Annotated in this window: 59 protein-coding genes (1 of these 59 running past the window's edge); 31 read left to right on the top strand and 28 right to left on the bottom strand. The window is 63.2% G+C overall.

Annotation, left to right across the window (positions count from 1 at the left end):
- Nucleotides 1–191 carry the start of a GNAT family N-acetyltransferase gene (locus tag NKH43_RS05370; protein WP_352483639.1) on the bottom strand. It extends 349 nt beyond the left edge of the window, so the window shows 191 of its 540 coding nt (coding positions 1–191); the start codon lies at nt 189–191; the stop codon falls past the left edge of the window.
- Between the two features lie 227 nt (nt 192–418).
- On the opposite strand from NKH43_RS05370, the gene NKH43_RS05365 reads away from it, so the two are divergent.
- From NKH43_RS05365 to NKH43_RS05350, 4 genes are all read left to right on the top strand, one after another.
- Nucleotides 419–874: a DUF2214 family protein gene (locus NKH43_RS05365; RefSeq protein ID WP_352642223.1), complete on the top strand. Its 456-nt coding sequence runs from the start codon at nt 419–421 to the stop codon at nt 872–874.
- A 184-nt stretch (nt 875–1,058) separates the two neighbouring features.
- On the top strand, nt 1,059–2,036 hold the full coding sequence (locus NKH43_RS05360) for a tripartite tricarboxylate transporter substrate-binding protein (RefSeq protein ID WP_023718977.1): 978 nt from the start codon (nt 1,059–1,061) through the stop codon (nt 2,034–2,036).
- A gap of 76 nt (nt 2,037–2,112) precedes the next feature.
- The gene (locus tag NKH43_RS05355; RefSeq protein ID WP_352856898.1) at nt 2,113–2,580 is read left to right on the top strand and encodes a tripartite tricarboxylate transporter TctB family protein; all 468 of its coding nucleotides are present in this window, start codon (nt 2,113–2,115) and stop codon (nt 2,578–2,580) included.
- A gap of 9 nt (nt 2,581–2,589) precedes the next feature.
- Nucleotides 2,590–4,101, top strand: a complete 1,512-nt coding sequence (locus NKH43_RS05350) for a tripartite tricarboxylate transporter permease (RefSeq protein ID WP_352856896.1) — start codon at nt 2,590–2,592, stop codon at nt 4,099–4,101.
- 34 nt (nt 4,102–4,135) lie between these two features.
- Here NKH43_RS05350 and nth read toward each other — a convergent pair whose 3' ends face one another.
- On the bottom strand, nt 4,136–4,957 hold the full coding sequence (nth, locus tag NKH43_RS05345) for an endonuclease III (protein ID WP_352495480.1): 822 nt from the start codon (nt 4,955–4,957) through the stop codon (nt 4,136–4,138).
- 22 nt (nt 4,958–4,979) lie between these two features.
- Here nth and NKH43_RS05340 point away from each other — a divergent pair, with 22 nt between their 5' ends.
- Nucleotides 4,980–5,474, top strand: a complete 495-nt coding sequence (locus NKH43_RS05340; RefSeq protein WP_023718973.1) for a DUF2244 domain-containing protein — start codon at nt 4,980–4,982, stop codon at nt 5,472–5,474.
- A gap of 3 nt (nt 5,475–5,477) precedes the next feature.
- On the opposite strand, the gene NKH43_RS05335 is transcribed toward NKH43_RS05340, so the two are convergent.
- Both NKH43_RS05335 and NKH43_RS05330 read right to left on the bottom strand, forming a co-directional pair.
- Nucleotides 5,478–5,921, bottom strand: coding sequence for a hypothetical protein (locus NKH43_RS05335; protein WP_352856895.1), 444 nt, complete (start codon nt 5,919–5,921; stop codon nt 5,478–5,480).
- An 87-nt stretch (nt 5,922–6,008) separates the two neighbouring features.
- Nucleotides 6,009–6,293 carry a class I SAM-dependent methyltransferase gene (locus tag NKH43_RS05330; RefSeq protein WP_352856893.1) on the bottom strand — a complete coding sequence of 95 codons (285 nt, stop codon included), beginning with the start codon at nt 6,291–6,293 and terminating at the stop codon, nt 6,009–6,011.
- A gap of 114 nt (nt 6,294–6,407) precedes the next feature.
- Here NKH43_RS05330 and NKH43_RS05325 point away from each other — a divergent pair, with 114 nt between their 5' ends.
- From NKH43_RS05325 to NKH43_RS05300, 6 genes are all read left to right on the top strand, one after another.
- Nucleotides 6,408–7,301, top strand: a complete 894-nt coding sequence (locus tag NKH43_RS05325) for a methylated-DNA--[protein]-cysteine S-methyltransferase (RefSeq protein ID WP_023718971.1) — start codon at nt 6,408–6,410, stop codon at nt 7,299–7,301.
- Between the two features lie 112 nt (nt 7,302–7,413).
- Nucleotides 7,414–8,322, top strand: coding sequence for a ribokinase (locus NKH43_RS05320; protein WP_352856891.1), 909 nt, complete (start codon nt 7,414–7,416; stop codon nt 8,320–8,322).
- A gap of 6 nt (nt 8,323–8,328) precedes the next feature.
- On the top strand, nt 8,329–9,789 hold the full coding sequence (locus NKH43_RS05315) for an amidase (protein ID WP_352856889.1): 1,461 nt from the start codon (nt 8,329–8,331) through the stop codon (nt 9,787–9,789).
- Nucleotides 9,790–9,892: 103 nt separating this feature from the next.
- Nucleotides 9,893–10,507 carry a LysE family translocator gene (locus tag NKH43_RS05310; protein ID WP_023675274.1) on the top strand — a complete coding sequence of 205 codons (615 nt, stop codon included), beginning with the start codon at nt 9,893–9,895 and terminating at the stop codon, nt 10,505–10,507.
- A gap of 88 nt (nt 10,508–10,595) precedes the next feature.
- A complete protein-coding gene (locus NKH43_RS05305) occupies nt 10,596–10,910 on the top strand; it encodes a hypothetical protein (RefSeq protein ID WP_352856887.1) in 315 nt (104 codons plus the stop codon).
- A 103-nt stretch (nt 10,911–11,013) separates the two neighbouring features.
- Entirely contained in the window at nt 11,014–11,397 is a 384-nt protein-coding gene (locus tag NKH43_RS05300) for a hypothetical protein (RefSeq protein WP_352856885.1), read from the top strand.
- A gap of 6 nt (nt 11,398–11,403) precedes the next feature.
- Here the strand turns inward: NKH43_RS05300 and NKH43_RS05295 are convergent, their stop codons facing one another.
- Nucleotides 11,404–12,345, bottom strand: coding sequence for a nucleoside hydrolase (locus NKH43_RS05295; protein ID WP_352856883.1), 942 nt, complete (start codon nt 12,343–12,345; stop codon nt 11,404–11,406).
- 144 nt (nt 12,346–12,489) lie between these two features.
- Between NKH43_RS05295 and NKH43_RS05290 the strand changes: the two genes are divergently transcribed.
- Both NKH43_RS05290 and NKH43_RS05285 read left to right on the top strand, forming a co-directional pair.
- Nucleotides 12,490–12,915, top strand: a complete 426-nt coding sequence (locus NKH43_RS05290; RefSeq protein ID WP_023718964.1) for an Hsp20 family protein — start codon at nt 12,490–12,492, stop codon at nt 12,913–12,915.
- Between the two features lie 63 nt (nt 12,916–12,978).
- Nucleotides 12,979–13,236, top strand: a complete 258-nt coding sequence (locus tag NKH43_RS05285; RefSeq protein ID WP_352483584.1) for a BQ00720 family protein — start codon at nt 12,979–12,981, stop codon at nt 13,234–13,236.
- Nucleotides 13,237–13,307: 71 nt separating this feature from the next.
- On the opposite strand, the gene ptsN is transcribed toward NKH43_RS05285, so the two are convergent.
- From ptsN to lptC, 6 genes are all read right to left on the bottom strand, one after another.
- A complete protein-coding gene (ptsN, locus tag NKH43_RS05280; RefSeq protein ID WP_023718962.1) occupies nt 13,308–13,772 on the bottom strand; it encodes a PTS IIA-like nitrogen regulatory protein PtsN in 465 nt (154 codons plus the stop codon).
- Between the two features lie 59 nt (nt 13,773–13,831).
- On the bottom strand, nt 13,832–14,416 hold the full coding sequence (gene hpf / locus NKH43_RS05275) for a ribosome hibernation-promoting factor, HPF/YfiA family (protein WP_023718961.1): 585 nt from the start codon (nt 14,414–14,416) through the stop codon (nt 13,832–13,834).
- Nucleotides 14,417–14,705: 289 nt separating this feature from the next.
- Nucleotides 14,706–16,232, bottom strand: coding sequence for an RNA polymerase factor sigma-54 (rpoN, locus tag NKH43_RS05270; RefSeq protein ID WP_352856881.1), 1,527 nt, complete (start codon nt 16,230–16,232; stop codon nt 14,706–14,708).
- Between the two features lie 198 nt (nt 16,233–16,430).
- Nucleotides 16,431–17,249, bottom strand: coding sequence for an LPS export ABC transporter ATP-binding protein (gene lptB / locus NKH43_RS05265; RefSeq protein ID WP_023718959.1), 819 nt, complete (start codon nt 17,247–17,249; stop codon nt 16,431–16,433).
- The gene (locus tag NKH43_RS05260; RefSeq protein WP_352856879.1) at nt 17,249–17,860 is read right to left on the bottom strand and encodes an LptA/OstA family protein; all 612 of its coding nucleotides are present in this window, start codon (nt 17,858–17,860) and stop codon (nt 17,249–17,251) included. The genes lptB and NKH43_RS05260 overlap by 1 nt, the downstream gene beginning before the upstream one ends.
- Nucleotides 17,847–18,560 (bottom strand): LPS export ABC transporter periplasmic protein LptC, encoded by a 714-nt coding sequence (gene lptC, locus NKH43_RS05255; protein WP_023718957.1) that lies wholly within the window; start codon nt 18,558–18,560, stop codon nt 17,847–17,849. Before lptC ends, NKH43_RS05260 begins: the two co-directional genes overlap by 14 nt.
- Nucleotides 18,561–18,865: 305 nt before the next feature.
- Between lptC and sppA the strand changes: the two genes are divergently transcribed.
- The 4 genes from sppA (at nt 18,866) to lhpI (ending at nt 21,587) form a co-directional block, all read left to right on the top strand.
- A complete protein-coding gene (sppA, locus tag NKH43_RS05250) occupies nt 18,866–19,822 on the top strand; it encodes a signal peptide peptidase SppA (RefSeq protein WP_023718956.1) in 957 nt (318 codons plus the stop codon).
- 78 nt (nt 19,823–19,900) lie between these two features.
- The gene (locus NKH43_RS05245; protein WP_006200394.1) at nt 19,901–20,185 is read left to right on the top strand and encodes an integration host factor subunit beta; all 285 of its coding nucleotides are present in this window, start codon (nt 19,901–19,903) and stop codon (nt 20,183–20,185) included.
- Between the two features lie 49 nt (nt 20,186–20,234).
- Complete coding sequence (locus NKH43_RS05240; protein ID WP_352483587.1) at nt 20,235–20,567, top strand: DUF1049 domain-containing protein; 333 nt, start codon at nt 20,235–20,237, stop codon at nt 20,565–20,567.
- 51 nt (nt 20,568–20,618) lie between these two features.
- Nucleotides 20,619–21,587, top strand: a complete 969-nt coding sequence (gene lhpI / locus NKH43_RS05235; RefSeq protein WP_352856876.1) for a bifunctional Delta(1)-pyrroline-2-carboxylate/Delta(1)-piperideine-2-carboxylate reductase — start codon at nt 20,619–20,621, stop codon at nt 21,585–21,587.
- Nucleotides 21,588–21,693: 106 nt separating this feature from the next.
- Here lhpI and NKH43_RS05230 read toward each other — a convergent pair whose 3' ends face one another.
- Together NKH43_RS05230 and NKH43_RS05225 are read right to left on the bottom strand one after the other, a co-directional pair.
- Nucleotides 21,694–22,062 carry a VOC family protein gene (locus NKH43_RS05230; protein WP_352483589.1) on the bottom strand — a complete coding sequence of 123 codons (369 nt, stop codon included), beginning with the start codon at nt 22,060–22,062 and terminating at the stop codon, nt 21,694–21,696.
- 86 nt (nt 22,063–22,148) lie between these two features.
- Entirely contained in the window at nt 22,149–22,832 is a 684-nt protein-coding gene (locus tag NKH43_RS05225; protein ID WP_352856874.1) for a helix-turn-helix transcriptional regulator, read from the bottom strand.
- A 124-nt stretch (nt 22,833–22,956) separates the two neighbouring features.
- Between NKH43_RS05225 and NKH43_RS05220 the strand changes: the two genes are divergently transcribed.
- The 7 genes from NKH43_RS05220 to olsB all read left to right on the top strand — a co-directional run bounded on the left by NKH43_RS05220 (nt 22,957) and on the right by olsB (nt 30,407).
- Nucleotides 22,957–23,442: a DUF1772 domain-containing protein gene (locus NKH43_RS05220; protein WP_352856872.1), complete on the top strand. Its 486-nt coding sequence runs from the start codon at nt 22,957–22,959 to the stop codon at nt 23,440–23,442.
- 89 nt (nt 23,443–23,531) lie between these two features.
- Nucleotides 23,532–24,596, top strand: coding sequence for an RsmD family RNA methyltransferase (locus NKH43_RS05215; protein WP_352856870.1), 1,065 nt, complete (start codon nt 23,532–23,534; stop codon nt 24,594–24,596).
- Nucleotides 24,597–25,460 (top strand): TrmH family RNA methyltransferase, encoded by an 864-nt coding sequence (locus tag NKH43_RS05210; protein ID WP_023718950.1) that lies wholly within the window; start codon nt 24,597–24,599, stop codon nt 25,458–25,460.
- Between the two features lie 26 nt (nt 25,461–25,486).
- Nucleotides 25,487–25,963, top strand: coding sequence for a signal peptidase II (gene lspA / locus NKH43_RS05205; RefSeq protein ID WP_023718949.1), 477 nt, complete (start codon nt 25,487–25,489; stop codon nt 25,961–25,963).
- A 52-nt stretch (nt 25,964–26,015) separates the two neighbouring features.
- Complete coding sequence (gene acuI / locus NKH43_RS05200) at nt 26,016–27,005, top strand: acrylyl-CoA reductase (NADPH) (protein WP_023718948.1); 990 nt, start codon at nt 26,016–26,018, stop codon at nt 27,003–27,005.
- 88 nt (nt 27,006–27,093) lie between these two features.
- Nucleotides 27,094–29,382, top strand: a complete 2,289-nt coding sequence (locus NKH43_RS05195) for a hybrid sensor histidine kinase/response regulator (protein ID WP_023718947.1) — start codon at nt 27,094–27,096, stop codon at nt 29,380–29,382.
- Nucleotides 29,383–29,531: 149 nt separating this feature from the next.
- A complete protein-coding gene (gene olsB, locus NKH43_RS05190; RefSeq protein ID WP_023675251.1) occupies nt 29,532–30,407 on the top strand; it encodes a l-ornithine N(alpha)-acyltransferase in 876 nt (291 codons plus the stop codon).
- 9 nt (nt 30,408–30,416) lie between these two features.
- Here olsB and NKH43_RS05185 read toward each other — a convergent pair whose 3' ends face one another.
- Complete coding sequence (locus tag NKH43_RS05185) at nt 30,417–31,049, bottom strand: trimeric intracellular cation channel family protein (protein WP_023718946.1); 633 nt, start codon at nt 31,047–31,049, stop codon at nt 30,417–30,419.
- 76 nt (nt 31,050–31,125) lie between these two features.
- Here NKH43_RS05185 and NKH43_RS05180 point away from each other — a divergent pair, with 76 nt between their 5' ends.
- Both NKH43_RS05180 and NKH43_RS05175 read left to right on the top strand, forming a co-directional pair.
- Complete coding sequence (locus tag NKH43_RS05180; RefSeq protein WP_352483594.1) at nt 31,126–31,776, top strand: TetR/AcrR family transcriptional regulator; 651 nt, start codon at nt 31,126–31,128, stop codon at nt 31,774–31,776.
- A 53-nt stretch (nt 31,777–31,829) separates the two neighbouring features.
- Nucleotides 31,830–32,609: a quercetin 2,3-dioxygenase gene (locus NKH43_RS05175; protein ID WP_352856868.1), complete on the top strand. Its 780-nt coding sequence runs from the start codon at nt 31,830–31,832 to the stop codon at nt 32,607–32,609.
- A gap of 120 nt (nt 32,610–32,729) precedes the next feature.
- On the opposite strand, the gene grpE is transcribed toward NKH43_RS05175, so the two are convergent.
- Nucleotides 32,730–33,365, bottom strand: coding sequence for a nucleotide exchange factor GrpE (gene grpE, locus NKH43_RS05170; protein WP_023675250.1), 636 nt, complete (start codon nt 33,363–33,365; stop codon nt 32,730–32,732).
- Nucleotides 33,366–33,602: 237 nt separating this feature from the next.
- On the opposite strand from grpE, the gene NKH43_RS05165 reads away from it, so the two are divergent.
- Together NKH43_RS05165 and NKH43_RS05160 are read left to right on the top strand one after the other, a co-directional pair.
- Nucleotides 33,603–33,806 (top strand): hypothetical protein, encoded by a 204-nt coding sequence (locus NKH43_RS05165; RefSeq protein WP_023718943.1) that lies wholly within the window; start codon nt 33,603–33,605, stop codon nt 33,804–33,806.
- A 121-nt stretch (nt 33,807–33,927) separates the two neighbouring features.
- Entirely contained in the window at nt 33,928–34,950 is a 1,023-nt protein-coding gene (locus tag NKH43_RS05160; protein ID WP_352483596.1) for a fatty acid desaturase, read from the top strand.
- Between the two features lie 146 nt (nt 34,951–35,096).
- Here NKH43_RS05160 and NKH43_RS05155 read toward each other — a convergent pair whose 3' ends face one another.
- The 6 genes from NKH43_RS05155 to cysG form a co-directional block, all read right to left on the bottom strand.
- Nucleotides 35,097–35,717 (bottom strand): DJ-1/PfpI family protein, encoded by a 621-nt coding sequence (locus NKH43_RS05155; protein ID WP_352483597.1) that lies wholly within the window; start codon nt 35,715–35,717, stop codon nt 35,097–35,099.
- A 137-nt stretch (nt 35,718–35,854) separates the two neighbouring features.
- Nucleotides 35,855–36,391: a DUF934 domain-containing protein gene (locus tag NKH43_RS05150; RefSeq protein ID WP_352856865.1), complete on the bottom strand. Its 537-nt coding sequence runs from the start codon at nt 36,389–36,391 to the stop codon at nt 35,855–35,857.
- A gap of 215 nt (nt 36,392–36,606) precedes the next feature.
- Nucleotides 36,607–37,371: a phosphoadenylyl-sulfate reductase gene (locus NKH43_RS05145; protein WP_023718940.1), complete on the bottom strand. Its 765-nt coding sequence runs from the start codon at nt 37,369–37,371 to the stop codon at nt 36,607–36,609.
- Nucleotides 37,346–39,016, bottom strand: coding sequence for a nitrite/sulfite reductase (locus NKH43_RS05140; RefSeq protein WP_023718939.1), 1,671 nt, complete (start codon nt 39,014–39,016; stop codon nt 37,346–37,348). The genes NKH43_RS05145 and NKH43_RS05140 overlap by 26 nt, the downstream gene beginning before the upstream one ends.
- 73 nt (nt 39,017–39,089) lie before the next feature.
- A complete protein-coding gene (locus tag NKH43_RS05135; protein WP_023718938.1) occupies nt 39,090–39,395 on the bottom strand; it encodes a DUF2849 domain-containing protein in 306 nt (101 codons plus the stop codon).
- Nucleotides 39,392–40,843, bottom strand: coding sequence for a siroheme synthase CysG (cysG, locus tag NKH43_RS05130; RefSeq protein ID WP_352592662.1), 1,452 nt, complete (start codon nt 40,841–40,843; stop codon nt 39,392–39,394). The genes NKH43_RS05135 and cysG overlap by 4 nt, the downstream gene beginning before the upstream one ends.
- Nucleotides 40,844–41,284: 441 nt before the next feature.
- Between cysG and NKH43_RS05125 the strand changes: the two genes are divergently transcribed.
- Nucleotides 41,285–41,734 carry a baeRF12 domain-containing protein gene (locus NKH43_RS05125; RefSeq protein ID WP_023718936.1) on the top strand — a complete coding sequence of 150 codons (450 nt, stop codon included), beginning with the start codon at nt 41,285–41,287 and terminating at the stop codon, nt 41,732–41,734.
- Nucleotides 41,735–42,154: 420 nt separating this feature from the next.
- Here NKH43_RS05125 and NKH43_RS05120 read toward each other — a convergent pair whose 3' ends face one another.
- The gene (locus NKH43_RS05120) at nt 42,155–42,652 is read right to left on the bottom strand and encodes a GNAT family N-acetyltransferase (RefSeq protein ID WP_023718935.1); all 498 of its coding nucleotides are present in this window, start codon (nt 42,650–42,652) and stop codon (nt 42,155–42,157) included.
- A gap of 451 nt (nt 42,653–43,103) precedes the next feature.
- Between NKH43_RS05120 and NKH43_RS05115 the strand changes: the two genes are divergently transcribed.
- Complete coding sequence (locus tag NKH43_RS05115; protein WP_352856863.1) at nt 43,104–44,882, top strand: cation:proton antiporter domain-containing protein; 1,779 nt, start codon at nt 43,104–43,106, stop codon at nt 44,880–44,882.
- Between the two features lie 114 nt (nt 44,883–44,996).
- On the opposite strand, the gene NKH43_RS05110 is transcribed toward NKH43_RS05115, so the two are convergent.
- The 6 genes from NKH43_RS05110 to NKH43_RS05085 form a co-directional block, all read right to left on the bottom strand.
- Complete coding sequence (locus NKH43_RS05110) at nt 44,997–45,749, bottom strand: SDR family NAD(P)-dependent oxidoreductase (RefSeq protein WP_023718933.1); 753 nt, start codon at nt 45,747–45,749, stop codon at nt 44,997–44,999.
- A gap of 163 nt (nt 45,750–45,912) precedes the next feature.
- Nucleotides 45,913–46,185: a hypothetical protein gene (locus NKH43_RS05105; RefSeq protein WP_023718932.1), complete on the bottom strand. Its 273-nt coding sequence runs from the start codon at nt 46,183–46,185 to the stop codon at nt 45,913–45,915.
- Nucleotides 46,186–46,188: 3 nt separating this feature from the next.
- Entirely contained in the window at nt 46,189–48,441 is a 2,253-nt protein-coding gene (locus tag NKH43_RS05100; protein WP_023718931.1) for a transglycosylase domain-containing protein, read from the bottom strand.
- A 290-nt stretch (nt 48,442–48,731) separates the two neighbouring features.
- The gene (locus tag NKH43_RS05095) at nt 48,732–48,983 is read right to left on the bottom strand and encodes a hypothetical protein (RefSeq protein WP_023718929.1); all 252 of its coding nucleotides are present in this window, start codon (nt 48,981–48,983) and stop codon (nt 48,732–48,734) included.
- A gap of 43 nt (nt 48,984–49,026) precedes the next feature.
- Nucleotides 49,027–49,647, bottom strand: a complete 621-nt coding sequence (locus NKH43_RS05090) for a ribonuclease D (protein ID WP_031193995.1) — start codon at nt 49,645–49,647, stop codon at nt 49,027–49,029.
- Nucleotides 49,648–49,750: 103 nt separating this feature from the next.
- Nucleotides 49,751–51,136, bottom strand: a complete 1,386-nt coding sequence (locus tag NKH43_RS05085) for a M20/M25/M40 family metallo-hydrolase (RefSeq protein WP_023718927.1) — start codon at nt 51,134–51,136, stop codon at nt 49,751–49,753.
- 445 nt (nt 51,137–51,581) lie between these two features.
- Here NKH43_RS05085 and polA point away from each other — a divergent pair, with 445 nt between their 5' ends.
- Entirely contained in the window at nt 51,582–54,530 is a 2,949-nt protein-coding gene (gene polA / locus NKH43_RS05080; protein WP_023718926.1) for a DNA polymerase I, read from the top strand.
- Nucleotides 54,531–54,659: the final 129 nt, after the last annotated feature.

Genomic DNA, 54,659 nt, shown 5'->3' with positions numbered 1-54,659 from the left:
CACAGGCCGGCATGGCGCAGGAAACGCATCCAGCTTTCCTCCCGCGTGCGCGGCTTGCCGCCGATAAAACGGGTGACGACGGGATCGGCCCACATTGCGACATAGGCGTCGAAATCGTCCAGCCGGTGCGGTCGCAGGACCGTGCGAGAGGTCTCAATCACTGGGGCGACAATTGTCTGCGGACTGGTCATGGTCATGCCTCGGTTGTGTTGCCGGTGCCTAATGCCGGTCATCCAACGGTTAGGACAGCGACATGCATGAAATGGGGAATCAAAATCCGTTGCGTAAAACAAGAACCAAGGCTGTGTAGATCATCTTCCAGGCTGATGTGAATCCCGCCAAGCGGTGTTAGTTTTTCGCCAGTATTTCGTTCACTGCGTTCGGTTTCGGGGCTGCCGTCCGACAGAGGGGAAACAGCATGGACACCACCGACCTTGTGCTTGCCATCTTCCATCATCTGCTGGTGTTTTCGCTGGCAGGCATCATCGGCGCCGAATTCGTCCTGATCCGCAGCGACCTGTCCGCCGCGACGCTGAAGCGGCTTGCCGGTATCGATCGCCATTACGGCATCATTGCCATGCTGATCATCGTCGTCGGCATCGGCCGCGTCATCTATGGTCTCAAGGGCTGGGAATTCTACGTCTACAACTGGATGTTCTGGGCAAAGATGGCCGCTTTCGCAATTGTCGGCCTGTTGTCGATTATCCCGACCGTCCGATTCCTGTCCTGGAGCAGGCAGGCGAGCGCCAGTCCCGGCTTCCAGGTGCCTGCGGCGGAGCTAGCGTCCGTTCGCACCTATGTCCGCACCGAGGCATTCATCTTCCTGTTGATCCCGGTGTTCGCGGCGGCGATGGCGCGCGGCTACGGCTATTAAGATAGGTCGGAGGAAGGGCATCGCGCGGCCCGACCTTTCCACTCATTTGCGCGGACAAATGTGCAGTTTGCCGTTTGAGGCGATTGTCATTTGTCGGGTTGCGCTAGTTATTGCTCCATCTACATTCGGTTTGAGAGGAACTCCGCGCAGCGGTTGGTAATTCGTATTCTGGGAGGAAATCACGATGAGAAAATTCGTCGCCGCGCTGGCTGCCGTTGCGGTCGCCATGCTTTACCCGTTGGCCGCGGGCGCGCAGACGTACCCCGAACGCACCATCACCGTTGTCGTGCCGTTTTCGGCCGGCGGCCCAACCGACACCGTCACGCGTCTTGTCGCGGAAGCCATGTCGAAGGACCTCGGGCAGCAGGTCATCGTCGAGAATGTCGGCGGCGCCGGCGGCACGCTAGGCGCCGGCCGCGTCGCGAATGCCGATCCTGACGGCTATACGCTGCTCCTGCATCACATCGGCATGGCGACCAGCGCGACGCTGTATAGGAACCTCGCCTACGACACGCTGAACGCGTTCGAATATATCGGTCTCGTCACAGAAGTGCCGATGACCATCGTCGGCCGCAAGGATCTCGAGCCGACCGATCTGAAGGGACTGGTCGACTATGCCAAGGCCAACAAGGACACCGTCACCGTCGCCAATGCCGGGATAGGCGCGGCCTCGCATCTGTGCGGCATGCTGTTCATGAGCGCCATCGGCACGCCGCTGGTCACCGTTCCCTACAAAGGCACTGGCCCGGCCATGACCGACCTTCTCGGCGGCCAGGTCGACATCATGTGCGACCAGACGACCAACACCACCAAGCAGATCCAGGGCGGCACGATCAAGGGCTATGCCGTAACCTCGGCGCAACGCCTCGACGTGCTTCCGGACGTGCCGACAACGACGGAAGCCGGCCTTCCGCAGGTGCAGGTCGGCATCTGGCACGGAATCTATGCACCCAAGGGCACGCCGGCCGAGATCACCGAGCGCCTGTCGAAATCGCTGCAGGTGGCGCTGAAGGATCAGAACGTCGTCGCCCGCTTTGCCGAACTCGGCACCAAGCCGTCGCCCGAGGCCGACGCCACGCCGGCCGCGCTCAAGGCCAAGCTGGAAAGTGAGATCGCGCGGTGGAAGCCTATCATCGAAGCGGCCGGCCAGTACGCCGACTAAAGCTTGAACGGGGCGCCACCAGCGCCCCGTTTTTACACGGCATGGGCAAGCCCGCGGCGCGGCCCGGGAGGACGTCATGATACCGTTCGCAATCGACAGAACCAACGGCATTTGCGCAGCGCTGTTCATCTTCCTCGGCGCATTTTTCGCGCTGCAGTCGCTCGGCCTCGAAATCGGCACCGCCTTCCGTATGGGACCGGGCTATTTCCCGCTGGTGCTGGCGATCGTGCTGATCCTGCTTGGCGCCGTCATCCTCGTCCAAGCGGTGCGTTTCGAGAGCGACCCGATCGGCCACATCGCGTGGCGCGGCATGCTGTTCATTCTGCCCGCTCCGATCTTCTTCGGCCTGACGGTGCGCGGCCTCGGCTTTATCCCCTCGATCTTCCTGACGGCGCTAATCGCATCGTTCGGCAGCGGCCGTATGAAGCCGCTGACCGCGCTCGTGCTGTCGGCCGGCCTGACGCTGTTCGCATTCGTCGTCTTCAGCTACGCACTCGGCCTGCCGTTCCGGCGTTTCGGCCCGTGGCTGCCCCTATCATTGTGAGGAGATGAAATGGAACTCCTCAACAATCTCGCACTCGGCTTTTCGACGGCCACATCTTTGGCAAACCTCGGTTTCTGCCTGATCGGCGTCCTTCTCGGCACGCTGATTGGTGTCCTGCCCGGCATCGGCGCCACCGCAACCATTGCCATGCTGTTGCCGATCACCTTCCAGATCGGCGATCCGGTTTCCTCCCTCATCATGCTCGCCGGCATCTATTACGGCGCGCAGTATGGCGGTTCGACTACCGCCATCCTCATCAACATGCCCGGCGAATCCTCGTCGGCCGTCACCGCCATCGACGGCTACCAAATAGCCAGGAACGGTCGCGCCGGGGCGGCACTGGCGACCGCGGCGATAGGCTCGTTCTTTGCCGGCACGGTGTCGACCTTCCTCGTCGCCATCTTTGCCCCACCGCTGACGGCGATAGCGCTGAGATTCGGCGCAGCCGAGTATTTTTCGCTGATGATTGTCGGCCTGGTCTCGTCCGTCGCGCTCGCCCACGGCTCGATCGTCAAGGCACTGGCCATGGTCGTGCTCGGCCTGCTGCTCGGACTTGTCGGCACGGATATCTACACCGGCACGCCCCGCTTCACGCTCGGCATCCGCGAATATGCCGACGGGCTGAATTTCGTCGCAGTGGCGGTCGGTGTCTTCGGCGTCGCCGAGATACTGCGCAACCTCGAAAACGAGCATGAGCGTTCCGTGCTGATCCGAAAGATCTCCGGCCTTATGCCGACCCGCGAAGATTTTCGGCGCATGGCGGCCCCCATCGTGCGCGGAACAATCATCGGTTCGGCGCTCGGCATCCTGCCGGGAGGCGGCGCGATCCTTGCCGCCTTTGCCTCCTACACCGTCGAAAAACGTGTCTCGAAAAGTCCGGGGGAATTCGGCAAAGGCGCAATCGAAGGCGTCGCCGGACCGGAATCGGCCAACAATGCCGGCGCACAAACCTCCTTTATCCCGATGCTGACGCTCGGCATTCCGGCCAACCCGGTAATGGCGCTGATGATCGGCGCGATGATCATCCAGGGCATCGTACCCGGCCCCAATGTTGCGATCGAACAGCCTGCACTGTTTTGGGGTATCATCACCTCGATGTGGATCGGCAATCTGATGCTGATCGTCTTGAATCTGCCGCTAATCGGGCTTTGGGTGAAACTGCTTACGATCCCCTATTACGTGCTCTTCCCGATCATCATGGCGTTCTGCTCGATCGGCGTTTACAGCGTCAACACCAACGTCTACGACCTCTATGCAGTCGCACTCTTCGGCTTGCTTGGCTATCTCCTGACCAAGCTGCGCTGCGAACCCGCGCCGCTGCTGCTTGGCTTCGTGCTCGGCCCGCTGCTCGAGGAAAACCTGCGCCGCGCCATGATCCTCTCTCGCGGCGATCCGAGTACCTTCGTGACGAGACCGATCAGCGCCAGCCTGCTCCTCATCGCGCTCGCCGTGCTCGTCATCGTGTTTCTCCCCGCGGTCAGGAAGAAGCGCGAGGAGGTGTTTGTCGAAGAGAGCTCCTGAACGTGGACGGCGCCACATAGGAGGAACTTCAGAGTCACTTGGCTGGCACTGATTCAGTAGCCGCCTCTACTGGCCCGAGCGGCGCGATCTCGACCAGTGGTGCAGGCACGCTGGTCGTCTTTTCCTTGGCCTTGCAGATATCGGCGATGACGCAAGCCGGGCAATCCGGCTTGCGTGCCTTGCAAACATAGCGGCCGTGCAGGATCAGCCAATGATGCGCATGCCGCATATATTCATCCGGAATGATCTTCAAAAACCCTTGTTCGACCTGTTCCGGCGTCTTGCCCGGCGCCAGGCCGAGCCTGTTGCCGATGCGGAAGATGTGCGTGTCGACCGCCATCGTATGCTGGCCGAAGGCGACGTTGAGTACGACATTGGCGGTCTTGCGGCCGACACCCGGCAGCTCGACCAGTTGATCGCGATCATCGGGCACCTTGCCGCCGTGGTCGCGGATCAGGGCTTCCGACAACGCGATGACGTTCTTGGCCTTGTTGCGCCACAGCCCGATGGTGCGGATATGGTCGCCGAGCCTGGTCTCGCCCAGCGCCAGCATTTTCTGCGGCGTGTCGGCGATCTTGAACAGCGCCCGCGTCGCCTTGTTGACACCGGCGTCCGTCGCCTGCGCCGAAAGCACCACCGCCACCAGCAGCGTGAAGGCGTTGATATGTTCGAGTTCGCCTCTCGGTTCCGGCCGCTGAACGGAAAAGCGCCGGAAAATCTCATGCACCTCGGCCGGGCTGTAAAGCGCCCGCGACCTCGCCGGCCGCGGACGCGGCTTGGCGTTCGAGCCGTCGCGGCGGCCGGGCAACAGGTCTTTTTTTAGCGCCGAAGAGTTTTTGGACTTGGGGCTTGTCATTGCTTTCCTATAATATTCTGTAATGAGCGACACAAACGCCTCATTTCAGGCCGACGAGCCATTCTTCCAGGCGCTGCTGATACCGCACCGGTCGCTGGGCAAGACCGGCTTTGTCATCCTGATGGGCGCATTGCTGTTCGGGTGGCTGGTGACCGGAGCGTTTTTCCTGTCGCGCGGCGCCTGGCCGGTGTTCGGCTTCTTCGGCCTCGATGTTATTGCCATCTATATCGCCTTCCGCGCCAATTATCGTGCCGCTCGGGCTCGCGAGGAGGTGTCGGTGTCTCGCACCAGCCTCGATATCCGCAAGACTGCCCCGTCAGGCAAATCGGAAGCACATCGCTTCAATCCGTTCTGGGCACGCTTTTCGATCGCCCGCCACACCGAAATCGGCATCACGAGAATGGCGGTCGAGGCGCAAGGAAAAACAGTCTCGATCGGTGGCTTCCTCAACCCCGACGACCGCGAAAGTTTTGCCACCGCATTTTCGCGCGCTCTGGCGACCGCCAAGGCGCGCTGACGATCAAAACCGAAATCTCAACAGCCTGCCGACCCTCCGAAGAGCCGGAACGTGGCTCCAGAGGCGAAAGACCAGTCCGGCGAACCAGCTCACACGGGCGGCATGTTCGGGTTTGTACGCCATCGTTTCCTCGACCAACCGCAGGCCGGGCACTGACCGTTCCAAGTCGCGCGGATCGTTGATCGCCCAGTGGAGTTCGGCTCCGGTGGCGCGGAACGACCGGTTGAGGCGCACGAGCTTTAGACCCAGGTCGCTGTAGGCATCGCAGATAAATTCGCCGCTGGCCAGATGCGACACAAGCCGCGAAACCAGTCTTGGGCCCTCGTCAGCGGCAAGGTAGGGGGTCAGGCCCTCCGCCACGACCATCGCCGGGCGATCGCCGGGCACTTCATCCAACCAGCCAGGCTCCGTGACGGATGATCCGATCAGGTGGTAATGCTCGCGCATCGGGTAGAGCTTGCGCCTGAGCTCGATGACTTCGGCGTAGTCGACGTCGAACCAGTCGACGCCGGCTGGCGGGTCGATACGGAATATTCATGTGTCCAGCCCGCAGCCGAGATGCAGTACAATGGCGTTCGGGTTGTTCGCCAGAAAAGCCGAAACCCAGTCGTCCAGCGTCTTGGCCCGGATCGCCAGACCGACGCCGAGATTGTTGTCGACCTTGAGCCGCGAGAAATCGTAGTCGATGCGGCGAACCGCCTCGTCCGCAAAGCGGTCTTTCAGCAGCGAGTTGGGAAGCCGGCTTTCCAGCGCCTTGCCGTAGACGGTGATCAGCAGCGTTTCTTTTTCCTTGGTCAGCTGCATCTTCTCGCCGGCCATGATTGTCCTCCCCATTCAAAGCCAACTCTATCTGGGTACATGCTGCGGGAAAGCAAGTTTCGGGTGGTGATCGGCGCCGCGAAGGACGATATTCGCACTCAAGGAGATACTACCATGAACGCCCAAATGCCTCTCAAAACGACAGCAATCCTTCAGAAAGACATCACGCCTGAAGGCGGCGACTACGAAATCGTCCGTCGTGCCATCGAAAAGATCAGCCTCGACTATCGCGACCAGCCTTCGTTGGAAGTGCTGGCCGAGGAGGTCGGCGAGACGCCGACCGGGCTGCAGAAGCTGTTCACCCGCTGGGCCGGCCTGTCGCCGAAGGCTTTTCTGCAGGCCGTCACCCTCGATCATGCGCGCAAACTGCTGGATTCCGGCATGCCGCTGCTGGAAACTTCGTTCGAACTCGGCATGTCCGGCCCAGGCCGGCTGCACGATCTGTTCGTCACCCATGAAGCGATGTCGCCGGGCGACTACAAGACCCGCGGCGCAGGGCTCACCATCCGCTACGGCTATCATATCTCGCCTTTCGGCATCGCTTTGATCATGGTGACGGACCGCGGCCTTGCCGGCCTCGCCTTCAACGACCCCGGCGGCGAGCGCGCGGCCTTTGCCGACATGTCCAGCCGCTGGCCGAATGCGACCTATGTCGAGGACATGGCGGCGACGGCGCCCTATGCCGCGCGCATCTTCGATCCGACGCTGTGGCGCGCCGACCAGCCGCTGCGCGTCGTCATGATCGGCACCGACTTCCAGGTCCGCGTCTGGGAGGCCTTGCTGCGCATTCCGATGGGCAAGGCCTGCACCTATTCCTCGATCGCCGCGCGCATCGGCGCACCGAGCGCCAGCCGGGCTGTCGGTGCCGCGGTCGGTGCCAATCCGATGTCCTTCGTCGTGCCGTGCCACCGGGCTCTCGGCAAGTCCGGCGCGCTCACCGGCTACCATTGGGGCCTGACGCGCAAACGCGCCATCCTCGGCTGGGAGGCGGGACAAGTCTCTTCTTGAATAGCCAACGAATGGAACGATAGGAGCGAAGGGCCCCGAGGGTGACAAGCAGCGATCTTACGGAGTAGCTTCCCGCGCAATTAGAGTGACATGCGCTAGCGGGAGGCACTTCTTGATCGTCGTCATCGGTTCCATCAATCTCGACCTCATCGCCAGTGTCGACCGCTTGCCCGGTCCCGGCGAAACGGTGCGCGGCTCCGGTTTCGCCACCGCCCCCGGCGGCAAGGGAGCCAACCAGGCGCTGGCCGCCGCCCGCGCCGGCGCCAAGGTGCGCATGGTCGGCGCGGTCGGCAAGGACAGCTTCGCCGGCGAGGCTTTGGCGCTGCTGCGCGACGGCAAGATCGACCTGTCCGGCGTCGGCGAGACCTTTGCCTCGACGGGTACCGCGTTGATCATGGTCGGCGCCGACGGCGAGAACGTGATCGCCGTCGTGGCGGGCGCCAATGATTCGGTCGTGCCGGGTGACCTTTCCAAGGCTTTCCTGAAAAACGGCGATGTCGTGCTGCTGCAGTTGGAGGTCCCGTTGCAAACGGTCAAGACAGCGCTTGACGCGGCAAGGACGGCCAACGCGGTCACCGTGCTCAACACCGCACCTTTCCACGGCGACGCGGCCGGCTTCCTCGGCAAGGCCGACTATCTCGTCGCCAACGAGACCGAGTTCGACCTCTATGGTGAGGCGCTGTCGTTGAGTGGCCGCGACCGCCCGGCACGGATGCGCGACTATGCCTCGAGAACCGGCCGCACCATCGTCGTCACGCTTGGCCCAGACGGCGTTCTCGCCGCGACGCCGGACGATCTCCTGATGGTTCCGGCGCTGAAGATCACTCCGCTCGACACGGTCGGCGCCGGCGACACGTTCTGCGGCTATTTTGCTGCCGGACTGGCGGCAGGCCTGCCGCTCGACCAGGCGCTTGCCCGCGCTGCCGCAGCCGGTTCGCTGGCCTGCCTGAAAGCCGGCGCCCAGCCTGCCATCCCGCTGGCCAGGGATGTCGACGCCGCCATGCCGACATCTGCCGGCTGAAGCGCGATGACAGCCACGCGCCCGACCACCAGGCATGCCGTGCCGCCCGCCGGCGACATCTGCCGCCTGTCCGCCGTGGAACTGGCCGACAGGATCAGGCGCCGGCAGCTTTCGGTGCGCGAAGTGATCGCTGCATTCCTGGACCGGATCGAGGCGGTGAACCCACAGGTCAACGCCATCGTTTCATTGCGTGAGCGTGCCGACATCCTGCGCGAGGCCGACGAGGCAGACGCTCATTTGGCGCGAGGAGCAGATACCGGATCGCTGTTCGGTCTGCCGATCGCGATCAAGGATCTTGCGCTGACAAAAGGCCTGAGAACCACCTTCGGCTCGCCGATCTTCGCCGATTTCGTGCCTGAGGAAGACGACTTCTTCGTCGAGCGTGTTCGGCAGGCCGGCGCCATCATCATCGGCAAGACCAACGTTCCCGAATTCGGGCTCGGCTCCAACACCTACAATACCGTGTTTGGACAGACGCTCAACGCGTTCGACCCAGCGCTGACCGCCGGCGGCTCGAGCGGCGGCGCGGCGGTCGCGCTGGCGCTCGACATGGTTCCCATTGCCGATGGCAGCGACTTCGGCGGTTCGCTGCGCAATCCCGCTGCCTACAACAATGTCTATGGCTTCCGCCCGTCGCAGGGATTGGTACCGGCCGGCCCTGATCTTGATGTGTTTCATGCGCAAATGGGCGTCGAAGGGCCGATGGGGCGTGACGTGCGCGACATGGCGCTGCTGCTCGACGTTCAGGCCGGCTATCATCCTCGCGCGCCGCTGTCGCATGATAAGCCAGGCTCGTTCCTCGAAGGGCTGGAAACGCCGGCGGCCGGCGGGCGCATCGCCTGGCTCGGCGATCTTGACGGTCATCTGCCAATTGAAGCAGGCATTCTACAGCTTTGCGAGGCAGCACTCGGCCGGTTAGCGGATCTATCCTTCGAGGCCGAGCCGCTGATGCCGGAATTCGAGTTCGAAGCGCTGTGGCAGGCCTTTGTAACGCTTCGCCAGGCGAGCAGCGGTTGTGCGCTCAAGGTGCATTACGACGATCCCTTGAAACGCCGCCTTCTCAAGCCGGAGGCCGTGTGGGAAGTGGAACATGCACTGGGCCTCACCGCGCCGCAGGTCCACGCCGTCACGGTGAGGCGCTCGTCATGGCACAAAACCCTGCTGTCGCTCTTCGATCGATTCGATCTCATCGCGCTGCCGACCGCGCAGGTCTTCCCTTTCGAGGTCTCCACCCACTGGCCGACGCAAGTGGCCGGGCGTGTCATGGACAGCTATCATCGCTGGATGCAGGTTTCAGCGTTCGCCACGCTCGGCGGCTGCCCGGCGATCAATGTGCCGGCGGGCTTCGACCCCAAGGGCAGGCCGATGGGCATGCAATTGATCGGGCGGCCACGCGGTGACCTCTCGGTGCTGAGGGCGGCTGCCGCCTATGAGGCAACGCTACCATGGCAGGCCGGCGCCTGCTGAAATCAGCTCCGCATTGTCGGCGCCTCGCCGACTTGCACGCAACTCATCGCCATGCATTGATCGCGACAGCGCGCCGCACGAGCGGCATTCTGCGGAGGGAAAAATGTCGCTGGAACTCTACGCCACCTACGTCGTCGCTTGCATCGTCATCATTCTTGTGCCGGGGCCGACGGTCACGCTGATCATCGCCAACAGCATCCGCCACGGCTCGCGCGCCGGCCTCGCCAATGTCGCCGGCACCCAGGCCGGGCTGGCCATCATGATCGCCATCGTCGGCATCGGGCTGACCTCGCTTATCGCCGGAATGGGCCACTGGTTCGAATGGGTCCGGCTGATCGGCGCCGCCTACCTGATCTGGATGGGCGTGCAGATGTTCCGCTCGAAAGGCAAGCTGAACGCCGACGGATCGGCTAAAAAGCCGCGCGGCGGCTTCTTCCTGCAGGGCCTGCTGGTGGCGATCAGCAATCCGAAGACGCTGGTGTTCTTCGGCGCCTTCTTTCCGCAGTTCATCGCCCCCGAAGGCAATTACGCGCTACAGATCGGCGTCATGGGTCTCACCGCCATGATCTTCGCCGCAGTCTCGGATTCGACCTACGCGTTGGCCGCCGGCCGCGCCGGGCGCCTGCTGTCGGCCGGCCGCGTCAAGCTCTTGTCGCGAATCAGCGGCAGCTTCCTGGTCGGCGGCGGCCTGTGGCTGGCGTTTTCCAAGGCGAAGTGAGGCGGCTGCCCTCAAGCATCTTTGATGATGATGCTCGATTGAAAGTGCGCCTTTTGGCTCCCACATGAGGGCATAGGGGGCAAAATCGGTGTCGCAGGCTGGTTCGGAATCGCTCAAGCAGAGGCTTGCCGTTCTATTTGTCAGCGCCTTTTTTGCCGTGATGTTCGTCTTGGCTCTGAACAAGTGGGCCAATGACGCAAGCCCGATCCGATCGGTTGACCCGATCGCGGCTACGGTCAAAAGTGGACAGGGTGAGGGGCAGAATATCCAATATCTGCTGTTCCTTGAGAACGGTTCAACGGTCCTCGTTTACGACGATCGCCCGCGCCTGATCGGCTCGCGCGTCGGCATCGAGCGCGTCACGCGCGACAATGGCTTTGTCTTCTACCGATTTCCAAATTGAATGGCGATCGATCAATGAAGCTGTTTTCGAAGGTAAAACGAGTGACAGAGCTCTCTTCGAAGAAATCGCTCTTGAACAAAGCCCTTACGCTACTCAACTCTAAGTGATGGGGCCGACGAATCTTTCTCGTAGAAACCGCCTTCTTCTGCTTCGCGAAGAGTTTCGCGGCAGAGTTGTTGGCATCACAATCTTGTGCGCGTTCGCTTTTGCGATCGCTGTGCCGATTGTAACAAGGCAGAACAGTCCGATCATTGGCACGCAACGCGTAGGAGGCATCGTCGAAGATGTTGCGACGATGCCTCTAAATCCGAAAGGTTCCGTCGGCCATGGACTTTATTATAGATATGAAGTCCGTCTCCATGACGGCAACGCACTGGTATTTGTCGATGGTGAGGTGGAGACGCCCCACATGATCGGATCGGAAGTCTCGATCGAACAACAGCACCGCAAGAACGGCACCACCACCTACCGCCTGCTCAATGACTGAGCGGCACTAAATCCGCCCCAGCCTTTCCAGCAACAGCGCGAAAAACGCCTCATGATCGATGTCGCGCATCACCAGGGCGTTCTTCGGCCGCTTGGTCACTCCCCACCAGTCGATCACCGTCATGCCCATGGTGAGCTCCGAGGCAGTTTCCACGCTGACATTGCAGTTGCGGCCCTTGAACAGCTTCGGCTTCAACAGATAGGCGATGACGCAGGGATCGTGCAGCGGGCCGCCATCGGTGCCGTATTTCTCTTCGTCGAAGCGTTCGAAGAATTCCAGCATGTCCGCCGTCGCCGTGCCGACCCTGGTGCCGAGCTTGCGGAAAGCCTTCGTGCGCTTGGCGGTGGTCAGCGCCTTGTGGGTGACGTCGAGCGGCATCATCACGATCGGAATGTCGGATTTGAACACGACATCGGCGGCATGCGGGTCGACATAGATGTTGAACTCGGCAGTCGGCGTGACGTTGCCGCCCTCGAAGAAGCCGCCGCCCATCAGCACGATCTCCTTGATGCGCGGCGCGATTTTCGGCTCGCGGATCAGCGCCAGCGCAACATTGGTGAGCGGCCCGAGCGCGCAAAGGGTGATCGTGCCGGTCTCCTCCTCCATCAGCGTCTCGACGATGAAATCGACAGCATACTGATCCTGCAGCTTCATCTTTGGCTCAGGCAGTTGCGGTCCGTTGAGGCCGGTCTTGCCATGCACTTCCTCGGCGGTGACGAGTTCACGCGCCAGCGGCCGGATGGCGCCTGCATAGACCTTGACATCCGGCCGGCCGGCCAACTCGCAGATCTTGCGTGCGTTTTTTTCGGTGAGTTTCAGCGGCACGTTGCCGGCCACCGCGGTGATGCCGACGATCTCCAGCTCGGCGCTGCCGAGCGCCAGCAATATGGCGACGGCATCGTCCTGGCCGGGGTCAGTGTCGATGATGATCCTGCGGGATTGGGGCATTTCAATTCCTTGTTTTGGCAAGTCTTTTTGGGCGGGACGTGTGACGGCTTGAAGTCTGCCGGGCGGCGGACCATATCAAGACCATCGGGAAAAATGCCATCCGGGTTTTTCCACTTTATGTCGCTCTTGAGAGGACACTGTAACATGAGCCGAATGACGCCTTTTTCCAGCCCGCTTCTCCTCGGTTTCGATTCCATGGAAAAGACACTGGAGCGCTTGGCGAAGTCGGGTGACAGCTATCCTCCGTACAACATCGAGCGCCTCAGCGGTGCCGACGGCAAAACCGAAAGGCTGCGTATCACGCTCGCCGTCGCCGGTTTCGCGGAAAGCGATCTCGATGTCTCCACGGAGGAGAACCAGTTGGTCGTGCGCGGCCGTCAGAACGACGACACCGAGCGCGAATTCCTCCACCGCGGCATCGCCGCACGCCAGTTCCAGCGCTGTTTCGTGCTGGCCGACGGCATGCGGGTGATTGCGGCGGAATTGAAGAACGGCCTTTTGTCGATCGATCTCGATCGGCCGGAGTCCGAACGGCTGGTACGAAAAATAAACATATCGGTGAAAGACTGAGTTTTGCCGATAGCTCTCATGCGGGATGGCCTTGAGCGGCGTCTCGCGGCAAGGAGGCTTGAAATGACCAGAACTGACGAAAATATCATCATGACCAGCGGCGAATTCGCTCATCTCGGCGAAGGCTCGGTCGCCTATCTCAGGAAAGTGTCGAGCGACGATCTGCGCGGCCGTTTCCCGGGCCTCGGCGAAATCGCGCCCGGGCTGGAACTGTGGGCCCTGTTTGCCGCCAACGGCCAGCCGATCCTGCTTTCGGACGCTCGCGACCGGGCGCTGGCCGGCGCCTTGGAAAACGATCTGACCCCCGTCGCTATCCACTAACAACACGGCGCGCCGATCTGGCTGAAACGGACAGGGCCGCTCACGGCGGCCCTTCAACGGGTCCAATCAACTCAGGCGGCGTGCGAGGCCTGTGTATCCGACAGCAGCGCGTGGATAGCCACGGCATCGCGCGTGCCCCTGATCTTGGCAACCGTGTCGGCATCGCGCAGCACCCGCGCGATGCGCGACAGCGCCTTGAGGTGGTCGGCGCCGGCGCCTTCGGGGGCCAAAAGCAGAAACACCAGGTCGACCGGCTGATCATCGAGGGCCTCGAAATCGACCGGTGTCTCCAGCCGGGCAAAAACCCCAGCGATCCGCTTCACCCCGGCCAGTTTGCCATGCGGAATGGCGATGCCGTTGCCGACGCCGGTCGAACCCAGCCGCTCGCGTTGCAGGATGGTGTCGAACACCTCCCGCTCCGGAATGCCGGAAATTGCCGCCGCCCTTTCAGACAGCAATTGCAGCAGCTGCTTTTTGGAGTTCGCCTTCAACGCCGGCATGATTGCCGGAACGTTGACGAGATCGCTCAGATCCATGCTTGAAATCCCTTGTTCGCCTGCCGTCGCCAGTCCCCACGCTTGCGTGCGGCTGGTTTTTACCCCTGCGCGACCTTGGCCGTAGACGGGTCGATCCAGCCGATATTCCCGTCCGGCCGGCGATAGACGATGTTGAGATGGTCGTTTCCGGCATTGCGGAAGACCAGGACCGGGCTGTCCTTGGTGTCGAGCTCGATCACTGCTGACGCCACCGACATGGTCCGCAGCGTCATGGTCGATTCGGCGACGATGGCCGGCGCGAAATTCTCCGGTATCTCCTCCTCGTCATCGGCAAGCGGGGCCATCACCGTATAGGCGACGTCGGTGAGTTCGCCATTGCTATTGCCTGAATTGTGCGACTTCAGCCGGCGCTTGTAGCGCCTGAGGCGGGTTTCCAGACGGTCCGCCGCGGTATCGAAGGCAAGCGTCGGATCCTGGGCATCGCCGGTCGCCTGCAGCGAAGCACCGGAATCCAGCCGGATCATGCAATCGGCCGTGTAGCGCGATCCCGATTTGACGACTACGATTTGCCCTGAAAAGCCCCGATCGAAATATTTCCCGATCACTTCCCCGACACGGTCGTTGATGCGCGTACGGAACGCATCGCCGATATCCATGTGTTTTCCCGATATGCGCAGTGTCATCTGAAAACTGACCTTCCTTGCTCAGGCTTCAAACTGTCCCGAGTTTATACTCGTGGTCCGTGCGCACAAGCTTTGCGGCGTCACTTGCGCCGATTTTAAATCCGAACTTTCCGGTTGATCACAAGCCGCCTTCTTGGCCGTCCCGTGGCCTACGTCGTGACGGACCATCTCTCGTGCGGGCATCAGCGAACTCAAATCCACTCGCCAGCCCGTCTCATGCGGGCGGGCTTCTAGCCACTTCGTTGCCGCTTGTCAATGAACGCGAAAGCTGTGGAAATTCCGCCGGAGTTCAACGGCCGGCGCTGGCCAAAGCGCGTTTTTCGCGCCGCCGTTGCACCGAAGAGGGTATGTTCATGCCTTCCCGGTATTTGGCAACCGTGCGCCTGGCAATGTCGACGCCGCTTTCCCGCAGCATGTCCACGATGGCATCGTCGGAAAGCACATCGACGGCTTTCTCCTCGTCGATCAGCTGCTTTATGCGGTCGCGCACCGCTTCCGACGAATGCGCATCGCCGCCACCCGACGAAGCGATCGAGGCGGTAAAGAAATAGCGCAGCTCGAACACGCCGCGCGGCGTCAGCATGTATTTGTTTGCCGTGACCCGGCTGACCGTCGATTCGTGCATGCCGATAGCGTCCGCCACCGTGCGCAGGTTGAGCGGCTTCAGGTGCCGCACGCCGTGGACGAGAAAAGCGTCCTGCTGGCGTACGATCTCGGAGGCGACCTTGAGGATAGTCTTCGCCCGCTGGTCGAGGCTGCGCGTCAGCCAGTTGGCATTCTGCAGGCATTCGGCGAGGAAATCCTTTTCCGCCTGGTTTTTCGCATGCGGCGTGACCTGAGCGAAATAGATGTGATCGACCAGCACACGCGGTAGCGTCTCGGCATTGAGCTCGACCGTCCAGCTGCCGTCATTGGCTGCGCGCACCTCGACGTCGGCCACGATCGCATCGCTGGCACCGCGCGAAAACGCCATTCCCGGCCGCGGGTCGAGCGCCCGGATCTCGGCCAGCATGTCGAGCAGATCCTCCTCGTCTACGCCGCAAATCCGCTTCAGCGTCTGGAAATCGCGCCGTGCCAGGAGTTCGAGATTGGCGATCAATGCCCTCATCGCCGGATCGAGCCGGTCGCGCACGGCAAGCTGCAGCAACAGGCATTCGGCGAGATCGCGGGCGAAGATGCCGGCGGGCTCGAATGTCTGGCAGACCGCCAAAACCCTTGCCACCGCCGTGGCGTCCGTGCCGAGGCGGGCCGCGATCTCGGCCATGTCCGCACGCATGTAGCCGGCCTCATCGACGCCGTCGGCAAGCTCGCCGGCGATCAGGCGCGCGGCCGGATCGGCGAAGGCGAGCGCCACCTGCTCGCCGACATGGTCGCGCAGCGTGATGGCAGCCGCCGCCATATCCGCGACATCGAAGCCGTCGGAGGAAGAGGCGGAACTATTGCCGGACGCCGATTTCCATTGCGCCGTCAGGTCGGGGCCGAGCCGCTCGCTCGTTCCAGGATCATCGGGAAACAGGTTTTCCAGCGACGTATCGAGCTTTTCCGAGATCGCCTCGGCGCTCCACGCCGTCTCCGCTTCGAACCAGTCGCCGTCGGCGGCCGGTTCCGATGCGGCGTCGCTCTTCTGCGCCTGGTCGCTGGCGGCGTCGTCCTGCGGTTCGGCGCGTTCCAGCAGGGGATTGCGTTCGATCTCGTCGTCGATGAAGCGTTCCAGCTCGAGGTGGGTGAACTGCAGCAGGCGGATCGACTGCATCAGCTGCGGCGTCATCACCAGCGACTGCGACTGTCGTAGCTGTAGTTTTGCCGCCAACGCCATGGTTCGGTTTCAAACGCCCCGTCTACGCACCCGCACTGCCGGAAAGAATTTTCCAGGCCAGCATAGAAACTGGCCCGGCTTTTGCTTGTCAAGGCGAGGTGCGGAAAAACTCGCCTGCCAGCGCGTTTTTCAGGCAGAAAATCGAAGAAAAAGCTGCCGGACTACGCCGGAAATCCCGTTCGAACCGGAATTTCGCATTTAGAGCGTAAATCCCTCGCCAAGATAAAGCCGCCGCACATCGGCATTTGCGACGATTTCGTCGGCTCGGCCATGGGTCAGCACCTGACCGGCATGGATGATGTAGGCGCGGTCGATCAGGCCAAGGGTCTCACGCACATTGTGGTCGGTGATCAGCACGCCGATGCCACGTGCCGTCAGATGGCGAACGAGCTGCTGGATGTCGGCGACGGCGATCGGGTCGATGCCGGCGAACGGTTCGTCGAGCAGCATGTAGGCGGGGCGGGTTGCCAAGGCGCGGGCAATTTCCAGGCGCCGCCGCTCACCGCCGGAAAGCGACAGCGACGGAGCCTTGCGCAGATGGCTGATGTGGAATTCCTCGAGCAATTCGTCGAGCAGGCGCTCACGTTCCTTGCGGCTCTTTTCGACCACTTCGAGCACGGCCCGGATGTTTTGCTCGACGTTCAGGCCGCGAAAAATCGACGCTTCCTGCGGCAAATAGCCGATGCCGAGACGGGCGCGGCGATACATCGGCATCGACGTGACATCGAAACCGTCGATCTCGATGGTGCCTTCATCGACCGGCACCAGCCCGGTCACCATGTAGAAACAGGTCGTCTTGCCGGCGCCGTTGGGGCCGAGCAGCCCAACCGCCTCGCCGGCGCGCACGCCCAGCGTCACGCCGCTGACGACTTTGCGGCCCTTGTAGCTTTTGGTCAGCCCCTTGGCGATCAAGGTTCCCTTGAACTTTGCCGCTTCGACGGTGACCCTGGCCGGTGCCGCAAGTTTGCTGGCGGCGCGCCCTGGAAGACGCGCCAGCAGCGACGATATGCCGGTCATCAGGGTTTCGCTGCTCCAGACTTCGCCTGCGGCGTGATCGACATCATGACGCGGCCGCCGCAGGCGTCGACCTGGGCAAGGCCGCTCTTCATCTGCACGGTAAGCTTGCAGCCGACAAGCACGTTGTCGCCTTGCGAGAGCACGACCTTGCTGCCCGAAAGCACCAGCACCTCGGTCTTCATGTCGAAGGTGCCGCGGTCGCCGGTGGCAACCTGATTGTCCGATTTGATGTAGACCTTATCGTCGACCACGAGATGGTCGATGTTGGCGGATCCGGTCATCGCCGCGGCACCCGCCGGCTCGGCGCCTTTGACGGCGGCTGCATCCCTGACGTAATAGACCGTCATTTTGCCGGCCTTGAGTACGGTTGGACCCTGGACGACGTTGACGTTGCCGGTGAAGACGGCGACGCTTTCCGCCTGGCGCACCTCGAGCTTGTCGCTTTCGATCTGGATCGGCTTGTCGCCCGACAGCCTGAGGCCGGACATTTGGCTGGTGGCGCTGGACTGCGCCAGCGACGAAGCCGTCCCCAGGGTGAGCCCCAATGGCAGCCCGAGGGTCAGCAACGCCGAAACCGCGGCGAGGCGCCGTGCCGAACTACTGAACCGCATTGGTCTCTCCGCTCTTTGCCTCTGCCGCCTTCAAACTGGCGGGATCGATGTCGACGCGCACCTTGTTCTCGAAAACCAGGACCTTGCCATTGTCCTGGACCGACATCGAATCCGCCCTGATCCGCGACCCGCCGCGGCTGACATCGACGGGTTCGCTTGTCTTCATAGTGCCTTCGCCCATGTCGAGATAGACTGATTTGAATTTTGCCACCACGCCATCCGTGGTCGATACCGTCACGTCGCTGGTCAGGCTGAACGTGTTGCCGTCGCGATCATAGGTGCCGCGCGCGGCATCGATGGCGGCCGTGTTGTCGGCCGCAATCGGCAGCCTGGCCTTGATGCCTTCCAGATCGATGATGCCTTGTTTGCTGACGTCCTGTATGGCGCGCAGGGCCGTCATCGAATAGGGCAAGTTCTGCTTGGTGAAGCCGTTGAGCTTGGGATTGGCCATCACCAGCTTGCCATTGGCAAAGGAGCCGCCGTCGGCCTGCACCTCGATTGCAGCGGGAGCCATGAGATAGGAATAGACCGGAAACGCGACCGCGATCAGGGCGGCGACCAGCGGCACGGCCAGCTTGAGGATCCGCACCCGGCGCGAATGACGCTGCGCGATGTCAAAGGCGTCGACCCGCGCCCGGCCTGCGGCCTTGGGAGCCAACTCCGTCTCGGTGTTGGTCGGTTCGATTGGTCCCGCTAACATGACTGCTTCTTCTAAACCCCTGCCCGCCAGGCCGCCCTATAGGTGGGGTGCCGGCGCCCTCAAGCAAGCACAAGCCGAGGAAAACCGCAAAAATATGACAGCCGCCCCTATACAACGAAAATGGCCCCAGCGCAGCCTGAACCTCATACCAGATATGGGCGCACAGTGTTAGAGCCTGTGGAACGCGACAGGTTGAAGCTTGCCCGAACGCCGAAGACGGCTTTGGCGAAGGCCGTCAGGAAACGGTAGCCGGGCGCGAATGGTTGCTTTAAAAGCATCTGCTCCCACCGACTACGAGGCTGACCATGGCATTGAGAGCCGACGACCTGATCGACCGCCGCCGCTTGCGCCGCAAGCTGACATTCTGGCGTGTTGCGGCGATTCTTGTCGCCGCAGCCGGGCTGATCGCCTTTTCCGCGTGGATTTATGGTGACGAATTCACCGGCGCGGCTGTCGACCACATCGCTAAGGTCAAGATCGAAGGTACCATCACCGAAGACGAAGAACTGATCAAGCGGCTGGAAGCCATCCGTCAGTCGCCGCGCGTCAAGGCTGTGATCCTGTCGATCGATTCACCCGGCGGCACCACCGTCGGTGGCGAGTCGATCTACGAGGCAGTGCGCAAGCTCGCCGCCGACAAGCCGGTGGTGGCCGAGGTCGGCACGCTCGCGGCGTCGGCGGGTTACATGATAGCCACCGCGGCCGACCATATTGTCGCACGCAAATCCTCGATCGTCGGCTCGATCGGCGTTCTGATCCAGTACCCGGACGTCAGCGGCCTCATGGACAAGCTCGGCGTCAAGCTGGAGGAGGTGAAATCCTCGCCCTTGAAGGCCTCGCCTTCCCCCTTCAAGCCGACCAATGACGATGAACGCGCTATGGTCCGCAAACTCATTCTCGACAGCTACGACTGGTTCGTCGGCATCGTCGCCGAGCGCCGCAACATGACCAAGCCGGAGGCGCTGGCGCTCGCGGACGGGTCGATCTTCACCGGCCGGCAGGCGGTCACCAACAGATTGATCGACGCGGTCGGCGGCGAGGCCGAAGCGATCGACTGGCTTGCAGGCAAGGGTGTCGATGCCAAGCTCAAGGTGGTGGAATGGAAGGACACGGAAAAACGCGGTGGTTTCCTGTTCTCCAAGGCGATGGCGCAGACCGTCGGCGCTGCGCTTGGCCTGCCTGGCCATGGCGGCGACGTCCTTCACGAAATTGGGGCGGACCGCTTGTTTCTTGACGGTCTCGTTTCCGTCTGGCACCCTTGAGGAGCCGCTTGGGAGTGAAAAAACAAATAAAATCATTCTGATAATTTCGGCGGCACTGCTTTCACGGGGAGCCTTTTCATGATCAAATCCGAACTTGTGCAGATCATCGCCACGCGCAATCCGCATCTTTTCCTGCGCGACGTCGAAAATATTGTCGGCGCTATCTTCGATGAAATCACCGACGCGCTTGCCGAGGGCAACCGGGTCGAGTTGCGCGGCTTCGGCGCGTTTTCGGTGAAAAACCGCCCTGCCCGCACCGGCCGCAATCCGCGCACCGGCGAATCCGTAGAGGTCGAGGAGAAATGGGTGCCGTTCTTCAAGACCGGCAAGGAATTGCGTGAAAGGCTGAACGGAGGCAAATAGGCGCGGCGCCCGCCGACCCGTTGCCGCCTTTTCTTCCGAACGGAAAAACATGTTCAATCGCTTCATCCTCATCGTGGTTTTCGTGCCGCTGGCCGTCATCCTGATTGCGCTGGCCGTCGCCAACCGCGAACCGGTGGCCTTCACGCTCGATCCGTTCAATCCCGGCAATCCGGCGCTGACGCTGACCGTGCCGCTGTTCATTTTCCTGTTCCTGGCGCTGGCCATCGGCATGATCGTCGGCAGCCTGGCGACCTGGATCAAGCAGGGCCGCTACCGCAAGCTGGCGCGCCAGCGCGGCGCCGAGGCCGAGAACCTGCGTCTGGCGGTCAGCCGCGCGCCCACAGCGGCGCAGGGCCCGGCCTTGCCGAAGCCGATGAACTGAGCCGCGGCTCGGGCAGGAAGCGCAACCGGCCTATTTCTCCACGGAGCCATCATGCTGACCATTTCCGCCGCCGAGGTCGACCGCGCGCTGACCTTTCCCGGGCTGGTCGAGACATTGCGCGCCGCTTTTCGCGACGGCGCCGTGCAGCCGGTCAGGCATCATCACACGGTCGAGCGGCCCGACGGTGCCGCCTCGACGCTGCTTCTGATGCCGGCCTGGACCGACTTCAACGCCGCCGGCACCTCGGTCGATGGCCATATCGGCGTCAAGATCGTCACCGTGTCGCCCGACAACAACGCCGTCGGCAAGCCTGCGGTGATGGGCCTCTACCTGTTGCTGGACGGCGCCACCGGCGAGCCGCAGGCCTTGATCGATGGCCAGCGGCTGACGCAGTGGCGCACCGCCTGCGCCTCGGCGCTGGCCGCCTCCTATCTGGCCCGCGAAGACGCATCACGGCTGCTGGTGGTCGGCGCCGGCGCGCTGTCGCCATTCCTTGCAAAGGCGCATTCGGCGGTGCGGCCGATCAAGAACATCCGCATCTGGAACCGCACGCCGGCCAACGCCGAAAAGGTCGCGGTGAAATTGCGTGCCGAGGGTTTTGCGGCCGACGCCGCAGGCGATCTCGACGTCGAACTCGGCCAAGCCGATATCGTGTCATCGGCGACCATCACCACCGCGCCACTGATCAAAGGGGTACTCTTGAAACCGGGAACCCATGTCGATCTGGTTGGCGGCTTCACGCCGGCGATGCGCGAAAGCGACGACGACGCGATTGCACGCGCCCGCGTCTATGTCGACACCCGCGCCGGCGCCACCAAGGAAGCCGGCGACATCGTCCAGCCGCTGGCCTCCGGCGTGCTGAAGCCGCAAGCCATCGTCGCCGACCTCTATGAACTGGCACGCGGCCAGAAAAAAGGCCGGCAGGGCAATGACGAGATCACGCTGTTCAAGTCGGTCGGCGCGGCCCTCGAGGACCTGGCCGCCGGCATTGCCGTGTATCGCGCAAGCGTAGGGCAGTAGGGCAGTAGGGCAGTAGGGCAGTAGGGCAGTAGGAAACCGTGCTAATCGTGCGGCGCCGCGCCTAGTGCTACTTTGCTCTCGCCTACTGCCCTACTGCCCTACTGCCTTACTCCTTTTGCCAATAAACCCGCAGCCGGTGGTTGTCCGGATCGAGCGCGACGAAGGTGCGGCCGAAATCCATGTCGGTCGGGCTCTGCAGGATGGTCAGCCCACGGCCGGCCCACTCGGCATGGGTGGTGTCGACGGCGCCAGGCGTATCCAGCGCAAAGACGACCTCGGCGCCGCCGCCTGCGGCCGCGGCGGCCGGCTCTACGGTATGACGCGACCAGAGGCCGAGTTTGAAGCCGTTGTCGAGCACGAACAACACGAAGGTCGGCGAGGTGTCGACCGGCTCGCGTCCGAGCAGCGCGCTGTAGAAGGCGCCGCTTTGCTCAGGCTTGTCGACATAGAGGATGACGAAATTGGGCGGTGTCATGAATTGCTCTCCAGATGGTTTCGACTGGAGGAGCATAGCGTGCACCACTGCCAGATTCTGGCAACAGTCTTAACTGAGCGGCAGCCTTAGCTTGGCTTGTCGAGCGTCGCCCGCCATTCTTTGAGCAGCACCTGGCGACGGCGCGGATAACGCGTCTCGGTGGCGTTGAGGCCGGATATCCGATCGGCGCGAAAGTGCCTGAAATCCTGACGCATCTCGCACCACGCCGCGACGACGCGCACCTTGTCGAAGAAGCCGAGTGCAAACGGCCAGACGGTGCGCTCGGAGGCAGCGCCGCCGGCATCGCGATAGACAAAGCTCAGCTTGTGCTCCTCGCGGATGGCTTGCCGCACCATGCCGAGATCGATGCCTTCGGTGACCTCGGTGCGCGACCCGACCAGCAGCGTCGAGGCATCGAGCTCTTCGCGCAAATCGTCCGGCAGCACCGCGGCGATCTTGGCCAGCGCGTCGGTGGCGGCGTTGGCAAGCCGCCAGTCCGGCTGCTTGGCCACCCAGCGCGAACCGAGCACGATCGCCTCGATCTCCTCGTCGGTGAACATCAAGGGCGGCAGCATGAAGCCTGGCCTGAGCACGTAGCCCAGCCCCGCCTCGCCCTCGATCGGCGCGCCCTGCCCCTGCAGCGTGGCGATATCGCGATAGAGCGTGCGGATCGACACACCCATTTCGCCTGCAAGGCTGCGGCCGCTGACTGGCCGGCGATGCCGGCGCAGGATCTGGATCAGGTCGAGCAGGCGTTCGGCGCGGGACATGGATCGCAACCCGATTTGGATGGATGCCCAATTTGGATGGACGATAGTGCGCCTGCGCTTTCGGCGGCAAGCAGGATGATCGCCGACCGGAACGTATGCGGCCTGACGCCGTTGTCTGGCCATTATGGATATACGCGGTTTTCTGTTGTTCTGGTCGGTTTTGACCGCCACCGTTGCTGCCCTAAGCCTCGGACCATCCTTCGCCCACGTACTGGAATCGGTGCCGCGGCTGACCAGATGGCCGCCTTCGCTCTGGCGAGAAACCACGGTCTTCAATGCTCAGTTCCAGTTCTTTTTGACTGTCGGCGCACCGCTGGACGTGGCGGCCGTCGCCTGTCCGGGGCTCCTCGCATGGATGCTGCGCGGCGACCGCCCGGCATTCTGGTGGGTGTTGGCCGCCACCATGCTTTATCTGATGGCGCTTGTCGCGTGGGTTGCGCTCGTCAAACCGGCAAACGATGTCCTGGCCACCTGGGTGCCTGGACCGATCCCGGGCAATTTCGAAGCTATCCGGAGCCGCTGGGAAGCCGGCCATATGGTCGTCACCGGCTTCAAGGCCGTCGGTTTCATCGCGCTCGCAGTCGGGCTGCTGTCGATCAGGCGTGGCTGATCCGTTCGCAAACGCCTGCAGCCCTTTTGTTGCGCCGGTCAATTCGCTGTGGCAGAAGCGGCGCAGCCGCCGTCCGGAGATGCGCCTTCTTGAAACCTTTTCGCGACAAACGCCGCGACAGCCGCCCGCCCGCGAAAAAAGGCGGGATAGAGCAGCCGCGGCGGCGCGACCCCAATCCAACCGCTGGTCCGGAGACGAAACCGCAGGACCGGTCCGAGCAGAAAGCAGCGCCGCGCCCACTTTCGCGCCGCGATGGCGCGCTGCCTGCCGAACATCTGCCGCTGATCCTCGAAGTCGGCGCCAGTCAGGATTACGCGCTGCTCGACAGCGGCGCCGGAGAAAAGCTCGAGCAATACGGCCCCTACCGCATCGTTCGGCCGGAGGGCCAGGCGATCTGGCAAAAGGCATTGCCGGCCAGGGACTGGGAACGCGCCGATGCCATTTTCACCGGCGATACCGACGAGGAAGGCATCGGCCGCTGGCGCTTTCCGAAGACGCCGCTCGGCGAGACCTGGCCGATGAAGCATGACGGCATGGACTATCTCGGCCGCTTCACTTCGTTTCGCCATGTCGGCGTCTTTCCCGAGCAGGCCTCGCACTGGGACCACATGGCCGGGCTGATTGCGGCGGCAAAACGGCCGGTGAAGGTGCTGAACCTGTTCGGTTATACCGGCCTTGCCTCGCTGGTGGCAGCGCGTGCCGGCGCCGAGGTCACCCATGTCGATGCTTCCAAGAAGGCGATCGGCTGGGCACGCGAAAACCAGGAGATGGCGGGCCTGTCGCAAAAGCCGATCCGCTGGATCGTCGACGATGCCGTGAAATTCGCCGAGCGCGAGGAGCGCCGCGGCAGCCGCTACGACATCATCCTGTTCGACCCGCCCGCCTATGGCCGCGGACCGAAGGGCGAGGTCTGGCAGCTGTTCGAGGATTTGCCGGCGCTGACCGACATCTGCCGTGCGATCCTGACGCCGAAGCCGCTCGCTGTGGTGCTGACCGCCTACTCGATCCGCGCCTCTTTCTTCGCCATCCACGCCTTGATGCGCGACACCTTCGCCGGCATGGGCGGCACGGTCGAATCCGGCGAATTGATCATCCGCGAGAAATCCGCCGGCCGGGCGCTTTCGACCTCGCTGTTCTCGCGCTGGGTGGCCTGAATGAGTGCGTACGAACGGCACGCGGGCGCGCCAGGGCAGGTGAAGGAAGTCACCAGCCTCGCCAATCCGCTGGTCAAGGACATCAAGGCGCTCGCGCAGAAGAAATTCCGCGACCAGCAGAATGCCTTCATGGCCGAAGGCCTGAAGCTGGTCATCGACGCGCTCGATCTCGGCTGGTCTATCAGGACATTGGTTTTCGCCAAGGCCGGACGTGGCAATGCGGCGGTTGAAAAAGTTGCGGCGCGCACGGTTGCCGCCGGCGGCACCGTACTTGAAGTTTCGGAAAACGTGCTGGTCGCCATCACCCGCCGCGACAATCCGCAAATGGTCGTCGGCGTGTTCTCGCAGAAATTGCTGCCGCTGAAGGACATTCGCGCCCATGATGGCGACGTCTGGGTGGTGCTCGACCGCGTCCGCGACCCCGGCAACCTCGGCACCGTCATCCGCACGGTCGACGCCGTCGGCGCCAAAGGCGTCATCCTGGTCGGCGAGACCACCGATCCCTTTTCGGTCGAGACGGTACGCGCCACCATGGGCTCGATCTTCGCCGTGCCGGTCGCCAAGGCGTCGGCCGAGGCTTTTCTCGCCTGGCGAAAGAGCTTTCCCGGCCTCGTCGCCGGCACCCATCTTAAGGGTGCGGTCGATTACCGCTCGGTCGATTTTTCAAAAGGCCCGGTGCTTTTGATGATGGGCAACGAGCAGCAAGGCCTGCCTGACGAGCTTGCCGCAAGCTGCGACAAGCTGCTGCGGATACCGCAGGCAGGCCGCGCCGATTCGCTCAACCTTGCGGTGGCCACCGGCGTCATGCTGTTCGAGATCCGGCGCGGCGCGCTGAAGCTCGGCCCGGAGGATGCCCGATCGTGACATCCCAAACCGTGAAACTGCAAACCATGAAGTCCTGGAGCCCCTACGCTTTTCTGGTTGTCGCCGCGATAGCGCTCGACCAGTGGCTGAAATATCTGGTCGAGACCGGCCTTGCCTTCCAGGAAAGGCTCGATCTCCTGCCGTTCCTGGCGCTGTACCGCACCTACAACACCGGCATCGCGTTTTCGCTGTTTTCGTCCTTCGGCGACACCGGCCTGGTGGTCGTCGCGGTTCTGGTGGTCGCTTTCGTTCTCTATCTTGCGGCCCGCACGCCGCCCGGCCACCTGCTTGCCCGCGTCGGCTTCGCGCTGATCGTCGGCGGCGCGCTCGGCAATCTGATCGACCGCGCTGCCTATGGCCATGTCATCGACTATATTCTGTTTCACACGCCGGTCTGGTCCTTCGCGATCTTCAACCTCGCCGATGCCTTCATTTCGGTCGGTGCCGTGCTGGTCGTCTTCGATGAGCTCATTGGCTGGTGGCGCGGAACATCGAGCGATTGACCTCACTCGCCCGGCACCGCACATTTCTTATTTGCAAGCCCGAGGAGAAAAAATGCCCGAAGCCTTCAAAGCCATCCTCGTTTCGCGCGACGCCGAGAAAAACCAGTCGGTCGCGGTGACCGAGCTCACCGAGGCAGACCTGATGGAAGGCGACGTCACCGTCGCGGTGGAGGCGACGACGGTGAACTACAAGGACGGCCTTGCAATCACCGGCAAGGCGCCGGTGATCCGCCGCTGGCCGCTGGTGCCGGGCGTCGATTTCGCCGGCACCGTCATCTCGTCTTCCAATCCCGACTGGCGCGAGGGTGACAAGGTCATATTGAACGGCTGGGGCGTCGGCGAGACGCATTTCGGCGCCTTTGCCGGACGCGCCCGCGTCAAGGGCGACTGGCTGGTACCGCTGCCGGACGGCATGAGCCCGCATGATGCGATGGCGGTCGGCACCGCCGGCTACACCGCCATGCTTTGCGTCATCGCGCTGGAGCGCCACGGCATCGTGCCCGACCGCGGCCCTGTGGTGGTGACGGGCGCTGCCGGTGGCGTCGGGTCGGTCGCGGTCTCGATCCTGTCCAGCCTCGGCTATCACGTCATCGCCTCGACCGGCCGCAGTGCCGAAAGCCCCTATCTGACCGACCTCGGTGCTGCGGAAGTGATTTCACGCGACGAGCTTGCGCAGCCTGCAAAACCGCTAGCCAAGGAACGCTGGGCCGGCGGCATCGACGCTGTCGGCAGGCACACGCTGGCCAACGTCCTGTCGATGACCTCCTATGGCGGCGCCGTTGCCGCTTGCGGCCTCGCCGGCGGCATGGACCTGCCGGCAAGCGTCGCCCCGTTCATCCTGCGCGGCGTCTCGCTGCTCGGCATCGATTCGGTGATGGCGCCCAAGGCGGTCCGCATCGAGGCCTGGCGCCGCATCGGCACCGATCTCGATCACGCAAAGCTTGCCAGCCTGTCGACGAGCATCGGCTTCGACGGCATCATCGGCGCCGCGCATGACATCGTCGAGGGCAAGATCCGCGGCCGCGTGGTGGTGGACATGTGAGGCTCCAAAGGGAAAAAAAGAGCGCGACCGCTAAAATTCGAACGATCAACCACAACCTTCAATAAGCTCTGTCTGGCAGGAATTCCGTATGATTGCGGAACCCGGCATCAGAGAGGCGGAACCAGCCGAACGGGCCGACCGGGCGGCCCCCGAGGCGTCAGGGCGGCAGCTTGTCGCCGCGCCGCCGCTGGCGCCGGAATTGCCGGACGCCAACCGCCACGGCCTGCCCTTCCTGACTCTCGTCGCCATCGTCGTGCTGGCAGGCCTGTCGCATCTGACCGGAGCGCCGATCTTCATCACCATTGGCCTTTTGGCGACAGCCATCGCCGGGCTCGCCATGCATCTGCGCAACAGGCGCACCCAGCGTCGCGCGGTGGCCCTGCTCGATGCCACGACCGCCCGCAGTCGCGCCGAGATCGAGACGCTGGCCGACCGCATGTGGGAGATGCAGGAGAGCGAGGAGCGCTTTCGCGGTCTGATCGATGCACTCGGCGATCTCGTCGTCCACCGCGACCGCGACGGCCATATCGTCTACGCCAACAAGGTTTTCGCCGACCTTGTCGAAACCGACCAGCGCGACCTCGCCGGCAAGACCCTGGCGGAACTAGGCATCGATGTCGGCATCGTTCCCGACGCCGCCTTTTCCGACCATGAATGCCTGAGTTCCACTGATGTCGCCATTCGCACGCCGGACGGCCCACGCTGGTTCTCTTGGATCGAGCTGTCGGTGCGCGACAAGGACAGCGGCGCCGTTTCGCATCGCGCCATCGCCCGTGACATCACCGCCCGCAAACGCGCCGAATCCTCGCTGATCACCGCCCGCGAACGGGCCGAATATGCGAGCCAGGCCAAATCGCGCTTCCTCGCCACCGTCAGCCACGAGATACGCACGCCGATGAACGGCATCATGGGCATGGCCCGGCTTCTCGCCGACACCAGCCTTTCGCCCGAGCAGCGGACCTATGTCGGCGCCATCTCGACCTCGGCCAGCGCGCTGCTGGCGCTGATCGAGGACCTGCTCGACTATTCCAAGATCGAGGCCGGCCGCTTCGATCCCGAACCGCAACCGATGTCGGTGCGCGAGATCGCCGACAATGTCATCGAGCTTTTGGCGGCACGGGCTTTTGCCAAGGATATCGGCCTCGGCTGCCATGTCGAACCCGACGTGCCGCAGCTGATCACCGCCGACCCCGGCAGGGTCAGGCAGGTGCTGCTCAACCTTATCGGCAATGCCGTCAAGTTCACCGACAGCGGCGGCGTCCTGGCAAGCATCGGCCGCGTCCGCACCGAAACCACCAACCGCATCCGCTTCACCATCACCGACACCGGCCCCGGTCTGCGCGAGGAGGACATGGAGCGCATCTTCGAGGACTTCGAACAGGCTGACGGCACCTCGACCCGTACGCATGGTGGTGCCGGCCTCGGTCTCGCGATTTCCAAGCGCCTGGTGACGGCGATGGGCGGCACTATCTCGGTGTCGAGCCGGCTTGGCCAGGGATCCGAATTCGTCTTCGAGATTCCCGCTATTTCCGCCGTCGAGGCGCTGCAGATCCGCCAGAACGCGCTGTTGGGCCGGCATGCGGTAATCGTGTCGAAGAACCTGGTCGAGGCCGAAGCCATCGCCCGCACCATTCGCGCCAATGGCGGAACGGTCGATCTGGCCGCCGCCGCCGCCCAGGCCGCCCCTTTCGCCGAGGGCTGCAACGTGCTTCTGGTCGATGCTGCCATGGAGCAAAGCGACGGCAGGCTGCTCAGGCGCCTGCGCCAGAGCGGATTTGTCGATTGCGAGGCGGTGACGCTGATCGCGCCGACCGACCGCGGCATGCTTGGCGAGTTCCGTGCCAACGGTTACGCCACCTTCCTGGCGAGGCCGGTGCGCGGCGAGACATTGCTGCGCGTGCTTTTGACCAGCCACGCACCGGTCATCGCCGAGCCGCAACCGCAAAAGCGCGGCGCGCAGGCTGGGCACGCCATTGGCGGCCGCCAGCAGGGCCTGTCGGTGCTGATCGCCGAGGACAACGACATCAACGCCATGCTGGCCCGCGCCACCCTCCTGAAGGCCGGGCATCGGGTGAAAGTGGTCGGCAACGGCAAGGCCGCGGTCGAGGCGGTCATCAGCACCGGCCATAAGCACCGCTACGACGTGGTGCTGATGGACCTGCATATGCCTGTCATGGACGGGCTGGACGCCATCGCCGCCATCCGCCGCCATGAGGAGGAGACCGCGGTTCCGCCGGTGCCGATCATGGTGCTGTCGGCCGACAGCCAGGAAAAGACCCGCCACGCCGTGCTCGCCCACGGTGCGAGCGGCTTCGTCACCAAGCCGCTCGACCCTGATGCCCTGGTTCATGCGGTTGAAGGGCAAGTGGCCGCTTGAGGCACAACATAGACGGTCGATAGATTACCCAGCCGACGAAGTATTGCCCGCAGAGCCGTATCACGGTACTGTCACAATCCTGTTGCACCTACACCGTATCCCCGTGCCAAGAGGGATGGCTCGAAGGAGAATCACTCGTGCATACAGTCATGCCGGAATGTGATGCTCGGCCGAACGCCAGCGGGCCTTTGCTCGTCGGCCGGAACGCCGATGCCGTCATAAAAGGCGCATCGCTCGGCCGCATCGGCAATCTCGAAGTGCGGCTCGCCCGCAACGAGGCCGAGATCGCCGCCGCGCAGGAAGTGCGCTACCGGGTGTTCTACGACGAGCTTGGTGCCAGGAAGGACCTGTTCCAGATGCAGGACCGCCGCGATGCCGACCGCTTCGATCCCCTCTGCGACCATCTGCTGGTCTTCGATACTTCGCTTTCCGGTCCCGAGCATCGCCGCATCGTCGGCACCTACCGCCTGCTGCGGCAGGAGATTGCCGCGGCGGCGGGCGGCTTCTATTCCGAAGGCGAATTCGAGTTGACCAAGCTGATCGCGCGACATCCTGGCCAGCGCTTCCTCGAGCTCGGCCGCTCCTGCGTTCTGCCGGAATACCGCTCCAAGCGCACCATCGAGGCGCTGTGGCAAGGCATCTGGGCCTATATCAATCATTACGGCATTGGCGTGATGACCGGCTGCGCGTCGTTCCACGGCACCGTGCCGGCGGCACATGCAGAGGCGCTGACCTATCTTGCCCACCACTGCCGGACGAATTCATCGTGGGACGTGCGTGCCGTCGCCGGGCGCTATTGTTCGATGGATCTGATGCCGATCGAAGCCGTTAACACCAAGGCGGCGATCGCCGCGATGCCGCCGCTGGTCAAGGGCTATCTGCGCGTCGGCGCGCGCATCGGCGACGGTTGCGTCATCGACCGTGAATTCTCGACGGTCGACGTGTTCGTGGTGATGCCGGTCAAGGAGATCGGTGCCCGCTACGTCAATTATTATGGCGGGGAAGCGCAGCGGTTTGCAGCCTGACACCTTAAATCAGGGAATATCTTCCGGACGCCGGCCAGGCTTGCTTTTGTAGGACGGAAAGGCCCAGCCGAATTTCAGCGCGCCGCCGCGTACGCAGAAAGCCGCCATGAAACCTGCCAGGCCCGACGCAAGCGGCGGCAGTCCGGCGAAATCGCCAAGTGTGTAGAGGCCGGCGCCGGCAAGCGCTGCGGTAACGTAGATTTCCGGTCTCAGGAGCACCGAAGGCTCGCCTGTCAACAGATCGCGCAGAATGCCGCCAAGGGTTGCGGTGAGCATGCCGGTGACGATCGAAACTGCAGGTGACCCGGTGATCGTCAGCCCCTTGGCCGCGCCAATCACCGAAAATGCGGCAAGACCTATGGCGTCGAGCCAGAGCAGCAATTTGTAGCGCGACTCGAAACGATGTGCGCTGAAGAAGACGACGACCGCCACCGCCGCACAGATTAGCACATAGTCGCGGTTTCCCACCCAGAACACGGGCACGTTGAGGATGACGTCGCGAAACGTTCCGCCCCCGATGCCGGCAACGCTAGCCAGAAACAGGTAACCGATAATGTCGAGCTGTTTGCGCGAGGCGGCCAGCGCACCGGTCGCCGCGAAGACGGCGACGCCGGCATAGTCGAGAAGCTCGATCGGGTTCATGGAGGGAATAATGAAATACCGAGTGGGGAATAGCGAGTGGCTCCTGCGAATCTGGATTGACTCCAGATAAATTTAAATGATTGAATTATTCATTCAATTATTTGGGTGGACGTCTATGTCCCCTCGCCGCTACAGCATGGCTTCCCGGACTGCCGCCTTCGCCAAGACGAGGCAGCGCATTCTCGACGCGACAATCAAGCTGCACACCCAGAACGGCATCTTTGGCACGACTTGGAAGGATATCGCTACGGAAGCCGATGTCGCCGTTGGCACCGTCTACAAGCATTTTCCTACTCTGGATGACCTGGTGCCGGCGTGCGGCGAATTGCTGATGGAGCGCCTGCGTCCTCCGTCGCCCGAAGCAGTGACGGAGATAATCGGCGACGCGACCGATCCTGAAGAACGGCTACGCCGGGTCGCCAACGAGCTGTTCGCCTTCTACCAACGTGGCGGACGGCATCTCGAAAGCGACCTGCGCGAGCGCGAGCTTCCGGCCATGCGGGAATGGGAGGAATACCTGCGACACATGGTGGCCGGATTCGTGCGTGAGGCACTGGCGCACGACGGTCCGGGCGATGATGTCGTGCAGGCAATCAGCTTTCTATTCGACTTTCCGACGTTCAACGCCATGCGGATACGCGGCATGACGGTGGACCTCGCCGTCGAAACGGCAACGACAATGGCGCTCTGCTGGCTCAAAGGCAGAGGCCGGACGAGCACGTCTTGAGCGAACAGAATGCGGGAGGCGAAACAAAGGTCAGATGGCAAAGAGAGGAAGTCATGGACACGAATGTCGTTGAAATCACTGAATTTGCATTGAAGCCCGGATTCACCGAGCAGATGTTCCTGCAGACTAGGGATGAAGTGAATGACGAGGTGCGAAAGCTCAAGGGTTTCCTCAACCGTCGCCTGCTCAAATCCGCAGGCGGCTGGACGGAGATATTCGAATGGGCGGACATGAACAGCGCCAAGGCGGCTGGCGAGGTCTGGTCCTCCCTGCCCGGCATCAAAAACTATTGCTCGATGGTGAATTCCGCCTCGATCAAGGTCGGCTACCATTCTGTGGCGGCCGTGGCTGGCGGCGAAGCTGGCAGGAGCACTCCCCACGCCTTTTGCAGTCACGCCTTGGAAGGAGAGGCGCGCTGGTGGCTTGGCTCGCTAGCGGTGATCAAGGCGACAGCGGTCCAGACCGCGGGCCAGTTCACGCTGATCGAAGTGCTCGAGAGCGAAGGTGAGGCGCCGCTGCATGTGCACCATCGCGAGGACGAGTCATTCCTGGTGATGGAAGGCGAGATCGAGTTCGAGATCGGCGGTAAGGCGATTATGGCTGGACCCGGTTCGTTTCTCTTTGGGCCACGCGATGTGCCGCACCGCTATACGGTCAAGCGTGGGCCGGCCCGGATGCTGTTCTTCTTCACGCCTGGCGGTTTCGAGGAACTTCTGAGGGCGACCAGTGTGCCCACCGCCGACAGGCGCATTCCTCCGGACGGCGAAGGAATGCCGGACATGGAGACATTCCCCGACGTGGTCCGCCGCTATGGCTGTGAACTGCTGAGCTGAGGGCAGGAAAGCCTGCACGGCGAACTGTTTGATCGCCCTGAAAATCGGATAGGTTGGGGGCGGTCGATCATCCCTCACGCTTTGGTGGCGGTTGCTGGCTAACGGAGCCCTACTCCCAGTTCACGCATCCTTCTCAGCCTGCTCGTTCACCGGCCCCGGCTCCACCGGCGCTTCGCTTGCCACATGCTTGGGGCCGCCCTTGGCGACGCCGACCATGGCCGGCCGCAGCACGCGCTCGCCGATCGAATAGCCGGGCTGCACGACCTGGACGACCGTGTTGGCCGGCACGTCGGGATTGGGCACCTCGAACATCGCCTGGTGGAAATTCGGATCGAATTTCTCCCCCTCGGGCTCGAGCTTCTTCACGCCGTGGCGCTCCAGCGCCGACAGCATGGCGCGCTCGGTGATCTCGACGCCGTCGATCAGCGCCTTGAAGCCGGCATCACCCGACGCCTTGGCCTCCTCCGGGATGGCATCCAGCGCACGGCGCAGATTGTCTGATACCGACAGCATGTCGCGGGCAAAATTGGCGACCGCATAGGCGCGCGCATCGTGGACGTCTCGGGCGGTGCGGCGGCGCAAATTCTCCATGTCGGCCGCCACGCGCAGCGCGCGATCCTTCAGCTCTTCGTTTTCCTTCAGAAGCCGCACAAGCGCTTCATAGTCGCCGTCGACGCCGCCTTCCCTTGGCTCCGCGGCAGCCTCGGTCTTCTCGGCTTCATCGGGCGCGCGTTCGTCTTTTGCCTGGTCGCTCATCGCCGTTTCCCGTCATTTTCAAATGGTGTGGATTTGCGCCCGATATCGAGGTTTAGCGGCCAAAAATCAAGGGGCAAGCGATACTGCAGCCGCTGTTGCGGCTTGATGGCGGACGGCGCAAACCTTTCGATTTTAATTCAAACTTTACCGTAACCGCCGGCTTTGCTTGCCAGGCTACTACAATGCGGGAACCATTCCTCCCTTGGAAGAGTTTCGAAGCCGACACAGGATTTTGAGATGATGCCCCGCAGGAACGGCGAAAAACGCAACGGGCTCGCCGCCGATATCCGGCGCCAGCTCGGCACCGAAGCGACCAAGCGCTTTCTGCGCACCTTGCCGGCCTTCCGCACCGAGTCCGATATTCCCGACCGTCTGAAGGAATTGCTCGACCGCCTGGACGGCGTGGAAGCCAAGGTGGTCGCAGGCGGGCGCCGTCGGTAGCGCGCCGTTGCCAGGGACGCGACCGGCAATTGTGGCCGGTTGCCATCGCGCGACATTTACGCGCAGTAACTTTGCGTGATCTCCGTCTTGCGGCAGCGCCCTGCTCCGCCTATGTTTCATGATGAACATGATTTCCCCCGAAGCTGTGGCAAACAGCAAGCGCGCCTGGTTGAAAATCCTGTCGCGCTATAAAAAGCCCGACAGACGTCGCAGCGCTGTCGAACTCGCCATCACCCTCATCCCTTTCGCCACGTTATGGGCGCTGTCCTCGGCCGCCTATGCCTATGGCCATTGGTGGGGTCTGGTCCTCATCCTTCCGGCCGCCGGCTTTCTGGTGCGAATCTTCATGATCCAGCACGATTGCGGTCACGGCTCCTTCTTTGCCAATCGCTATGCCGACGACTGGATCGGCCGCGTCCTTGGCGTGCTGACGCTGACGCCCTACGATTGCTGGCGCCGCGCCCACGCAACCCATCACGCCAGCGCCGGCAATCTCGACGAGCGCGGCACCGGCGACATCAAGACACTGACCGTCGCCGAATACCGGCAACTGTCGTGGCGGCGCCGGCTCGCCTATCGCCTCTATCGCCATCCGCTGGTGATGTTTGGCCTTGGTCCGATATGGATTTTCATTTTCGAGCAGAGACTGCCCTTGGGCATGATGCGGGGCGGCCTCACCCCTTGGGTGTCGTCGATGTCCACCAACCTCGCCATCGCCGTCATCGCCGCTCTGCTCATCTGGTTCGTCGGCCCCGGCGCGTTCCTGGTCGTGCATCTGCCGATCGTCATTCTCGCCGGATCGGCCGGCATCTGGCTGTTCTACGTCCAGCATCAGTTCGAGGAAACGGAGTGGACAAAGGACTCCGAGTGGGAATTCCAGCACGCTGCCCTGCACGGCTCGTCCTATTACGACCTGCCGCCGGTTCTGAACTGGATCACCGGCAATATCGGCGTCCACCATGTGCACCACCTCTCGGCCAAAGTGCCGTGTTACCGGCTTCCGGAAGTGCTGAGGGACTATCCGGAGTTGCGTGAGATCGGCCGCGTCACGCTTCTCGACAGCCTGCGCTGCGTCAAGCTGGCGCTATGGGACGAGAGCCGCAGCAAGCTGGTCTCGTTCCGCGAAGCGCGGATGGCCGTGTAGACGCACCGCCGCACCTAAAGCGCGTCGCGCTCGACCGGCCTCATGCGACGCGCTTTAAGTTCTTGTTTATGCATGCCGTTATCGCAAAACCGCTGCACACTTTTGCGCGACATGCATTAGGGGCGCGGCGGCTCCAAATTCCGAGCTTAAGCCGCCTGGCGTTGGTCGCGCATCAGGATCTCTCCCTGGCGAATCTCGGTGCCCAGCACTTTCAGACATTCGCGCATGAAGGCGGCAAGGCCCGGCCAGCCCTTGGCCGACACCAGATTGCCGTCGACATGGGCACCGGTCGGCGCAACATCGATATAGATGCCCCCGGCCAGCGTGACTTCCGGCTCGCAATATTGCAGCGCCGCGACTTCCCTGCCGCGCACCACGCCGTCGACCGCGATCAGGATCTGCACGCCGTGGCAGATGGTGAAGATCGGCTTGCCGGCCTCATGGAAATGCCGCACCAGCGCCTGCACGCGCTTGTCGATGCGGATATATTCCGGCCCGCGCCCGCCCGCCGCGTAGACGGCGTCGTATTCGGCCGGGTTGACCTCGGAAAACGTCTTGTTGAGGATGTAGTCGTGGCCGAGCTTTTCCGTATAGGTCTGGTGGCCTTCGAAGTCGTGCAACGAGGTCTTCAGGATGTCGCCGGCCTTCTTGTCGGGGCAAACGACATGGACCGTATGGCCCACCGCATGCATGGCCTGTTCAAAGACGAAAATCTCGTATTCCTCGCTGAACTCGCCAACGAGCATCAATATCTTCTTGCCAGCCATACCCGGTTCCTCCCTTGTGGCCACATTTATTCGGATCGCAAAATAATGGACCTATCCTAAGACGGGGACGGGCAAAATAAAAGATCGAATCGGCAATGTGGTCCGACCAGATCGTGCTTCTGGTCCCCTGGAGCAGATCAGCTGGCGCGCACCCGCCGCCAGGAATATTTCGGGCCTTTGGCCTCCGGCTTCACCGCCGGCTGGTAGAACAGCGGCAGTCCGCCGGTGCGGCCTTGCTCGAGCCGCTTCAGCAGCACCGGGTGCGAGATCTCGAATTCGTCGAAGCCGAGGCGCAGCATGTGCGGCAGCTGGTCGATAAGCACCTGCCCGGTGGCGCGCATGGCGCCGGTGAAATGGTAACGGCTGCGCAGCAATTCGCCCTTGGAGAACGAGCGGCCGTCATTGAACGCCGGGAAGGCCAGCGCCACCAGCGACAGCTGGTCGAGCAGGCCGGCGATCTTCTCGAGCTGATCGCCGGGCTGCAGCAGCACGCCGATGCGTTCCTTCGCCGACTGCCGCACCTCCCGATCGAGGCCGAGAAACGCCTGCAGCGGCAGGATGAAGCGGCCATTGCCGACCAGCGCCTCGGCGCTTTCGGCATGAACCCACTCGTCCTCGCAAAAACCATTCGGCGTCCACAGCCGGGTGGCGTTTTCCGCTATCAATTCGCTCATCAAGAAATTCCCAAGTCCACAAGGTTCTAAAGTGCAAAACACCTCAGGGGGTGTTGAGATTCAGGTCAGGCCGAGCCGGAGCCGAAGGCGGGCGCGAAGCGACCAAACTGCGTGGCTTCCGAGAACCGGAGCGGAGCGTACTTTTGGGTACGTGAGCGCCGGAAGCGTAGGAAGCCGCCGTTTGCAGGCCGGCATCCCCTGAATATCAATATATCCTAAAGTGAGGCATCGGTCAGCGACTTCTCCAGCCCCGACAAATGGATGCCGCATTCGGTCTTGGCGTGCCCGGCCCAGCGGCCACTGCGCGCGTCGTCGCCCGGCTGCACCGGCTGCGTGCAAGGGAAACAGCCGATCGACAGATAGCCATAGGCGACGAGCGGGTTTTCACGCAGCGCATGTGCGCGCATGTAGCTGGCCTGGTCTGATGTCGTCCAGTGCGCCAGCGGATTGATGCGGATGCGCGAGCCGACCGCCTCGAACACCGGAAGCGCTGCCCGGGTCGCGGCCTGGAAGCGCTTGCGTCCGGTGAACCAGGCGCGGAACGGCTCGACGCCGCGCGCCAGCGGCTCGACCTTGCGCACGTCGCAGCAGGCGTCGGTATCGGTCTCGTTCAGATTGCCGGTCGGGTCGATCCTTGCCAGCGCCGCATCGTCGGGCCTGATCACCCGGATATCGGTCAACCCGAAATCGGCGACCAGCGCGTCACGATAGCCGAGCGTTTCCTCGAAATGCTTGCCGGTGTCGAGAAAGATCACCGGCAGCGTGCGGTCGATCTCCGCGATCATGTGCAGCAGCACCGCCGAATCCGCGCCGAAGGACGAGACGGCGGCGATTTCGCCGTGAAAGAATTCCCGGGCCGACCGCTCGATAATCTCCAGCGGCTTTAGATGGCCATAGAGCGCGTCGAGACCCGCCGCTTCGGCGGCGATGCCGGCCTCGACGTCGATGATCCGGTCAAGCGGCCTTGGTTTCGCCAGCATAGAGCGCCTCCTTGAACGGCGCGGGACCGACACGGCGGTAGGCGTCGATAAATCTTTCGTTTCTGTCCAGCCGAAGCCCGAGATAGGTCTCGACGATCTGCTCGATGGCATCGGTGATCTCTTCCGAACTGAAGCCGCGGCCGATGATCTCGCCGACCGAGGTGTTCTCGTCGGCCGAGCCGCCGAGCGTCACCTGGTAGAGCTCGGCGCCTTTCTTCTCGACGCCGAGGATGCCGATATGGCCGACATGGTGATGGCCGCAGGCATTGATGCACCCGGAAATCTTCAGCTTCAATTCGCCGATCTCGCGCTGGCGCTCCAGCGAGGCGAAGCGCCGCGAGATTTCCTGTGCCACGGGAATCGAACGCGCTGTCGCCAGCGCGCAATAATCGAGGCCGGGGCAGGAGATGATGTCGCTGATCAGGTTGGAATTGGCCGTCGCCAGCCCGATATCGACAAGCGCGTCATAGACCGCCTTGAGGTCGGCACGCGCGACATGCGGCAGGATCAGGTTCTGCTCGTGACTGACGCGCAGCTCGTCGAAGGAATATTTTTCGGCAATGTCTGCGACCGCTTCCATCTGGCTGTCGGAGGCGTCGCCGGGCGTCTCGCCAATGCCCTTGAGCGAGATGGTCACCGCCGCGTAGTCGGGATGGCGATGGGTGACCACATTCTGGTCCAGCCATTCGGAAAAGCTCTTCGAGTCGAGTCGGGCAAGCTTGACCGCCTCGTCGCCTTCCGGCCGATCGACAAGCGCCGGCGGCGCGAAATAGGCGTCGATGGCGCGGATGTCTTCTTCCGGCAGCCTCAGCTCGGCGTCCTTCAACTCCTGCCATTCGGCCTCGACCTGGCGGGTGATCTCCTCGACGCCGGTCTCGTGGACCAGGATCTTGATGCGCGCCTTGAACTTGTTGTCGCGACGGCCGTAGAGGTTGTAAACGCGCAGGATCGCCGTGCAGTAGGACAACAGATCCGCTTCGGGCAGGAAGTCGCGGATCTTCTTGGCCACCATCGGCGTGCGGCCCTGGCCGCCGCCGACATAGACGGCGAAACCAAGCTCGCCGGCGGCGTTCTTCTTCAGATGCAGGCCGATGTCATGCGTCTGGATGGCGGCGCGGTCGCGCTCGGCGCCGGTCACCGCGATCTTGAATTTTCGCGGCAGGAACGAAAACTCCGGATGCACCGACGACCATTGCCGCAGGATTTCGGCATAGGGGCGCGGATCGGCAACCTCGTCGGCGGCGGCGCCGGCGAAGTGGTCGGCGGTGACGTTGCGAATGCAGTTGCCACTGGTCTGGATGGCGTGCATCTCGACGCTTGCCAGGTCCGCCAGGATCGCCGGGATGTCCGACAACGCCGGCCAGTTGAACTGGATGTTCTGGCGGGTCGTGAAATGCCCATAACCCTTGTCGTATTTGCGTGCGATGTGGCCGAGCATACGCAGTTGCTTGCTGTTCAGCGTGCCGTAGGGCACGGCGATGCGCAGCATATAGGCATGCAGCTGTAGATAGACGCCGTTCATCAGCCGAAGCGGCCGGAACTGGTCCTCGGTGATCTCGCCGGCAAGCCGCCGTGCGACCTGGTCGCTGAACTCGGCGACGCGGGCCTTGACGAAATCGTGGTCGAACTCATCGTAACGGTACATTTTCAGGTCTTTCCGGGCGCGTCCGCCCGTTATTTTCTTCGTTCGAGCACGATCGGGATCATGCTTGTGTCATCTATGCCGCGCGTGCGGCCTGCGGACGGGCCTGCTTGCCCAGATCGTGGCGGGTGGTCGGGCCGGCGGCACGGATCTTTTCGCGCAGCCGGACCGCCTCGACAGTGCCGTTGACCACAGTCACGTCGATCAGATTGACGTCGACCACCTCATTGTCGGCGGAGGCCTTGGCGCCGATCGCCTCCAGCCGGTCCTCGGCCGCCTTGTCATGGGCGATGTCGGCATGGTCGATGATCTCGGCCCAGCCGCCATTGGCGTACCAGACGGCTATGCCGTCGGCGAGACGGTTCGCGGTCAGCACTTTCATTGGTTCACTCCTTCCGCGGCAGCACGGGCCACGCTGTCCTGCCTGTGTGCGGCCAGCGGCTCGGACCGTTCGAAATTGGCGCCGGCGACGGCGTCGCCGATGATCGTCATCACCGGGCCGCTGAGGTCGGCGCGCGCCTCCAGCGACGGCAGGTCGGCGAGCGTGCCGTGGAAACGGCGGCGGTTGGCAAGACTGGCATTCTCGACCACGGCGACGGCCGTGTCCGGCGACAGGCCGGCTTCGATCAGCCGGCCGGCGACCTCGGCGGCGACCGAGCGCCCCATATAGACGGCGACCGTCGCGCCCGAAATGGCGAGCTTTGCCCAATCGGGCAGCGAATTTCCCTTGAGGTCGTGGCCGGTGGTGAACACCATCGACGACGACACGCCGCGCAACGTCAGCGGCAGTTCGAAATCGGCGGCGGCGGCGAAGGCCGCGGTGACGCCCGGAACCACTTCGTAGGCGACGCCGGCATCGCGAAGTGCCGCCATCTCCTCGCCGGCCCGGCCGAACACCAGCGGGTCGCCGGACTTCAGCCGCACGACGCGCTTGCCGGCGTGGCCAAGCTCGACCAGCAGCGCATTGATCTCGGCCTGGCTCTTGGAATGGCAGCCCTTGCGCTTGCCGACCGGCAGGCGTTCGGCATCGCGGCGGCCCATGGCGACGATGGCCTCCGGCACCAGCGCGTCATGGACGATCACGTCGGCTTCCATCAGCAGGCGATGGGCGCGCAGCGTCAAAAGGTCCTCGGCGCCGGGACCGGCGCCTACAAGCGCGATATGGCCCGATGCCGGTTCGTTCGAAAGCAGCAGGCCGACGGCGGCATCATGCGCCTGCGAAAGCTCGCCGGCCTCCACGGCACGGGCCGGCGCGCCGCCAAAGAAATCGCTCCAGAAGCGGCGGCGGGCATTGCCCTTCGGCAGCAGCTTTTCGGCGGCGCCGCGAAACGACGCGGCAAGTGCCGCGAGCGGCCCGAGCGAGGGCGACAGCATGCGGTCGATGCGGCTGCGCAGCATCTGCGCAAGCACCGGGCCGGCACCTTCCGTGCCGATGGCAATGGCGACCGGCGCGCGGTTGACCAGTGCCGGCGTGAAGAAATCGCAGAGCTCCGGCCGGTCGACGGCATTGACCGGAATGCCCAGCCGGCGCGCATCCCCGGCAACGCGGCGGTCGAGCGCCTCATCGCCGCTGGCGGCAAACACCATCACCGCACCATTGAGATGTGCTGCATTATAGGCGTCGGCAATGTGGGTGGCGCCCGTCTCGGCGATGCAGGCCAGCAGATCGGCGCTTGCGGCATCGCTGACGATGCGCAGCACAGCGCTCGACTGAGCGAGCAGCCGCGCCTTGGCCAGCGCTTCCTCGCCGCCGCCGACGATGGCGACGGCTTCGCCCTCGACCCGCATGAAGACGGGAAAGGCATTGAGCTTAGGCTTGGCTTGCGGCATGACGAGCGGAATCCTGGAACCGTTTGCCAGTTCTACGCGGGGCCGCGAAAAACCAGAAGGCACCCACTCGCGCATCGCTTCGTAGCAGGCAATCTCTTTTCTGCAAGCATAACGGCCAAGAGAAAAATATTCCACATTCAGATGCGGAGCGGATTGAAGCTGCTGTTGCGGCCCTTGATCCGCTGCCTTTCTAGCGGCTTGCCGAGCCAGCCACAAAACAGATTTTTCCAATTTCTACCAATTTAGTAGATTAAAGCCGCCGCATGCCAGCCGAGCCATCAAAGACAGCCTGGCGCTCTCGCCGGCTCCTGTCGGAGATACCGGGTCCGAGTACCGGAACATTCACGCCTCGGCACGCGTTTGCTCTATAGGGCCAAGCCCGGTCATGCCCCTGCGGCAAAGGCCCGGCTATGGGCTTGAAAAATCAAAAAGGAGCGCCCCATGAGCAACGTCAGACTGAAACGCGGACTGTGGATCGTGGTGGCAGATGGCGAAAAGGCGCTGTTCCTCGAGAACCGTGGAGACGTCCAATATCCCGACCTTCAGGTCGTGCACGAGATGGAGCAGGAAAATCCGGCAACCCGAGAGCAAGGCACGGACCGCCCCGGCCGCTACAGCGACGGCCCTTCCGTCCACCGCAGTGCGGTCGAGGACACCGATTGGCACCGCCTCGGCAAGGAGCGTTTTGCCGACGAGATTGCCGACCGGCTCTACAAGCTCGCGCATCGCGGCACCTTCAAGGAGATCGTGCTGATCGCACCGCCGCCAGTGCTGGGCGACATGCGCCGGAAACTGCACAAGGAGGTCACCGACAAGATAACGGCCGAAATTCCAAAGACGCTGACCAACCACAGCATACCCGATATCGAGAGCCTGCTGCAGGCGACCTGATCGGGCATCGGCGGTGCGTACATTCCTTATTGATCGTGAGGCTGAAGCAGCCCAGGGCAATCGCATCAGGTTTGTGCTGCCCCTCACCCTTACCCATTCCGGGGCGAGCCGCTTGTCTCGCCCGTCCTTCGGACCCCCGTGAAAGACGGGGAGAGGGGGCTGCCAGCGTTGCGTCCAAGCCCCTTCTCCCTGTCACTTACGGGGAGAAGGTGCCGGTAGGCGGATGAGGGGCAGCGTTCCGCCCTCCCACCCCGACGCAAGGGTGAGGAGAGAAACACAAGGCGGCACGTTCACCCTCCAAGCCTCGCTCCGGAAGATGTCGAAATGGGCCTCCTTCGCCACGTTCCAATCGGTTCAAAGCTGACCGGGGGCCGGATCACGGCGACAAAACGTACTGTCGGTCGGGATGCGCCAGCATCGTCATTGACCGTCGAGCATCACGGCCATGCAGATGGTGTCGACATAGCGACCATCAATGCAAACACTACGCCTGAGGACACCTTCCGTAACGAAACCAGTTTTCTCATACAGCGTTATGGCCCGGCTATTATCGGCGTGGACCGAGAGTTCAACGCGAACGAAGTTTTCTTGCCGAGCCTTTTCTAAGGCGGCGGTGATAAGGCGACGGCCCAATCCTTGTCCACGATAATCGGGTATGATTCCTATCGCTAAACTTCCGCGATGAGCGTGAGATGGAAAGAAATGGCGGGTGATGTCGCACCATCCCACAACGCGGTCTCCTTCCGTCGCCACGATATGCGGGTTTCGCTGCTTAATCATATTCAAAACGAAATCGCGTGTCTCAGGAAGCGGGAACGCTTCAAGCATGGTCAGGTATTTTCGCTCCCGCGCGACAACGTCGAGAGCCGCATGGAAACTCTCAATGTGCTCTGCGGCTGTATTGGCGATTTCAACCATACTTCCTCCAAGGTTCTCCGCTTTCCCAAAGTCTTTGTCGAAGATTGTCTCATCCGCAAGCGCCCGGCTTCAAAAACGCCTGTGGCGCAGTAGGAGGCTGCCACGATCTGACAGGACACGGGTTGGCGAATCGTGCCTGATGCGTCGCACCCATCTTCCATCCCGAGGACCGCTTCGGTCTGCTAACGGATGAATCTCAGTTCTATCAATGCACAATTAGCAGCGTCTGCCTGCGCGAACGGGATAAGCCCTTTTCCGTATCAATCGCCTGCCTAGAGCAGGCCGCGCCGGGTGGCAACGCTTACCGGCTCTCTGCCTTTTGCTTCTTTGCCATCGATTTCATGGGGATTGCGGGTTGTCTCGCGACTGTCCGAGCCCCCATACTGCCGAGGCGGCGGCTTTCGGGCGGCGCACGTCCGACATGGCAATTCCTGAAGGCGCTCCATAGACAATGCCGCATGACACGCCCCTTATCGCCACCATCGTTGCCGGTCTGGGGCTGGCTTTCGTCTTCGGCGCACTTGCCAACCGTTTTCGCGTGCCGCCGCTGGTAGGCTATCTCATCGCCGGCGTTCTGGTTGGACCGAACACGCCGGGTTTCGTTGCCGATGCCGGCCTCGCCAATGAACTGGCCGAGATCGGCGTCATCCTGCTGATGTTCGGCGTCGGCCTGCATTTCTCGCTGAAGGACCTGTTGTCGGTCCGCGCCATCGCCGTGCCCGGCGCCATCGTGCAGATCGGCTTCGCGACAGCCCTTGGCGCCGGCCTCGCCTGGATGCTCGGCTGGTCGATGGGCGCCGGGCTGGTCTTCGGCCTGGCGCTTTCCGTGGCCTCGACCGTGGTGCTGTTGCGCGCGCTGCAGGAGCGGCGGCTGATCGAGACCGAGCGTGGCCGCATCGCTGTCGGCTGGCTGATCGTCGAGGATCTGGCGATGGTGCTGGCGCTGGCGCTGGTGCTTTTGCCGGCATTGGCCGGCGTGCTCGGCGGCCAGGAGCAGGTGGAGGTGCGCTCCGGCGGTCTGCTGTCGCTGCCGGCGAGCTACGGCGTCTGGGGCGTCGTCGGCATCACACTGGCCAAGGTCGCGGCCTTTGTCGTGGTCATGCTGGTGGTCGGCCGCCGGCTTATCCCCTGGATCCTGCACTACGTCGCCCATACCGGATCGCGCGAACTGTTCCGGCTGGCGGTGCTTGCGATTGCGCTTGGCGTCGCCTTCGGCGCGGCCAAGCTGTTCGGCGTGTCGCTGGCTCTCGGCGCTTTCTTCGCCGGCATGATCATGAGCGAATCCGAACTCAGCCATCGGGCGGCCGAGGAATCGCTGCCGCTGCGCGACGCCTTTTCCGTGCTGTTCTTCGTTTCGGTCGGCATGCTGTTCGACCCGTTCAGCCTGATCAGCAATGGCTGGCCGATCCTGGCCACGCTGGCCATCATCGTTATCGGCAAGTCGCTGGCAGCCTTCGTCATCGTCGTCGTTTTCCGCTATCCGGTCGCAACGGCATTGATGATTTCGGCAAGCCTTGCCCAGATCGGCGAATTCTCGTTCATCCTGGCCGAACTCGGCGTCGGGCTGAAACTGCTGCCCGAACAAGGTCGCGACCTCATCCTCGCCGGCGCCATCCTGTCGATCGTCCTCAATCCGCTGATGTTTCTTGCCGCCGACCGGATGAAACCCTGGCTGGAAGCACGCGCCGGCAGGACGGCGCCGTCCGGCGAAGCAAGGCCGATCGGCCCGGCGACCGAACCCGGCCAGGTGGCTTCGGTCGCGGCGCCCGCGAAGGAGGATGGCCCGCCGCCCAGGACGAGGCTGACCGGCCACACCATCCTGATCGGCTACGGCCGCGTAGGCAGCCTCGTCGGCGCGTCGCTGAAGCAGGCCGCCCTGCCCTTCCTCGTCATCGAGGATGCCGACAAGACGTTGGCGAAGCTCAAGGCCGAAGGCGTCGAAACCGTGGCCGGCAACGCGGCGAATGGCGACGTGTTCGCCGCATCCAATGCCGAGGGCGCGAAGCGGCTGATCCTGGCCATCCCCAACGCCTTCGAGGCCGGGCAGGTCGTGCTGCGCGCCCGCGCCGCCAATCAGACAATCGAGATCATCGCCCGCGCCCATTCCGATGCCGAGGTCGAGCACCTCAAGGGCCTTGGTGCCGACACCGTCATCATGGGTGAACGCGAGATCGCCCGCGGGATCGTCGAGGAGGTTTTGGCAGCACCGAAAGCGCCCACGGCAGCCTAAGCCTGCGCTGCCCCGCCAGCGTAGCGGTCAAGCCCCTTCTCCCCGTTCTTCACGGGGAGAAGGTCCCGGCAGGGGGATGAGGGGCAGCGTCAACGATTGATCAAAACCAACCGCTCAAACGTGCTGGCCGCCGTTGATGTGGATTTCCGAGCCGGTCACGTAGGACGCCTGCTGCGAGCACAGGAAGAAGATGATGTCGGCGACTTCCGCGGTGGTGCCGAGCCGCCTCAGCGGAATGGTCTCGACGATTTTTTCCGTGCCCGGCGACAGGATCGCGGTGTCGATCTCGCCCGGCGCAATGGCGTTGACGCGAATGCCGTGCGGACCGAAATCATGCGCCATCTCGCGCGTCAGCGAGCCGAGTGCCGCCTTCGAGGTCGCGTAGGCGGTGCCGGCGAAAGGATGCACGCGGGTGCCGGCGATCGAGGTGACGTTGACGATCGAACCCTTGGCTGACGCCAGCTCCTTGAACAGGCCCCGCGCCAGCATGATCGGCGCGAAGAAATTCACCTGGAAGACGTCGCGCCAGACATGCATCGGCGTGTCGATCGAGTTCATGCGGCTGTTGCCGTCCTTGAGCTTCGGCGAGATGCCGGCATTGTTGACCAGCGCGTGCAACTGCCCGCCATGGGCCTCGAGCCGGTGGCGGATCTCGGAGATGGCGATGCCGACATCTTCCTGGTCGGCGAGATCGACCTTGATGTGGTCTTCCGGGCCGGCCGGCCACGGGCAGTCCTCGGCAAAGGCCTGACGCGAGCAGGTGATGACGCGCCAGCCTTCGCGTGAAAAGCGCTTGACCGTGGCATGGCCGATGCCACGGCTGGCGCCGGTCAGCACGATGGTTTTTCTGGTGTCGGGTTCAGCCATGTCGCGGTCTCCGGCGCGTGATCTAACCGAATATGGTTACAATGACGAGAGGCCGCCAGAAGATCACAGGGCCGGTTGCGTGGCTGCTGGCAACCGTTCAATAGCAGGTCGGACACTGCACATACAGGCCGAGATTGAGAACAAAGACCAGAGCCGCCAACGTTCAGATAACCCCTAAGAACGCGCCACGCGAGCGCCCGGCCAGACGCGCAACGCCCCAGGCCACCCCATAAGGCAACAAAAGACCCATGATGACGGAGCCGTATACCGCTCCGATTCTTTCCTGATCGAGGTATGCCGGATTGGGGAAATAGAGATACGGCAGATGCCGAATGACCACGACACAAACGGTCATCCCGAGCAGCAAGAGCCACTGCCACGTGCTTAGACGCTTGTATCCTTTGACGTCAGCCGGCTTGGCCGGTTCACCGGACATCGCCTAACCTCCGCCCAGAATGTCCAGGATCGAGGTCTGCCGCTTCTTGACCGGGCCGCCAACTTCGCCGGGCGGCACCGGATGCTTGATCGATCCGGTGGCACTGTCGACGCCCGGCATGGCAAGGCCGCCGGCATCGACCGTCTCAGCAGGGCGCACGGGACGCGAAGCGGGCTGCGTAGCTGCCGCAGGCGGCGCCGATTGGCCAACGGACGCGACCGGCGCCGGCGGTGCCGTGTCGGCCGGTATCTCGTCCGGGACGACGGTGTCGGGCGGCGTCGATTTCCAGGTTCCGGGCAGCGGCCGCACCGGCACGCCCTCATGCGCGGCGACCATGAACTCGTGCCAGGCCTGCGCGGGCAAGGCGCCGCCGGTGACCTTCTTCATCGCGCTGCCGTCATCATTGCCGAACCAGACGCCGGTGGTGAGGTTGGCGGTATAGCCGATGAACCAGGCGTCGCGCGAGTTCTGGCTGGTGCCGGTCTTGCCGGCCGCCGGCCAGGCGAACGCCGCCTTCCTGGCCGTGCCGATCTCGACCGTGCCGGTCATCATCGAGTTCATCATGCCGACGACATCGGGCTTGACGACGCGCGGCGCACCGCCGCCATTGTTTTCGTAGAGCACCTTGCCGTCGCTCGTCGTGACCCGGCGGATGAAATGGATGTCCGGCTTGTAACCGCCATTGGCGAAGGGAACATAGGCCGAGGTCAGTTCCAGCGGCGTCACTTCCGAGGTGCCCAGCGCAATCGAAGTGTTGGCCGTCAGCTCTGACTGGATGCCCATGCGGTGCGCCGCCTCGACTACCGCGTTCGGCCCTACTTCCATAGTCAACTGCGCGGCCACCGAGTTCAGCGATTTTGCCAGCGCCGTCGCCAGCGTCACCTTGCCGAAATATTTGCCGCCGTAATTGTCGGGCGTCCAGTTGCCGATCTTGATCGGCGCGTCATTGCGCACGCTGTCCGGCGTACGGCCGGATTCCAGCGCCGCCATATAGACGAACGGCTTGAACGCCGAGCCCGGCTGGCGGCGCGCTTCCGAGGCGCGGTCGAACTGGCTGGTCGAATAATCATAGCCGCCGACCATGGCGCGCACCGCGCCGGAATTGTCGATCGACACCAGCGCGCCCTGGCTGACATTGAGCTTCTTGCCGCTCTGGTCGATCAGCCGGCGGATCGATTGCTCGGCGAGCTTCTGCAGCGTCAGATCGACGGTCGTGTCGACGACGATGTCGCGGCGCACGTCACCGATCAGGTCGGGCAGTTCTTCCATGATCGTATCGGCGACATAGTTTTCCGAGCCGGTCCAGTAGGACGGCGCGCGCGTCGCCGGCGCGCTCATCGCCGTGGTCATCTCCTTGGCGCTTATCTTGCCCTCGTCGCGCATCGCGGCGAGCACCAGCTGCGAGCGCTGCTCGGCCGCCTTCGGGTCGCGTGCCGGCGACAGCCGCGACGGCGCCTTGAGCAGACCGGCGAGAAGTGCCGCCTCCGACAGCGTGACGTCGCGCGCGCTCTTGCCGAAATAGCGGCGCGAGGCCGCTTCGACGCCATAGGCGCCCGAGCCGAAATAGACCCGGTTGAGGTACATTTCGAGGATCTGGTCCTTCGTATGCTTGTGCTCGAGCCACAGCGCCAAAAGCACTTCCTGCACCTTGCGCTCCAGCGTGCGGTCCGGCGTCAGGAACAGGTTCTTGGCCAGCTGCTGGGTCAGCGTCGAGCCGCCCTGCGAAAAATGCCCGCCGAGCACATTGGTCATCATTGCCCGGGAAAGGCCGATCGGGTCGATGCCGAAATGCGAATAGAAGCGGCGGTCTTCGATGGCGATGACGGCCTCGGGAATATAGGGCGACATTTCGTGCAGGCCGACGGCCTCGCCGCCGCTCATGCCGCGATTGCCAAGCAGCTGGCCGTCGACCGAGACGATCTTGATGTTGGGGGCGCGGTCGGGAATGGCCCAGGTGGTGGCCGCCGGCATTTTCGCGCCGTAATAGACGACGATGCCGGCAGTGGCGATACCGCCCCAGATGGCCAGCACGAAGCACCAGTAGAACAGCCGGCCAAGCACGCCGAACGCGCCGCGCCGGCCTTTGCCGCGCCCGCCGCGTGACGGCTTGGCCTTGGTCGATTTGCGCTTTGCGGCGGCTTTGCGGTTGTTCGGCACGACGCGGTCCTCCTCGCTCACCGAAAAACCGGCCGAGGATCTCGCCCCCGGCGATGCCTCGAAGCTGGGCTCGATGCGGCTGTCTTTCCGGTTCGCCATGCGCTGTGCTGTCTTCCCCATGCCTATGGCGTTCGGGTTGAAGACTAGATGCGGCGATTTAAGGGCGGGTTAAGTCGGGAAAAATCGAAGTAAACTGTATTCAATCACTTGCGAAGCACGCGCGGCCCGCGACAGCGCCAAAGCCGAAACGAAAAACCCGCCTCGGCGGGCGGGTCGTTGGCGCCAATGAGCACCATAGTGGAATTAGTAGCATAGCTGCCGGCACAAAGCAAGAACAAAATACGCTTCGCCTCAGAATAATCACTTCAGGTCGGCGGTTGCGACAACCCTCAGTCGTCCGCGTCCGGGTCGTCGGAGGCCGGCCGCCAGCTGATCGGTTCGATCTTCTTTTGCGTATGGCCGTCCGTATAGGCCCACCAGCCGGCGTCGCTTTCGTCCCAGTCGCCGCCGGCCGCCTTCAGCCGGTCGAGCGAACGGTATTGCGCGATGCTCTCGTTAATCACGCCGTCGCTGTCCTGCCAGTAGACGGTGACCTTGGAGCCGTCCTTCGGTGCCGTTTCGATTGGTTTTCGCGCAGCCATTTCAATTCCTCCCGGCCGATGGCGTTAAAGTGCCAGAGGGCCATTAGCTGTGGGCGAAGATATCCTCTTCATCCCAGCCCATCAGGTCGAGTTTCGCACGCGTCGGCAGGAAGCGGAAGCAGGCATCGGCCTCCCTGGTCCGGTTGTCGCGCGCCAGCCGCGCGCTCAGCACGTCGCGCAGCCGGTGCAGGTAGAGCACGTCGGAGGCGGCATATTCGAGCTGCTCGGGCGACAGCGTCTCGGCCGCCCAGTCCGAGGATTGCTGCGCCTTCGACAGGCCGACCCCGAGAAGCTCGAAGCAGATGTCCTTCAGCCCGTGCCGGTCGGTGTAGGTGCGCGTCAGCCGCGACGCGATCTTGGTGCAGAACACCGGCTCCGGCATGACGCCAAAGGCGTTGTAGAGTACGGCGAGATCGAAGCGGCCGTAGTGGAAGAGCTTGGTGATGCTGCGATTCTTCAGCAGGCTGACGAGGTTCGGCGCCTTCCTCTGGCCGGGCGCGATCTGGATGACGTCGGCCGAGCCGTCGCCCGGTGAGATCTGCACGACGCAGAGCCGGTCGCGATGCGGGTTCAGCCCGAGCGTCTCGGTGTCGATAGCGACCGCCCCGACATCGTAATGCAGCAGGCCGGGCAAATCGTTTTTGTGGAAACGTATGTCGCTCATCGTCTTCTCCGGTCGCGGCCCCGTGCAGCGATACGCGACGGGCCGTGCCCGTCCTTGCCGTGATCCGGTGAAAAATCAACACAAAGTTGATTGTGACGCAATTTCAGCGTGTCAGCGCCTCGAGAATGCGCGCCCAGGAGCGCTGGCCCTTGTGGAAAGAGCTCATCTCGTACTTCTCGTTCGGCGAGTGGATGCGGTCGTCGTCAAGACCGAAACCGACCAGCAGCGATTCCATGCCGAGATAGGTCTGGAAATCGCCGACCACCGGGATCGAGCCGCCGCTGCCGGTCACCACCGCCGGCTTCGGCCACTCGTCGGACAGCGCCTGCTTGGCCTTGGCGAGAAAGGGCGAGTCGTAGGAAAGCTGGATCGCCGGCGAGGCGCCGTGCGGATGGAATTCGACCGAGCAGTCGGCCGGAACGCGCTGCCTGACGAATGCCTGGAAGGCGGCGCGGATTTTTGCCGGATCCTGTTTGTGGACGAGGCGGAAGGAGACTTTTGCCGAGGCTTGCGCGGCGATCACCGTCTTGAAGCCCTTGCCGGTATAGCCGCCGATGATGCCGTTGAACTCGGCCGTCGGGCGCGCCCAGGTCAGTTCGAGCACCGAGCGGCCCTTTTCGCCGGACGGAATCGACAGGCCGATCGGGCCGAGGAAGGTCTCGGCGGTCTCGCCCAGCGACAGCCACGACTGCAATATCTGCGAGGGCGTTTCCTCGACGCCGTCATAGAAACCCGGAATGGTGACGTGACCATCCTCATCGTGGATGTCGGCCAGGATTTTTGCCAGGATGCGGATCGGATTGGCGGCCGCACCGCCATAGAGCCCGGAATGCAGGTCGCGGTCGGCGGCCGTCACCGTGATCTCCTCGCCGACCAGCCCGCGCAGCGAGACGCAGATCGAGGGCGTATCGCGGTCCCACATGCCGGTGTCGCAGACCAGCGCGAAATCGGCCTTGAGCTCATCCGCATTCGGTTCGAGAAACGGTTTCAGCGACGGCGATCCGGACTCCTCCTCGCCCTCGAACAGGATCGTGATGCGGCACGGCAATCCGCCATACACCTGCTTCCACGCGCGACAAGCCTCGACGAAAGTCATCAGCTGACCCTTGTCGTCGGCCGCGCCGCGGCCGGTGATCACCTTGTGGCCGGGCTCGATCTCCTTGACCGCCGGTGCGAACGGGTCGCTTTCCCACAGCTCGACCGGATCGACCGGCTGGACGTCGTAATGGCCGTAAAACAACAAATGCGGCGCGCCTGCCGGCCCGTCGTGATGCGCGACCACCATCGGATGCCCCGGCGTGTCGCGCACGCTGGCGTCGAAGCCGATCAGCTTGAGCTCGGCGACCAGCCATTCAGCGGCCTTGCGGCAGTCGGCCGCGTAGTCCGGATCGGTGGAGATCGACTTGATGCCGAGCAGGCCGAACAGGCGTTCCAGGCTCTGGTCGAAGTTCTTGTCGAGGCGGTCGAGGACAGGGGAAACTGCGGACATAGGCGGGCCTTTCGATTCTGGCGGCGAATCTAGAGCCCATGCGGCCAAACGAAAAGCCCGCGACCGTTGGGCCACGGGCAGGATCGGGTCGAAAGGCAAAAAAATGCCGCCGTGGTGGAGGGGGAACCACGGCGGCCTTACTCGAAACGATGCGGCAGCCCGGAGAGGGGGGATAGGCTGCCGCAAGTGTCCGGGATAGGCGGGGGACGGGCCTTGCTCCGGACTTCGGCGAAAACTGCCGATGGCATTTATCTGTGTCTGCGAACGTGGCGATTCAAGGGCACAAAAATTACACTTTCGTAACATAGGCGTGAGCGAACAAAGCTCCGGCCAAGCCCTCATGGGTCGGCCGATCTCGCGCCATTTGTCAGGGTGTTGCCGGAACGCTTGCCACAAGCCGCCTTTGGCATGGACCGCGGCGCTGCGCCGCGCTATCCCTCGTGCCATGAAAAAAGGCGATCATCTCTTCCTTATCGACGGCTCCGGCTACATCTTCCGCGCCTATCACGCACTGCCGCCGCTGACGCGCAAGTCCGACGGGCTGCCGACCAGTGCCGTGCTCGGCTTCTGCAACATGGTCTGGAAGCTGACGCAGGACGCCCGCAACACCGATGTCGGCATCGTGCCGACGCATTTCGCCGTGATCTTCGACTATTCGTCGAAAACCTTCCGCAACGACCTCTACCCCGAATACAAGGCCAACCGCTCGGCGCCGCCGGAAGATTTGATCCCGCAATTCGGCCTGATTCGTCAGGCGACCAGGGCCTTCAACCTGCCATGCATCGAAACGGAAGGCTACGAGGCCGACGACCTGATCGCCACCTATTGCCGGCTTGCCTGCGAAGCCGGCGCCGACACCACCATCATCTCTTCCGACAAGGATTTGATGCAACTGGTTGGCCCAACGGTTGCCATGTACGACCCGATGAAGGACCGCCAGATCGGCGTTCCCGAGGTGATCGAGAAGTGGGGCGTGCCGCCGCAGAAAATGATCGACCTGCAGGCGCTGACCGGCGATTCGGTCGACAATGTGCCAGGCGTGCCCGGCATCGGGCCGAAGACGGCGGCGCAATTGCTCGAACAGTTCGGCGACCTCGATACGCTGCTCGCCCGCGCCGGCGAGATCAAGCAGGACAAGCGGCGCGAATCGATCATCGCCAACGCCGACAAGGCGCGCATTTCGCGTGATCTGGTGACGCTGAAGAACGACGTGCCGGTGACCGAAGGGCTTGACGAATTCGTGTTGCACGCGCCGGACGGTCCCAGGCTGATCGGCTTTCTCAAGACCATGGAATTCTCGACGCTGACCCGCCGCGTCGCCGAAGCGACCGGAACCGACGCGGGCGACGTTGCGGCCACTGCCGTGACGATAGAGCGTGCCGATACCGCGCATGGCCCCGATATGGGTTTTGGCGTGCCCGCGGCCGCCGAGAGCGCACCGCCGTCGGACGAAGCGGCACTCGAAGCCCCGGCCGCAGCCAGGCAAGGCGACACCCCATCGCTGCTTTCGGCGCTTCGCCTGGAGGCTGCGACCGCCCGCAAGATCGACACCGGCGCCTACGCCTGCATCCGCGACGCCGCGACGCTGAAGGCCTGGATCGCCGAGGCGATGGAGAGAGGCATCGTCGCCTTCGACGTTAAGGCCTCCTCGCCCGATCCGATGCGGGCCGAACTGATCGGCCTTGCCATGGCCGTCGCGCCTGGCCATGCCGCTTACGTGCCGCTTGCCCATAAAAACGGCAATGGCGACCTGCTCGGCGGCGGCGCGGTCGACAACCAGATCTCGATCCGCGACGCACTAGCGTTGCTCAAGCCGCTGCTCGAGGACAAATCTGTCCTCAAGATCGTGCACGACATGAAATACCGCCTCGTCGTCATGAGCCGTCATGGCATCGAGATCGGCCCCTATGACGACACCATGCTGATCTCCTACGTGCTCGAGGCCGGCACCCATGGTGGCCATGGCCTGGAGGCGCTGGCCGATAAATGGCTCGGCCACGCGACCATTCCGCTGAAGGAACTGGCCGGTTCGGGAAGAAACTTCGTCGGCCTCGATCAGGCCGACCTCGGCAAGGCGACGGCTTACGGCGCCGAGCACGCCGACGTCGCGCTCAGGCTCTGGCAGGTGCTGAAGCCACGCCTTGCCGCCAAGGGCCTGGTCTCGGTCTATGAACGGCTGGAACGGCCGCTGGTGCCAGTCCTGGCACGGATGGAACAACGCGGCATCTCCGTCGACCGGCAGATCCTGTCGCGGCTCTCCGGCGAACTGGCACAAGGTGCGGCGCGGCTCGAGGACGAGATCTACCAGCTGGTCGGCGAGCACATCAACATCGGCTCGCCAAAACAGCTTGGCGACATCCTGTTCGGCAGGATGGGCCTGCCCGGCGGTGCGAAAACCAAGACCGGCCAGTGGTCGACCTCGGCGCAGCTTCTCGAAGACCTCGCCGCCGAAGGCCACGAATTGCCGCGTAAGATCGTCGACTGGCGCCAGCTGACCAAGCTGAAATCGACCTATACCGATGCGCTGCCCGGCTTCATCCATCCCGACACCAAGCGCGTCCACACTTCCTACGCGCTTGCCGCGACGACGACCGGACGGCTGTCGTCCTCGGATCCCAATCTGCAGAACATCCCGGTGCGCACCGTCGAGGGGCGAAAGATCAGGACGGCCTTCATCGCCGACAAGGGCAACAAGCTGGTTTCCGCCGACTACAGCCAGATCGAATTGCGCGTGCTCGCCCATGTCGCCGAAATCCCGCAGCTCAAGCAGGCCTTCGCCGACGGCGCCGACATCCACGCCATCACCGCCTCGGAAATGTTCAACGTGCCGGTCGAGGGCATGCCTTCGGAAGTGCGCCGCCGTGCCAAGGCGATCAATTTCGGCATCATCTACGGCATTTCGGCCTTTGGCCTCGCCAACCAGCTGTCGATCGCACGCGAAGAAGCCGGTGACTACATCAAGAAATATTTCGAGCGCTTCCCCGGCATCCGCGACTATATCGACGCCACCAAGGCCTATGCGCGCGAGCACGGCTTCGTCGAGACCATCTTCGGCCGCCGCATCCACTACCCGGAGATCAGATCGTCAAACCCCTCGATCCGGGCGTTCAACGAGCGCGCCTCGATCAACGCACGCCTGCAGGGCACCGCCGCCGACATCATCCGTCGCGCCATGATCCGCATGGACGAGGCGCTGGAGAAGGCGAAGCTTTCCGCCCGCATGCTGCTGCAGGTGCATGACGAACTGGTCTTCGAGACGGCCGAAGCCGAGGTCGAGGCGACGATTCCCGTCGTCTGCCACGTCATGGAGAACGCCGCCATGCCGGCGGTATCGATGTCGGTGCCGCTGCACGTCGACGCCCGCGCCGCCAACAACTGGGAAGAGGCGCATTAGGGCGGGGCCGATCAACTGCATTCTGTAGCGATTCGTCGCGCCCCCTTGTAACTTATTCCTTGCCGACTCTGCTATGAAAGCAGGTGCGGTGGCGGACGGGAGACCGACCCCTCTTTGGGCCTTTGAGCC

The sequence above is a fragment of the Mesorhizobium sp. M1163 genome, from assembly GCF_040318415.1.
GTDB lineage: Bacteria > Pseudomonadota > Alphaproteobacteria > Rhizobiales > Rhizobiaceae > Mesorhizobium.
Note: the sequence above shows the minus strand (reverse complement) of the source record. Positions and strands in the feature narration are given on the sequence as shown.

Bases quoted from the DNA above. Each gene is read 5' to 3' on its own strand.
- NKH43_RS05335 (WP_352856895.1), bottom strand. From the start codon at position 5,921: ATGCGCGAGCATTACCACCTGATCGGATCATCCGTCACGGAGCCTGGC.
- NKH43_RS05295 (WP_352856883.1), bottom strand. From the start codon at position 12,345: ATGCCCCAATCCCGCAGGATCATCATCGACACTGACCCCGGCCAGGAC.
- acuI (WP_023718948.1), top strand. From the start codon at position 26,016: ATGCCCGAAGCCTTCAAAGCCATCCTCGTTTCGCGCGACGCCGAGAAA.
- NKH43_RS05085 (WP_023718927.1), bottom strand. From the start codon at position 51,136: ATGTCCGCAGTTTCCCCTGTCCTCGACCGCCTCGACAAGAACTTCGAC.
- NKH43_RS05210 (WP_023718950.1), top strand. From the start codon at position 24,597: ATGAGTGCGTACGAACGGCACGCGGGCGCGCCAGGGCAGGTGAAGGAA.
- NKH43_RS05140 (WP_023718939.1), bottom strand. From the start codon at position 39,016: ATGTACCGTTACGATGAGTTCGACCACGATTTCGTCAAGGCCCGCGTC.
- lptC (WP_023718957.1), bottom strand. From the start codon at position 18,560: ATGTTAGCGGGACCAATCGAACCGACCAACACCGAGACGGAGTTGGCT.
- NKH43_RS05100 (WP_023718931.1), bottom strand. From the start codon at position 48,441: ATGGCGAACCGGAAAGACAGCCGCATCGAGCCCAGCTTCGAGGCATCG.
- NKH43_RS05220 (WP_352856872.1), top strand. From the start codon at position 22,957: ATGGATATACGCGGTTTTCTGTTGTTCTGGTCGGTTTTGACCGCCACC.
- NKH43_RS05260 (WP_352856879.1), bottom strand. From the start codon at position 17,860: ATGCGGTTCAGTAGTTCGGCACGGCGCCTCGCCGCGGTTTCGGCGTTG.
- NKH43_RS05090 (WP_031193995.1), bottom strand. From the start codon at position 49,647: ATGAGCGACATACGTTTCCACAAAAACGATTTGCCCGGCCTGCTGCAT.
- NKH43_RS05365 (WP_352642223.1), top strand. From the start codon at position 419: ATGGACACCACCGACCTTGTGCTTGCCATCTTCCATCATCTGCTGGTG.
- NKH43_RS05310 (WP_023675274.1), top strand. From the start codon at position 9,893: ATGTCGCTGGAACTCTACGCCACCTACGTCGTCGCTTGCATCGTCATC.
- ptsN (WP_023718962.1), bottom strand. From the start codon at position 13,772: ATGGATCTGAGCGATCTCGTCAACGTTCCGGCAATCATGCCGGCGTTG.
- cysG (WP_352592662.1), bottom strand. From the start codon at position 40,843: ATGCCGCAAGCCAAGCCTAAGCTCAATGCCTTTCCCGTCTTCATGCGG.
- NKH43_RS05360 (WP_023718977.1), top strand. From the start codon at position 1,059: ATGAGAAAATTCGTCGCCGCGCTGGCTGCCGTTGCGGTCGCCATGCTT.
- NKH43_RS05180 (WP_352483594.1), top strand. From the start codon at position 31,126: ATGATTGAATTATTCATTCAATTATTTGGGTGGACGTCTATGTCCCCT.
- NKH43_RS05115 (WP_352856863.1), top strand. From the start codon at position 43,104: ATGCCGCATGACACGCCCCTTATCGCCACCATCGTTGCCGGTCTGGGG.
- NKH43_RS05165 (WP_023718943.1), top strand. From the start codon at position 33,603: ATGATGCCCCGCAGGAACGGCGAAAAACGCAACGGGCTCGCCGCCGAT.
- NKH43_RS05175 (WP_352856868.1), top strand. From the start codon at position 31,830: ATGGACACGAATGTCGTTGAAATCACTGAATTTGCATTGAAGCCCGGA.
- hpf (WP_023718961.1), bottom strand. From the start codon at position 14,416: ATGACACTGCGCATATCGGGAAAACACATGGATATCGGCGATGCGTTC.
- NKH43_RS05340 (WP_023718973.1), top strand. From the start codon at position 4,980: ATGAGCGACACAAACGCCTCATTTCAGGCCGACGAGCCATTCTTCCAG.
- NKH43_RS05125 (WP_023718936.1), top strand. From the start codon at position 41,285: ATGAGCAACGTCAGACTGAAACGCGGACTGTGGATCGTGGTGGCAGAT.
- NKH43_RS05105 (WP_023718932.1), bottom strand. From the start codon at position 46,185: ATGTCCGGTGAACCGGCCAAGCCGGCTGACGTCAAAGGATACAAGCGT.
- olsB (WP_023675251.1), top strand. From the start codon at position 29,532: ATGCCGGAATGTGATGCTCGGCCGAACGCCAGCGGGCCTTTGCTCGTC.
- NKH43_RS05145 (WP_023718940.1), bottom strand. From the start codon at position 37,371: ATGCTGGCGAAACCAAGGCCGCTTGACCGGATCATCGACGTCGAGGCC.
- NKH43_RS05240 (WP_352483587.1), top strand. From the start codon at position 20,235: ATGTTCAATCGCTTCATCCTCATCGTGGTTTTCGTGCCGCTGGCCGTC.
- NKH43_RS05155 (WP_352483597.1), bottom strand. From the start codon at position 35,717: ATGGCTGGCAAGAAGATATTGATGCTCGTTGGCGAGTTCAGCGAGGAA.
- NKH43_RS05185 (WP_023718946.1), bottom strand. From the start codon at position 31,049: ATGAACCCGATCGAGCTTCTCGACTATGCCGGCGTCGCCGTCTTCGCG.
- NKH43_RS05325 (WP_023718971.1), top strand. From the start codon at position 6,408: ATGAACGCCCAAATGCCTCTCAAAACGACAGCAATCCTTCAGAAAGAC.
- lptB (WP_023718959.1), bottom strand. From the start codon at position 17,249: ATGACCGGCATATCGTCGCTGCTGGCGCGTCTTCCAGGGCGCGCCGCC.
- sppA (WP_023718956.1), top strand. From the start codon at position 18,866: ATGGCATTGAGAGCCGACGACCTGATCGACCGCCGCCGCTTGCGCCGC.
- NKH43_RS05230 (WP_352483589.1), bottom strand. From the start codon at position 22,062: ATGACACCGCCCAATTTCGTCATCCTCTATGTCGACAAGCCTGAGCAA.
- NKH43_RS05225 (WP_352856874.1), bottom strand. From the start codon at position 22,832: ATGTCCCGCGCCGAACGCCTGCTCGACCTGATCCAGATCCTGCGCCGG.
- NKH43_RS05315 (WP_352856889.1), top strand. From the start codon at position 8,329: ATGACAGCCACGCGCCCGACCACCAGGCATGCCGTGCCGCCCGCCGGC.
- NKH43_RS05290 (WP_023718964.1), top strand. From the start codon at position 12,490: ATGAGCCGAATGACGCCTTTTTCCAGCCCGCTTCTCCTCGGTTTCGAT.
- NKH43_RS05095 (WP_023718929.1), bottom strand. From the start codon at position 48,983: ATGGCTGCGCGAAAACCAATCGAAACGGCACCGAAGGACGGCTCCAAG.
- NKH43_RS05150 (WP_352856865.1), bottom strand. From the start codon at position 36,391: ATGAGCGAATTGATAGCGGAAAACGCCACCCGGCTGTGGACGCCGAAT.
- lspA (WP_023718949.1), top strand. From the start codon at position 25,487: ATGAAGTCCTGGAGCCCCTACGCTTTTCTGGTTGTCGCCGCGATAGCG.
- polA (WP_023718926.1), top strand. From the start codon at position 51,582: ATGAAAAAAGGCGATCATCTCTTCCTTATCGACGGCTCCGGCTACATC.
- rpoN (WP_352856881.1), bottom strand. From the start codon at position 16,232: ATGGCGTTGGCGGCAAAACTACAGCTACGACAGTCGCAGTCGCTGGTG.
- NKH43_RS05285 (WP_352483584.1), top strand. From the start codon at position 12,979: ATGACCAGAACTGACGAAAATATCATCATGACCAGCGGCGAATTCGCT.
- NKH43_RS05135 (WP_023718938.1), bottom strand. From the start codon at position 39,395: ATGAAAGTGCTGACCGCGAACCGTCTCGCCGACGGCATAGCCGTCTGG.
- nth (WP_352495480.1), bottom strand. From the start codon at position 4,957: ATGACAAGCCCCAAGTCCAAAAACTCTTCGGCGCTAAAAAAAGACCTG.
- NKH43_RS05245 (WP_006200394.1), top strand. From the start codon at position 19,901: ATGATCAAATCCGAACTTGTGCAGATCATCGCCACGCGCAATCCGCAT.
- NKH43_RS05160 (WP_352483596.1), top strand. From the start codon at position 33,928: ATGAACATGATTTCCCCCGAAGCTGTGGCAAACAGCAAGCGCGCCTGG.
- NKH43_RS05350 (WP_352856896.1), top strand. From the start codon at position 2,590: ATGGAACTCCTCAACAATCTCGCACTCGGCTTTTCGACGGCCACATCT.
- NKH43_RS05195 (WP_023718947.1), top strand. From the start codon at position 27,094: ATGATTGCGGAACCCGGCATCAGAGAGGCGGAACCAGCCGAACGGGCC.
- lhpI (WP_352856876.1), top strand. From the start codon at position 20,619: ATGCTGACCATTTCCGCCGCCGAGGTCGACCGCGCGCTGACCTTTCCC.
- NKH43_RS05110 (WP_023718933.1), bottom strand. From the start codon at position 45,749: ATGGCTGAACCCGACACCAGAAAAACCATCGTGCTGACCGGCGCCAGC.
- NKH43_RS05120 (WP_023718935.1), bottom strand. From the start codon at position 42,652: ATGGTTGAAATCGCCAATACAGCCGCAGAGCACATTGAGAGTTTCCAT.
- grpE (WP_023675250.1), bottom strand. From the start codon at position 33,365: ATGAGCGACCAGGCAAAAGACGAACGCGCGCCCGATGAAGCCGAGAAG.
- NKH43_RS05330 (WP_352856893.1), bottom strand. From the start codon at position 6,293: ATGGCCGGCGAGAAGATGCAGCTGACCAAGGAAAAAGAAACGCTGCTG.
- NKH43_RS05355 (WP_352856898.1), top strand. From the start codon at position 2,113: ATGATACCGTTCGCAATCGACAGAACCAACGGCATTTGCGCAGCGCTG.